Genomic DNA, 55,589 nt, shown 5'->3' with positions numbered 1-55,589 from the left:
CCCGATCGCAATTGCGGTCGGGTCTTCTTTGCAAACAGCCCGGCCATCGCGCCGGGTTTTTCCGTTTCAGGAGGCACTTATGCCCGAATTCACCATCGAGACTACCTATCATCTGCCGGTCTTCCGGCATCGCACCCACGCGGCCGACACACTGGACGCGGCGTGCCGTGCTGCCATCGAGGATGACAGTTGGGATATAGCCGAGAAGGACGTCGATTCCTCCGGTCCAATTCATGTCACCGGCATCTGGAACGGCGCACATGCAGCCTACATGGGTTCGTCAGTCCAGATCCCCCCGCAATTCGACGAACCTGTCCAGCGCCGGGCCCGTCATTTCGAGATCCTGCTCGGTCTGTTGAAGATCCTGTTCGATGATATCAATGCGGCCCGGCGACCGTCGCCTGATTGGCTCGCCCGATCTGCCTGGGCGATCGCTCGAGGAGAAGCCATTCTCGGCGGAGACCCGGATCCCGAAGAGCCGGTCGACCCACCAAAGCCTTCCCACGTCCTGGTCAGGCTGCAGGAGCATCGCGTGCGCGACGCAATCATCGCAGTGCTCGATGTCGACTCGAGCTTTCAGGGTTTAGCACCTGAGGCGGTGACCGACGATGAGGTCCACGCCGCGTGTCTGTCCATCGCAACCACGATGGACCTTTCCGATGCGGTCGGAAGCGCCGAATTGCAGGCGGCGCTCTCGGCGATCCGGTCGGCGCAACGCCGGCTGGCTTCCGATTGATCCGTTTTTTCCCCAGATATTCCTCAACCTCGCCCGGCCATCGCGTCGGGTTTCCGCTTTAAGGAGAAAGCCTATGACCTCTCTCACCTCCAACAGCCCGTCTGCCCGTTCGCCATTTAAGGTCGATATTTCCCGCGGCGAGCGGATCGGCCGCATTTCGTCGGAATGGTTTTCGCGCCCCGACGACGAACGATTCCTGTCGCTGACCGATCTCTACGATACCGTCCGATCCCGAGCCGAGCGCACCCATGCCCGTACGATCGAGAGTGCCGCGATCCGCGTCGACGCAACCCGCGACAACGCCGAACGGCTCGGACTCCTCCTGCCCGGTCAGCGCCAAGCGATTGCACCGACCCACTGGAGCTACGGCCAGCTTTGCAGTCTTGTCGGCGCCCCCGCCACCTATATGCGGCAACTGCCAGCGCCGTTGGCTGCGATCAATCTGCAGCACGGCCTGCTCAATCACCGTGCCGAGCTGGTCAAGACGCTTGAGATGGATGATGGCCGGCTTGAGCTGAGAGCCGTCACTGGACCGGAATACGGCCGCATCTGGGACCACGAACTCGTGTCGGCGGTGATGAGGATCGCCGGTAATGGCACCGGAGACACCATGTGGAAAGTACCGGGCGTTCTCGATTGGACGACGATGACCCACAATCCGTTTGTCGACATCACCAAGGACACGACCACGCTCTATGCCAGCGACCGCGACGTCTTCCTGTTCCTGGTTGACGACACCCATCCGATCGAAGCTGGACGATTGCCGAACGGCGATCCGGACCTTTACTTCCGCGGCTTCTATGCCTGGAACTCGGAGGTCGGATCGAAGACGCTCGGCATTGCCTCGTTCTATCTGCGGGCGGTCTGCGCTAACCGCAACCTGTGGGGCACGGAGAATTTCGAGGAGATCACCATTCGCCATTCGAAGTTTGCCGCACAACGTTTCGCGCATGAAGCAGCACCGGCGCTGAGCAGCTTCGCCAATTCGTCGCCTGCGCCCTTCATCGCCGGCATCAAGGCGGCGCGCGAGCGGATCGTCGCGCGCAACGACGACGACCGGGAGACCTTCCTGCGTCGGCGCGGCCTCTCGAAAGGCGAGACCGGCAGGGTTATCGACCTGGTACTGTCGGAGGAAGGACGGCCGCCGGCATCGATCTTCGATTTCGTACAGGGCATCACCGCGCTGGCGCGCACCAAGACCAATCAGGACACGCGTCTCGAACTCGAAGGCAAGGCGAAGAAGCTGCTCGAGAGCGCCGCCTGACAGGGTCACGCGCGCCTGGCTCAGACCCGGCCGCGCTTGCGAACCCCATCGTCCTCATCCTGCAGCCCGGTCAAGCGCCGGGCATCATTTTGTCTGGAGCACCCAATGGCTATCCCAGATCATGCCCGCACAAACTTCGACACGCTGCTGCCCGCCGCGTCCGACGGCAATCTTGCTCTCATGGAATGCCGCGATGCCGTTACCCGCGAGCCACGTTACGTGCCCTGCGCAGTCGGCCCCAGGGACGGGGAAGACGTCTTCACGCCATTCGGCCATCTTGCCGACGGCAACCCCGACGACGCACGCCGGAGCCAAAAGATCCCGCTGGCTTCATCGTAGGTCCGACGATCTAGGCGCTGACGATCGCCAGCAGACTTCAACGATCACATCCCACGCCTCACGCCGCAAGTTCTCATCCTCCCGAAATTCGGACGAGAGCACTTGGGCAGACCCTATTCCCCCTCTCTTTCGGAGCATCCTTCGATGAATATTATCTCGCATGCTCACACCGTTTCCACCTCTCCGCGTCTCGAGACCAAAACCCGCGCTGGAGCACTTATGGAGGCTGCCGGTCGAATCACATCGCGACTGGAGCAGATCGTCTCCACAGGTGACCTGCGACAGATCATGATCGAGGCCCTCGGCGACAGCGACGCCCGGGGCCTCTGGCTCTGGAAAGACGCCTACGAAGTGACTGAGATCGCCCAGGTCCTGTTTCTGCGCAAATGCCGCGCGGTCGTATCCCGAACCCAGTCTCCCCAGTCGACGCTCGCGATGCTGGCGAAGGTGACCCATAGACGCCGATCCGAGGAGAGCCAGTCCCTGCAGCCGATCCCTCTTGCCGACGTCGCATCTCTTGCAGCCGCAGGGCTTGTTGAGGGATCCTCGATCATGGGGCTTGCGGGCGACATGACGCTCCGCCGCGTGCGCGTCATGAACGAGTTCCGTATAAAACTGACAGGCTTCACCGATGAGATGCGCGACTGGCTGGGGTCGATCGGCCGGTTCTCGGAGATGATCAATTGGAAGCTTCGTTTCTCCGTGCCTGTCACCGATGAGGTTGCGGCTTTCCTGTTCAATCTGATGCTGCTTCGTCGCCTCATCGATGTCGCGCTCCGGTCATGAGAGAGGTCTGCCCATGCTCTCCGCCTCGGATCTGGCGGGCCGTCTCGCGCAGGACGCGGAGGCGGTCTGCCGCCACTACCTTTCTTCAGGCCGTCGGGCTGGCAATTACTGGCTTGTCGGCGATGTCGGCAACAACAAGGGCCGGTCGCTCTACGTGCATCTGGTCGGTCCGCGCGCCGGTCGATGGACCGATTCGGCGACGGGTCAGTTCGGCGATCTGCTCGATCTCGTCCGCGAGACCTGCGGTCTCGTCGATTTCCGTGACGTTGCCGAGGAGGTGCGGCATTTTCTCAGCCTGCCCCAGCCAGAGCGGGTGTTCTCTCACAGGACCGACGCCGGTCATCCCGCGCTGGTCCAACGGCCCACGGCTGAACGGGCGCGGCGTCTGTTTCGGATGACGCAACCTCTGGCCGGCACGCTTGCCGACGCTTATCTGCGCCGGCGCGGTATCCTGCGGGCGTCCACCCATGCGGCGCTGCGGTTCCATCCGTCCTGCTACTATCGCGATCTCGTCATGGGCCGAACGACCAGCTATCCGGCTCTGGTTGCGGTCGTCACCGATGACGCCGGAGTAATTACCGGCGTGCACCGCACCTATTTGTCTCCTGAGCACGACGCTGACGGAGTCGGCAAGGCGAACGTCGACGGTCCGCGCCGCGCGCTCGGCCGGTTGCTCGGTAATGGCGTCCGCTTCCGCTTTCCTGTGAATGCACCTATCCCCGTAATGGCGGCCGGGGAGGGCCTCGAAACCATGCTGTCGCTCTCACACGTGATGCCCGACATGCCGATCGTAGCCGCCCTGACGGCCAATCACCTTGCCGCCTTCCGTTTCCCCTTGGGATGTCATCGCCTCTACATCGGCGCCGACGCGGATGCCGCCGGTCGCCACGGGATCGAGGGATTGAGCCGCAGGGCAAGGGACTGCGGGATTCTGCCGCTGGTGCTGTCGCCGGAGCTCGGCGACTTCAACGAGGATCTGCGCTGGCTGGGTCCCGACCGGCTGACCGCAAGCCTCAGGGCTCAACTCACGCCGGACGATGCGATGGCCTTCCTTCCCTGATGAGGCTTATCGGAAAGGGAGGCGGGATTGCTGCGACGTGGGTGACGGGCGGTCGAGGGCGTCTCCCCCCGTGTTGAGGCGCGCGCCCGCGGGCCTGCCGAGAGGCGACCCTTACCACGCGGGCCTCCGGGCCTTCAGCGGGTCGATCGGGTTTCTTCCCCTGCCTGGCCGTTTTCACGCATCGGCGCTTCCGAAAACCGGTTCCCACTTTTCGGGCCGATGCGATGGCCCGTCATTCCTCGCGGGCCAAGAAACCCTTCTTCCGCCGCCCGGCGCTTCGCTGGGCCGCTGCGCTTTGCTTGCGGTTCCGGCCTCGGACCGCGTGACCAGGTTCGCCGTCAGGCCGCGAGAGGCGCGGCCTACCAGACGGAGACCACCATGGACCTGATCCTTTACTCCGGCGACGACGTCGAGCCCAACCACGCGTCCTCCCCGACCGACCGCTTCATCTACGAAATGCAAGTCCTCGGCTATCGCCCCTTCCAGGACGAGCCCGATCCGCGGCCATTGCCGGAGGAACCGCAGGTCCAGTCATCGATCACCGCCATCTTCGGCGCCCTTGCCGAGATGCTCGGCGACACACGCCTGGAGCCTGATCTCGAAGACCTGTTCTGGTCGGTCCCAAACCTTTTCCATCGCGCCGGTGAGCGCATCCAGCGTGAACTCGACCGCAACGAGGAAGCCCAGCGCACCGGCCAGCGCGAACAGGACGGCTCGGAGGTGAAGAGTGTCGAGCTCGAACGCCTCATCGCCGAGGGCATCACGCTCCTGGAACGCCGCAATGCTTTCGAGTTCATGCGCGACTTCAGTGCCGACCTGTTCGAGGCGCAGACCGGTTCGTCCTGGCGGCCACGCACCGGCTCGAAGGTCAATCACACCAACATGACCGCGGCGATGATCGACAGTCGCGACTTCCTCTCCGCCCGACGTCGCGCCGAGACAGAGGTGCTGATCCCGGCCGGCACAAAGATCGCATTCGCCGGCGGCATGGACTACAACGATCATGAGCGCATCTGGGCCAAGCTCGATCAGGCGCATGCGAAATATCCCGACATGGTATTGCTGCATGGCGGCTCGCCGAAAGGTGCTGAACGGATCGCCGCCTGCTGGGCCGAGGCGCGCCGGGTGACACAGATCACCTTCAAGCCGAACTGGGCCAAACACGCCAAGGCCGCTCCCTTCCGGCGCAATGACGAGATGCTTTCGGTCATGCCTGCCGGACTGATTGCCTTTCCCGGAAATGGCATCACCGGCAATCTTGCCGACAAGGCGCGTCGCCTCGGCATCCCGGTCTGGCAGGCTTCAGGAGACGGCGCGTGAGCGCCGTTTTCCTCGAAAGATGGAAAATATGGAAAACATGGGAAAATAGGTTTTATGGAAACCGTACTGGAAATCATAGCATGAAGCAGTTCACGACAACCGACTTGAACAAACAAATCGGCGATATTACCGATGCGGCAAGCCGCGAGCCGGTCATGCTCACCCGGCACAAGAAGCCGCGTTTCGTGCTGATGAGCTACGAGCATTATGAGCGCATGCGCACCGGGGGCGACCCGCGCCGCGCCTATCATATCTCAGAGATGCCCGCCGAGCATGCAGAACTATTCGACGAGGCGCTCGATCGGCTGGCGCGCGGCGAAGGCTACGACGATGAGCCGTGAATTCCGGCCCGGCGAGGTCATCTCCTATCCGTACCTGTGGGCCTGGCAGCAGCAGCGCGGCGAAACCGAGGGCCGCAAGCAGCGCCCCGTCTGCGTCGTCATTGCCATCCGAAGTGCGACCGACGGAAACACCCATTTGGCCCTACTCGCCATCACGACGCAGCCGCCGCAGGCGGGCCGGATCGCTCCGGAGATCCCCGAAATCGAGCGCAAGCGCGCGGGCCTAAGCGATTTGAAGCGGTGCTGGATCATGGCCGATGAGTACCCTCCTGGTACATCGGGCCCGATCAGGGCATCCTCGGCCGCTTCAGCAAATCCTTCATGGTGAAGATCGCCAGACCGTTTGCCGAGGCGCGCGGCCGAACCGGTCGGGTCAACCGGCTCGAGCGAGACTTGCCATCGCTTCGCGCCGCTTCTTTCCCTTCATGATCCCCGCCGCTCCCTGAACGCGTCTCGCCATGGCGGCTCTCTGCCGCTTTGCTCAATTGGTCGGTTGATCGTGGGCCTTTCGATCGATCTCGATGCCTCGCTTTGCCGCACTCGAAGGCGATATCCCCTCAAATCACGTCTGTCCCGCGGCCCTGCCCCGTAGAACTGCAGCCGCAGCAGAAGGCTGACAATCGGGTGCCACGGCGATCGAAGCCGTCATTGGTGATGAGGCTGGGATCAGAACGGTGCTGATCTATCGCGTCGCATCCGCCTGATTGACGGCGAGCGTTTGTTGACCCGGACACCACCGACGCAGGCCATGAGCGCGGCACTTCGCGCGGCAGCGAACGGCCGCAACAGTGAGGTCTCCTGCGACGTCGCAATCAAAGGACCATTCCCGTTCTTTCTGTCGCCTTTCTAAGGGACCGGCCGCGATCAGCGTCAACCCGCAAGGGGTTTCCCTTCGCTACGCTGCGGTGACGCCTGCGGCGCAGCCCCTTCTTCGGGCGCCATCGGGAATGGTCCCGATGCAAACGAAGGAGACAATCCCATGGCTACCACGATCGCAACGCTCACCGAAAAGACCGACGGCATTCTCGAAGGCGTCTTCGCCACCATCCGGGTGAACGCCCCGATCGCCCTCGTCCCGAACGCCAACAAGGCGAGCGAAGAAGCCCCGGACTACCGCATCATCCACCGCAAGACTGGCTTTGAGATCGGTGCAGGCTGGAACCGCGTCTCCCGCCAGACCGGCGAGGAATACATCTCCACGAAGATCGAAGCGCCCGAGATCGGCGTGATCTTCGGCAACGTCGCCCCGGCCCCCGGCGGCGAACCCGGCAAGAAGGTCATCCTCTGGAACAGCCCGGCCTGAACCGGACCGCCGGCTCCGAAATCGGGGCCGGCGTTCCCCATTCGAAAGGAGGCTGCCATGAGCCGCTACACAATGACCGTCACCAGAACCGCATCCCGCCACTCCGCCCTGGATGCTATCATCGGCTACGACCGTCCGCTTCAGACGTTGTTCCTTCAGCCATTGCCGGACGCCGATGGCGAGGATCTTGAACTCTGGCTTGGCACTGGCTTCCGGGAGTTTGAGACACTGTCGAAACTGCGGGCCGCGGCAGTCGCAAGGGGCTTCGACTTCCTACCCTTGGCATCAGGCGTTCTTCACAATCTGCTGGACGAGCATGCCTTTGAAGCGCGTCACGCGGTGAGCGACACGATCATCGAGGATCTTCTCAACGGGATGTCCTTCCGCTGACGCAGACCCAAAAGGAAACAGCCCGGCACGGCGCCGGGCTGTTTTTTGCTTGGCTGCCAAGATCACTTGTTCAAAGCATCCTTCAGTGCCTTTGCCGGCGTAAAGGCGAGCGTCTTGGCCGCGGCAACCTTGATCGTCGCGCCGGTCGCAGGATTGCGAGCCTCACGTGCCGAAGCCGGGCAGGGAGGTCTCGTTACCGGCCACTGCGGCTTCGGTGATAGAAGCAATTGCCGCCTCGACGATGGCTTTCCCCTGCGCCTTTGTTAGGCTGTGTTCGGTCGCGATCTTGCCGGCAATTTCGTTGGTCGTGGTCATTTTCTTCTCCGCATCGTGTCAGACGCAGAATCCCTAGCATTGAGATTGTCCGTACTTCAGCGCTTGGCCATCGAGCAAGACCTCCAAAGGATCGAGAAGGTTCTGTCCGATATCGACGTCACCAGACGATAGCTTATTGTCGAATACGGTCGCGTCCCCTGGTCGGGGCCGCGGGTTCTCTTCTTTCTGCCGTCCTACTTTACGGCTACTCAGCCCGCCTCAAGGACGAGTGTGGGCCCCCGATTTTGCCTCCGCTCCGTTTCCCTGCGCTCCGACAAAACCGGCACCCCACTCGCCGCCGTTGGCGGTCGCTTCGCGCTCCTTGACCCGGGCTTCGTGTGCACGTCGCCCGTTGACGTCATCAAAAGGAGACGATCAACATGACCACTCTCGATCAAGTCAACGAACTGCGCGCGGAGCTTCGGAGCTGCTTCTTCACCAAAACCGAGCGCGCCATGGCGGAGGCCGAGCTCGCTACCCTTGTCGCTCAGGCGCAAGCTGAGGATGAGCAGTTTGCTCGCGACATCGCACTCTATCCCGCTGACCTCGAATGAGGTGGGCGACAAAACGAGAGGGTTTGCTCCTCTCGTTTTTCCTTCCGTGGGGCAAATCTTCAATTGACTGTCAGGATAACGCCTCGAACCGCGCGAAGCCGTCGACCCGGTGGACCGCCGTGAGATTGAAATCGAACTGGAGCTGGCTTTCGCCGAGTGGCAATGATCTCCGTAGAGCAGGAGGGGGCGATCGACGCCGAGCCGTTCGCCCCTCTGAAGTCCATGCGTGCCGTCACCTGCAATTTCGGTTGCCGTGCTCCGCGCACAGTTTGAACATCGGCTCCTTCCGACGCGGCTGGCGGTCTCATCTTCGCTTTGACGAAAAGGACCTGACAATAGCTGCGTCTGTCAGTTTGCTCCTAGGTCCAGATAGCGTCGAAGGGCGCGCTCGACGATCTCCGAAGGAGATGTCTTTTGCTGAATGGCAAGCATCTTGGTCGCCATGATGACGGAGGCGTCGATGCTGATCCTGAACCGCTCGGGCCTCGGCTCTCCCGATGCGGTTTCATTGTCTGACGCGTTCAGCGATGGCCGGTCCACCGGTTCCGGTGGATTGGGGGAGGGCGCTGTCTCCTTCATCGAGCTCCCGGCTTCGGGATCGGGCTTCGTCTTCCCGGCAGGGGACCCGACGGCGCCGTATGTGTCGCTCTTGCCGATCGATGCGTCGATCAGAGAATCCAGATCGTTCATATTGCGGCGGGAGCGCGGAATGGGTGGCGATTGTGTCATGGATGATCCCGGATCAGGCCGTCCGCTCAATGGTGGAGGTCATGTCGGTGATCAGGCCGATGATATTGTTCTGCGCCTTGGCGACCTGCTCGGCCTTGGATGGATCCCGCGCGATCCCGCTCATTGTGCCGGCGTCCCGCGCAAACTGCTCGTAGACCTTTCGCGCTCGCACGAAGGTGGGCAATGTCGGCAGCTTGTTGTCGCGGATCATGCGCACAGCATCCTGAAACGCCGCCGTGTTGGTGTCGATGCCGTCGACCCGGTTGAGGACCAGGCGAAGCGGCGCGCGTTTCAGATTGGTCTCCGCCCATTCGAACAGCTTGACCGTCTCGACCATCTCCATGACGTTGGCCTTCGTCGGGACGAGAGTGAGATCGCTCGCGACGATTGCAGCTATTAGAAGATCATTCATCGATCCCTGCACGTCGATCAGAATGACGTCGGCGTCGGTGCGCTTCAGGGCGGACTTCAGTTCTTCTGTCTTCGTCACCGCGACGGCTTGCAGCGTCTGTGGCAGGGTACCGGCCTGCTTGCAGCGATTGACCCATTGCAGGCATGATTGCTGTTTCTGGTCGGCATCGACGATCAGGACATTGGTGCCGCTTCTGGCGAGTTCCGATGCGATGAGAAGGCACAGCGTCGATTTGCCGACGCCGCCCTTGGTATGCGCGAATGCGATAATGGTCAACGTATACGATCCATGTTTTCCAAGAGTAAATATATATCAACTTAACAAAATCGGCTGCGTCTGCCAAGGCCCGCAATGGCTTGTAAGCCATGAAGGGCCCGACTGGCTGATTGGGCTGACGCGGTCCTCGTACCCCTTGGGCCGCCGCGATCCCATTGGGCTTCCAAGCCACTCCTGCCACCGCTCGCAGCCGGGCCATCACCGCCCCTGGTGATCCGGATGGTCATACGGCCGCGATGCGCCAAATAGCCCTGAAAGCCACCCGTGGCCCAGCGGCCAGAAGAGCCGGTAGGACCAGTCAGGGACGCCCGACCAGGCAAGGCATTTTGTTCCGTTTGGCCACACCAGCCACCATAGCCAGCAAGGGCCATATAGCCACATAAGCCATTGAAATAATGTATGTATTCTCCATTGTGTGGTTGGCAGGATAGCAGTTTCCGTGATACGAAAACTGAACAGTGCCCGAAGCGGGCGATGAGGCTCTCCCGGCAGTCGCGGGACCGCGACCGGGAGAGAAAAAGGCAAGGCAAGAGGCTATGGCAAAGCGAACCTCCCGACAGAAAGTCGTTCATGTGCGGTTGAGCGAAACGGAGCTTCTGGCGTTCGAGGCGTTCTGCACGGATGCGAAGCTGACTGTCAGCGAGGTGCTGCGTCGTCTCGTGCGGCAGGCCGCAGGGCTCGGTCCGGCATTCGATGACGACCTGAAGGAGATCATGCTCGCCCATGCCGAGGAGTTGCGCCGGGTCTCCGTCAATCTCAACCAGATCGCCCGCATCTTGAACGGCAGCCGGGAGCCGCAATTCGAGGTGCTGCTGGATGGGGTCGGGCGATTGGCCCGGCTGGTCGGGGCGCAGGCAGCGGATATGAAGGATATGTGCGAGGCTGGCCGCACGAAGGCGAAGCTGGAGGTCAAGGCCGATGCTTGACCTTGATGCCTTCATCACGCTGGTGGACGATCTCGAGCGGAAACGCACGGCCCGGCCGGCTGGTCTTGCGAACCCGGGGCTTGGGACGTCCCTTCAGACGCCCGGCCCTGGACGCAAGCGCAGGCGGAAGCAGGCAGACGCCGGCGACAGCGGGTTGCCTGCCGTCGGCGGGCGCCCCTGGACGGGACCGGCCGCGCCGCAAGCGGATCTGCCGGAGGACGAGAGGCGCCGACGCGCCGCCGGCGGTGGAGGGAGGAAGCCATCGGCTGCCGGACCCCGCTTGGAACTAGGGGGCCGCGTTGAGGCTACCCTGGATAGCTCCGGATCGAGTTTGCCCTCCGGTGGTGCGACCGGCGACCGTATTGCGCTTGCCTCCGGCTCCCAGCCTGCTGTCGTGAAGCTCGTGAGCTTTGCAGCCGGACGTGCCCGTGTCGGCAAGCTATTGGCCTATCAGAGCCGCGGCGGTGAACTCACCGTCGAGAACGAGGCCGGCGCTACCTCGCAAGGACGCGACTGGATCGGCCAGCTTTCCGACGAGTGGTCCGAGGGGGACGGGCGTGAGCCCTCGAAAGATGTATTGCGCTTGTCGTTGACGGTCGATGCATCCCGTTTTGCCGATAACGAAGCAGTCGGCAAAGCCCTCAAAACCGCGCTGGCTGGCCACCGCATGGCCTGGCACAGCGCCGCTGCTACCTTGGATGATGGGAGGGAGATCGAGCTGGTGGTGAGCGCGGCGCGCCGCCGGCAGCCCGGGGAGGATAAGGCCGGACGCATCTATGACAACCGGAAATCCTTAGCCGCCCTGGACGACAAGCTGATGGCCGCTTTCGGTCCGGATACGGCGGTTGACGTGCATGGGTTCGCACATGGGGTGGAGGGTGTCGCTCGCTATCTCGGTCAATTGCGGAAGGGCGGTAGCCGACGCGTCACTGTCAGCCGCATGGACAAGGCTGGTCAACCGGCTGGCGAACATATTCTCGACGGGGAAAGTTCTGTTCTCGAGGAGGCGAAGAACTGGAAACGCGATCTGAGATCCCAGGAGCGTCGGGACGTGGCCCATATCGTTCTCAGTGCCCGGCCGGGGACGCCGAAAGACGCCTTTCTCGATGCGGCCCGAGCCATGCTTGCCCGCGAGTTCGCGGGGCATCGCTATCTGTTCACCACCCATGAGGATCGTCGCCATATTCACGTGCATGCGGTGGTGAAGATGCAGTCGGAGACGGGAGAGCGTCTGCATCCGAAGATCGAGGATCTACGACGCTGGCGAAGGACGATCGCCGAAGAGGCGCGCGAGCGCGACATTCCGATGGATGCGGTGAGCCGTTTCGAGCGGGCGAACCCACCGGGCTACAAAATGAAGGACATCCGGCGGGTCGAGCGCGGCGAGGCCACGGAAAGCATGCGGCGCCGGGTCGACGCGGTGCGAAACGGCATCATCCACATCCCCACCCGCGACGTGGGTAAGCGCCATGCGCGGGCCGTCGCAATCGGCTGGAACGGCGAGGCAGAGCGGGTTGCTCCCAGACAGTACCCTCCGGAGCCCCCGCAGCGTCCCGGCATTGTTCGCCTCTATCGGGCGGAGCGGCAGGAAGCGCGTTCCTCGGCGCCGCTGTTTACGCGTGACCGTCATGTCGCCGCACAACGGGTTGTCCGAGACGGCGGGGTGCTTCGTTATATCGATGTCCCCCTCGATGCGGTGCAGACGCTCACGCCGTCCCGACAGGATCCGGAGAATGTCTTCGTCGTGCCCCGGGCGCTTGCCGCGAGAAGCGAGGCGATCGACGTGACAGATCCCGCGCTCGTTCAATATTTCCGCGACCGGGCCACGGTTGCCGTCGCACGGGGGCCCGAAACGGCGGCCGAACAGAACACCATCACCACGAAACCCGCAACGATCAGGGAGCAGGACATGCCGGACCTCAATGTGATGAACAACGCCTTCACGGAGATGGAAACCAGTCTCGACCAGATCGGGCAGAACCTGCCGCCCGAGCGGCTTCTGGAGTTCGACGGGCTGCGCAAGAGTCTGAAGGTCAGCCAGACGAAGATGCTGGAAACACAGACGGGCATCGAGAAGAAGCGCGGCAGCATCGAGGGCGAAACCTATGTGATGCCGGTGCCCCATCAATTTGCGGGCTTCGTCGCGGAGAAGCGTGGAGAGGACGTCCGCTACAACCATCGCAAGACGGATGGCCGGGTGGGCGCCGTTGCCTTCACCGATCGCGGCGACCGCGTCGAGATCGGAAACTGGCGGGACCGTGAAACGGTGCTTGCCGCGATGCAGCTAGGAGCCGAGAAGTGGGGCCCTCTCACCGTCAACGGAACCGACCGCTACAAGTCGCTCGCCGTCGAACTTGCGGCGGAGCATGGATTTAGGCTGACCAATCCTGAGCTGCAGGATGCGCTGGCTGTTGCCCGCGACCGGTTGGCGAGCCAGCGTCCGAAGGAGGCAAGTATCACGGCCGGCACCCGGACGCCCGCTGAGACAGCGGTCGAGGCCCAAAAGGCAAATCCAACTTCAGCCGGGATGCCGACGCCAGAAACTGCCGCGCCATCGAATGCCGAAGAGGCAGCAAAGCCGGCGCCGACCTTTGTCGATACCGGCGACAAGATCAGACTTTCGGATCGCGATCGGGCCGCCATGCTGTCGGCGATGCAGGAGGCTGCGAAGAAATGGAATACGATCGCGGTCACCGGCAGCGACGGGGACAAGGCGCTCGCCGTCGAGCTTGCCGCGGAGCACGGCTTCAGGATCACCAATCCCGAGCTTCAGGACCAGCTGAAGGCAGCGCAGGCGCTGGCCGAGGACCGCCGCGGCCGCGAGGAGGCGCTGGAGCAGCAAAAACTCGGGTTTGTCGACGGTGCGAAGATCGCGCAGGAAACGGAGCCGACGCAGGCTGCATCCGCTTTCGTCGAGGTGCCGAAACTCCCCGTCGACACCGGTGACAAGGTCAAACCCGCTGATCGGGACCGCGGTTCCATGCTAGTTGCCATGCGCGCGGCCTCGGAGAAGTGGGGTGCGATCACCGTCAATGGGACTGATCGCGAGAAGGCCGTTGCCGTGGAATTGGCGGCCGAGCACGGCATTGCCATCAGCAACCCGGAGCTTCAGGATCACGTGAAAGCGGCACAGGCGAAGGTCGAGGACCGCCGGGCTAGGGAAGATGCCCGTGAGCGCAAGCAGCTCGGCTTTGTGGCCGGCACGAGCGAAGCGGTTGCGGGGCCGCGAAGCGATGCAGAGATCGCGCTTGCACTCGAGACCGTCAAGGAAAACACTCGAACCGAGGCGATACGCGAGACCACGCAGGCCGAACGTTCCGAACGCACGAGCGAGCGGCCGTTCGACGGAGGAGGGGACGATCATGCCTATCGGACGAAGGCAGAAGCCGCCGCAGCGCGGCGAGCAGAACGATCAGTCGAGCAGAGTCCGTCTGCGCCGATCCCGGCCGATATCAATCAGTCGCCCGAGATCGAACGCCAGGGGCAGGTGCAGGATGAGCTCTTGTCCGAGAAGGAAGCCAACAAACAGGCCAGGACACCCAAGCAGCGACAAAAGCCCCGTCCGAAACAATAACGGAAGCACATTTTTCCCACATTATCTCGTCGCATCTCAAGCCGGTGCATCCACACACGCACCGGGTTTGCCGGAGGCTCCAACTTCTGGGAAAGTGGAGCGGATATGAGCAAGACGACAGACAAATTTTCACCGGAAGTCCGCGCCCGCGCAGTGCGGATGGTTTTGGATCACCAAGGCGAATATTCCTTGCGATGGGCAGCGGTTTCCTCGATCGCACCAAGATCAGCTGCACGGCGCAGACGCTCAATGAATGGGTGAAGAAGGCCGAAGTGGATGAAGGCTCTGGAGCGGGAGAACCGCGAGCGCGGCAGGCCAATGAGATACCGCGTAAAGTCCGCTTATTTCGCGATGGCGGAGCTCGACCGCCCATTGATACAGTCTGGACGATCTATCTATTTTCGAAGTCGTGGGGGAGCGAAACGAAAAGAGCGCCATAACACCGATTGCGTCGATGTCCTCCGACATGGCGGCTTTTACATGCACTGCTTGTGCTTTGAGAGCCCGCCCTCAAGTCGACTATCCCCTGTAGCTGATCGCATCGACGAAAAGACCGAAAGCCGGCGATCGGTGACGTCGGCTGGGGTAGTAGAAATGATAGCCCGGAAACGGTGGACACCAGTCCTCGAGAACAGGTGTCAGGCTGCCTTCTCGCAGGAATGGCGACATCTGGTCCTCCGGCATGTAGGCCAGTCTCCTCTCAGCTGGATGACGATTCATGTCAACATCGCCGATTGCAAACCTCGAGCATGAACAGGGTTCAAATCTGGACGGGCTAATCTCTCCCCTCTGCCTGCATACAGTCTGAAATGAGTTGGACGGCTCGTTGCATTGAGGGGTTGAGTGCCCGCCCTCTTTGCCAGAGAACGACGTAGTGATATGAGGCGCCTGGCTCGAACAACCGCGTCTGAAGACCAAAGTGACGGTATTCTGTAGCGATCACGCTGTTGGTGATGGAAACACCGATGCCAGCAGAGACGAAACCAGCGTCATGACCATGTGCGTCGTACTCCACGGCGATATCAGGCTCGTTGCCCATGAAGCGCAGCGCGTTGACGTTCATCTGATGGGCCGAAAACTGAGGGTCGATATCAACCAACGCCTCGTCCACCAAATCCTCGACCCTGACGATATCCAATTTTGAGAAGCGGTGGTCTTTGCCGAAAAGACAGACATTAACCGCCTTCGCGACAGGGACATAGTCGAACCGTCTGACGTCAATCGGAAGACGCGATATCGCAATATCCGATCGCCCATCGTGAACCATCTCGGCAATCTCTTGATAATTCGCCGACCTGACCCGAACGCCATGGAACACGCGTTCGCGCCTTAAAGCTTTCACCACCTCAGGCAGCAGCCGCAAACAAAAAGGACCGGGCGCTGCGATAGAGAGCGAGCGGCGATCACTCGATTTAATACCTTCGATTTCTCCGCGGATGCGATCAAGTCCCGTGAACGCCGATTCAACCGACCTGACCAATTCCCAAGCCTGATCGGTCGGCCGCATTTTTCCCTTTTCTCGAACGAAAAGCGCAAAGCCGACGGCCTCTTCCAATTGGCGGATATTTTGGCTGATTGCCGGCTGTGTCACACCCAGCAGTTTGCTCGCAAGCCGCTCGGAACCGGTACGGATGACCTCTCTAAAGACCTGCAGCTGACGGAGTTTGATGCCGGTGCCAGAGAGTTCCATCGATACCTATAAGTTCAGCTTATCGGATATTTCTGAAACTTATAAATTGACCGCGTGATTGTAAAGTATAAAGTTCGATCATAAGCAGAATAACCGGAGGTTAGTTTGATATTGAAACTCGCCTTTGAGTTATTATGCCACAGGAACGCAAGTAGTTCTGTCTGTAATCGCGAGAGATATCGCAAGATGAAAAACAGAATATTGATTAAACAGAGAGTGTGTCAATGTATCACAATTTTATACATGGCTTCATCATCACAGCCTCAGTGTTCAGCGTGTCCGTTGTGTTCGGGACTTTCGCCGGACTGGTGATTGCTGCCGCCAGCATCTCAAATTCGGCTTATGGGCGGATGTTTGCTAAGGCTTTCGTGGCGACCATACGCGGCGTACCCGAGCTCCTCATCATCTTGCTCGCCTACTTCGGCGGCACAGCCGCGATTAGCGCAATTTTCGGCCGATATGTCGAGGTGAATGCTTTTGCGTCCGGCGTTGGTGCGCTGACATTTGTCTTCGCCGGTTACGCCGCAGAAGCATTTCGCGGAGCCCTTAATGCAATACCCAAAGGACAGATCGAAGCCTCTCACTCGCTCGGGCTTTCTCGCTGGCAGTCGTGGCTCTTCGTGATCGTACCGCAGATAATTCCGCTCGCGATCCCTGCCTATACCAACCTGTGCGTCTCGCTCATCAAGGACACGGCGCTCGTTTCCATCGTGGGGCTAAGCGATGTCATGCGCATAGCGTTCGTCGGTGCTGGATCTCAGCATGCACCCTTGCCCTTTTATCTGATGGCCGCAGGAATTTATCTCGCCTGTACGAGCGTTGCTCTCTTTGGCTTCAGACAGCTCGACCGCAAATACCGCCTGGTGCGCCACTCATGATCAACATTGGGGCCATTTCTGAAGCAGGGTCCCTGTTGCCCGGTGGTGTTGTCCTCACGCTACTCCTTACGGTGGCGCCTCTTGCCGCGGGTTTTCTACTCTCTATCCCCTTGGCCCTAATTCGCTCCTCGAAGCCGACAGTATCGTCAACGATCGTTTGGGCCTACACCTACGCGTTCCGCGGCACGCCGCTGCTCGTCCAGCTCTTTCTCGTTTACTACGGGCTGGCACAGTTGCAACTGGTGCGCAATAGCGCCCTCTGGCTACTGTTTCGAGATCCGTTTTGGTGCGCGTTCATCGCCTTCACCTTGAATTCGGCAGCACATACGACCGAAATTCTCGCGGGTGGCTTAAGGGCGATCCCGAAAGGACAGATGGAGGCCGCAACGTCGTTGGGCCTATCAAGGTCGCAAGCATTTTGCCTCATCCAATTCCCATTGGCTTTTCGCATCGTTCTGCCGGCCTACACCAACGAAGTGATCGGCATGCTGAAAGCGAGTTCGCTTGCTAGCACCATCACGCTCCTGGAGGTAACAGGCCTCGCGCGGCAGTTGGTGGCCGCAACCTTTGCCCCCTACGAGGTCTTTATCGTTGCCGGCCTGATCTATCTCGGTTTGACCTTCGTTGTCTCTGGTCTGGCGAGCCGCCTCGAGAGAGCTCTGAACCCGCTCGCGCGCTCGCCTTCGCCTTCCAAGGCATCGAAAACCAACCGTCGTCTCGGGCTGCCGGCCCTGAGAACGGCATCAGACAGGCCGGCCAACAGAACGGGAAACGGAACAAGATGAAAAGTTCGATCCTTGCGATCTCCATGCTTCTATCAATGACCATTGCTGCGGCGGCCGCGCCGCGCCCGATTGCGATCGGTTCTGAGGGCGCGTCGCCGCCCTGGAATCAGATCGGAGACGACGGCAAGCTGGCAGGCTTCGACATCGATGTGGGCAAGGACCTGTGCCGGCGCGCAAATCTCGATTGCCGGTTCGTTGCGCAGGACTGGGATGGTATCATTCCCGCCCTGACCGTCGGGAAGTTCGACGCGATCATGTGTGGCATGGCGATCACCGAGAAACGCAAAAAGTCGATTGCGTTCTCGCGGCCCTATGCAGGAGGTTTCAACCAGATCGTCCTGAGGAAGGAGATCAAGGTCCCGGCTCTGGACACGACCGCCAAGCTCGATCTCACCGAAATCGACGCGTCAAAACAAAAGACTATGGATATCCTCAAACAGGCGTTGAGCGGTCGAACACTCGGCGTTCTCAGGTCGTCGAATTCCGAAGTCGTATTGAAGAGCCTGGTCGGTTCGGACGCGACCATCCGCAGTTACGATTCACAGGATAATCTTCAGCTCGACCTCGCGGCAGGACGCATCGACGGGGGGCTTGCTGACTATTTCACCTGGAAGACGTTCCTGGATGGGCCGAACGGCAAGGAAGCTGCATTCTTTGGTCCGGAGCTGTCCGGAGGCCCATGGGGTCCAGGAGTGGGAATTGGTCTGAGGCAATCCGACGCGGATCTCGTTGCTGTTTTCGACAAGGCAATCGGTGAGGCTCAAGCCGATGGAACTTTGAGCCGCCTCAGCCTGCAATGGTTCGGCCTGGACGTATCTCCACAACCGTAATCTTCGCCACGCCGCCGCCGCAAGCGGCGGCCACCGCCTATTGGGTAGGAATGTTCATGACCATTCAATTCAAATTTATTGCGACCGGCCAATCGCTGATCCATCATGACCTACGCTCGATTGTCGATGATCGTCTCGAGGCGATCAAAGCCATCATCAGAGGGGCGGACGCCTCTTTCACAAACTTCGAAATGACGGTCTTTGGCCGTCATGCAGGGTGGCCGCTGAAGGGCTCCTATTTCAGCTGCGCCAAGCCCGAAGTGCTCGATGCGCTGAAGGACATCGGCTTTTCCATATTGTCGCTGTCCAACAATCACGCCTTCGATCTGGGCCCATCCGGTGTGCTCTCGACCATCGAGGAGGCATCCCGCCGCGGCTTTCTGCATGCCGGCATCGGAAAGGATGAACGCCGCGCATCCAAAGCTGCTTCGGCGTCATTTGCGGAGAAGAACGTATCGTTGGTGTCTATGGATGCAGGTCCGGGGCCCGCATTCATGTATGCCGATAACGCGGGGGCACACCGTCCCGCGCGCCCTGGTCTCAACGGCCTGCGGGTCGAACGAAAGTTCGACGTCGACGAAGATACGTTTGCGTTGCTACAGGATGTCAAGAACCGGTTCGGTGTCGCTCATCTCGAGCTTGCAAATTATGCCCAGCCCAACGATCCCGTGCCAACAACGGCGGCAGAGATGGACTTCTTTGGAACGATCTTTCGCAAGGCGTCATCGAATGTGCGGCGTATCAAGTTTGAGCCCGGCAGCGCGATAACGCAGCTTTCCGCGATCAGGAGATCGAAGGCAAAGGGCGAATTCGTCATCGCTTACCTTCATCACCATCATTGGGAACCCGACTGGTGCCAGGTCCCTGGGTGGGTCGAAGAATTCGCACATCTCTGTGTCGACAACGGGGCCTCAATCTTTGTCTGCCACGGTGCCCCGGTGCTACAGGGTGTCGAAATCTACCGGCGCGCGCCGATCTTCTACGGCCTGGGTAATTTCCTGTTTCACACATCCCACGGAGAAACCGAGTGGAGCCCGCGTGAAGTCTGGAAGAGCGTTATCGCCAGCTGTACGTTCAACGCCAGTAACGAGATCGAGACGATTGATTTCCACCCGATCGTCGTCGGTGGCGCGGAGGCTCTCGAAAGCCATGGGCACGGGCGCCTTCAATTCCCGGTTCTCGCGTCTGGTCACCTAGCCGAGGAAATCTTCGACGATCTCGCCGAGCGCTCCGAGGCGTTCGGAACCTTCATCGATCGCGATCGGCCGATCGCGCGTTATCAACGCGCGACCTGATTGCCTTCGCTTATGGCCAATCGACGACAAAGCGGGCTCAGGCCCGCTCTGTCGTTTGTGCGTCGTCGTCCTCGACGAGCGAGTTCACCAGCGCGGCGAACCTGCTACGGACTCGAGGAGACAGATTGAGAACGCTTTCGATGAGGCGCCGCCCCTCGGCAGTCGAAACATAGGCGATCCGTTCGTCGATCTCGTTCACGAAATGGGCATGCGAACCATCGTCCGCTTCTGGCAGGCCCTCAAAGAAGCGGCTGACCGGCGTGTTCAACGACCTCGCCATCAGGTAGAGGGTCGAGGCGCTGACGCGGTTCTTGCCGTTCTCGTATTTTTGAACCTGCTGGAAGCTGACACCAATGCTTTTAGCCAGATCGCTTTGGGTAACATTGGATTGGATGCGCCGGATCCGGATCTGCTGACCGACATGCTTGTCGACCGGATGCGCATCGGCTGACGGCGTCAGCGCGGCGGATATATTTTTGATTTTTGAATTGGATGAATGCACTGCGGATCGCTGGTTCATCGCGAACTCCCCACGAGAGAGTTTCAGGCGGTACGCCCCCGCTTGAAGAACTCACTTAACCCGTGACCGGGAGTTCATAACCGTACACGACGGCCCTGTGGCCTTTAGTTCCGAGGAACCTGGACATACGCCACAGGCTCCCGGACCGAAGGTCAAGGAGTGTGATGCCGTATCGGCCGGCATCAACCGCGTGTAGGGGTTATGAAGCCCCAAGGCAGCGCGTGACTGCCTCGCCAAAGAATCTACACGTTCCGGCTGCGTTTTTCAAGGAAAATTGGCGAAGATTCAAAGGCTTCTATGTTAGAAGCCAAGCGAACATGCAACACTGCACGAGCCCATCGTGCTCAGTTGAAAGCCCACGGGCTACGCATCGTGCTCGCCGCTCCGGTCGTGAGCGCCGCGGAGAGATCGGACCAGAGCGGGTCCTCGGTAAAGCTGCTCAAAGAACCGCAGGCCTCGTCAAAACTCATCGTTCCATAGTGCGACAGCAGGTTTGAAACGTTGCCCCCCTCTGAACGCAATAGGCTGAAGGGCTCCATCTGGTCCGAGATCACCCGGTGACCCCAGGCGCCTGGTCTCCTGTCATGATGCAGAGACCGCAAAAGGTCGTCATCTCGACCACCATCGCTGAGGGCCGAGCAGAATGCATGTCGCATCAGCGGGTAATAGACGGTGTGGCGGCTGCCGCCGAGTACCCTGACTCCAGGCAGGATCGCAATCACCATGAACACGATAAACAGGTTTGGAATGATGCGTCGCCTACCGAGGGCCTCGATCAATCCGTCGGCGGTAAAGGCAATCGCCTTTCCTTCCCGCTCCCACTGCCCTTGGCTTTCCCTCGGTCCCAAAAAGCCGTCGATCAGCGTCATAGGAAAAATCCGGCCGTCGTCGCAGCCCCAGAAAAAATGCGTGCTGTTTTTGAGCCAGTTCCGCCACGGCGTCGAGGCCAGAAGATCGATGTTTTTAAGGGTTGTTGTCGGGAACGCTTTGTCCCGCAGGAACCGGTCACACAGCCATGATTTGGGATCCGCCAGGTGCGCCACCACAAGATCGGCAACGTCATCGTCGTCAAGCTGGAGAAAGTCGATTCCCTCATCAAAATAATTCGCCCACAGTCGCCGATTTCCCGCTTTGATTGCCTCCGCCGCGCACGGAAATTGACCATCTGGCAGGAGGCGAGAGAGCGTGTCTCGTTCATGCGAAAGACCCGGATTGGCGTCGCTCGGTGCGAGTTGGAAATTATAGGACCGGTTTCGTGCCAGGACGCTGTAGGGGATCATCTCGCGGCGGCTTAGACCGAAGACATTGAACGACTGGTCGCCCAATCGTAACCATCCTGGCCCCTTGCGGCTGCGCTCGGCAAATTTCACGGTCGAACACGCGTAGGAAATATAGGAACGACTCTCGCGCCCGCGCAAGCCCATTAAGCTGAACAGATGCGTGAAGAAGGCGTCGGGTTCTATCAGCAAATGCAGATGCGGGCCTGTTTGTAAGACGGGATGGTCTTCGAGCTCCGTGGCCATTTTTTTAGCTGAATTGCGTCCTAGCCCGCTCTGCAGGGCCTTGCTTTCAATCCACCGGCAGAGAAGCTCCCGCGCGTGTGATCGCGACGAGCTCGCAGGCTCCGCACCAACATCGTAAATCGCCGCCGCATAGTCCCGGACGGGCCGGTGCCTGTATGCGCGCAACCATGGAAAAAGATCGAAGATGACGGCCAGTAGCCGCTCGCGATCGATGGGTTGGATGGATGTCTGCGTCATGTTTCTGACAATCCACCCGACCTCGGTTCACTTTTTGGCAGGATCAAGAGGATTGCGCCGACAGCAATCATCAGCAGACCGAAGCATCCGAAAACCACGGAAGGCTTTACGCTGTTTCCCGCAACTGCCACAAAACTGTAGGTAAGTAAGCCAAATCCAACGCAAAGTGTATGGATCTGAGATTTGCCACGGCCCAATGCATCGATCGACACCAGCTCTTGTACGCGCGCGTCGATAAGAATGCGCGAAATATTGTACGTGATGCCGAGCGCGGTCATTTGCAGGAGTGCGAGATTGAGGTCTTGGACGACCAGAAAGATCGCCAGAACGCAGCCCGATGCGGCCAACTGCGCGGCTAAGCTGTGCGAGCGGCGTGTCAGCGTCATCAGATAGGCACACCCCGCTATGGCGCCAGCGGCCCAGAACGCTTCGAGATAGCCGAAAGCCAGGGCTGTGCCCTTCAGATCTTTCATGACAAGCGCCGATCCGAGAACGCTAACCAGCATGCCCATCGCGTAAATGAGCGCGTAGATCACGGCTGCCCCCCGTAAAGGGCCGGCCGGCAAGGCACTCGGCAGCAGCTCTCGCGCCCAGAGGGTCGGGCGATGCATGGTTGGTGCTTGATGACAGGTCGACCTGATCTGGCTGCTTAGCATGGCCCAGAAGGACAGGGCATAGAATCCGAGCGGCAGGACGAACGCGAGGTGATTTGGAAACAGTGCCAGCAGCAGACCGCCGGCGATCGCGGCCAGCAGATTGCCGCCCTGCATGTTCATGTAGGACAGGGAATTGGTCCGAATCAGCCGCCCCGGCGCTGCCATCGATGGGATCATAGCCTGCAGCGCCGTTGTATGGGTGCGGTCAATCACGGCATAGACGACCCAGGAGACGGCAAGAACTGCGACGGGATCGAGATACATCATCCCCGACATCGTCGTGATCATGAGCAGTATGCGTGCTATATCGCAGATCAGGCAGACGATCCGACGCTCGTAGCGATCGGCAATGATCCCGCTGAGGTTTGCGGTGAGAAATTCGGCAATACTTCCGAGCGCGAGTAGAACCGCAATCCATGCGGGGCCATTATCAAAAGCGGCTTCCAGCCAGGCGACAATGACGAAGTATGCATTGCGACCGGTTGCCGATGCAGCAACAGCGGTCATGTAGCGTCGGCGCAGACGAAGTTCTTGTTGTAAACTCATTTCCCGTTGAGCCCATTGCACGTGCTGATCGCTGGCAGGCTAGCGAAGCGGCGGCATTTTAGCTTTCAGGAATTTGATGTTATTTTCCGGCACGGCCCCAAACGGAGCGGTAGACGCTTGGCGATACCCCAAGAGCCTGGGTGAAGGTTGTCGAAAGGTGGCTTGCACTGGCAAAGCCGCAGATAAGCGCAATCTCAGTGACCGGCGACGAGGTCGTTCTCAAAAGCATGCTGGCATGCTCGAGTCTCCTTTGATTGAAATAGGCGTGCGGTGTCACCCCTGTCGACTGCTTGAAGGCGCGGCTGAAATGCGGAAGGCTCATCCCCAGCTCCTGACACAGGCTGGTCAAAGAGACGCGCTCCTCGCTGATATCGTTCAACCGCTCGACGACGCGTCTCAGGGTGTTGGGCGCCAGGCCACCTTTGACCGAACGCTGTCTTTGATTGGCACGTCGCGCGAGATGTCCAAAGATCGTTGTGAGCTGCCCCTCGACAATCAATTCGCTCGCCTGGTCCAAATGAAAAAGTTCGGCCGCGATTTTTCGGGCGGCGAACTGCGCGGCGAGATCATGAAATCCGAGCTCTGGACGCAATCGCTCGACTTTGTGGGGGTCGTCAAAGAAGTTGCCGGCGAACGCTCGATCGACCGTGAGCAGCAAATAGGCTGCACGACTGTCGCCCTCGTCCCAACCACTCCAGCTTCGCCCTGCCGGCACGTAAGTCAGCGACCCCTCGGGCCGGACAACGAAACTCGATCGTCTGCCATCAATAAAATTCTCCCCTGACCTTGCCGCCCCCTCCAGATTAAGGAAAATCGCGTGCGCATTGCCCGAGACTTCAATCTCTTGTCGGGCCAGCCCGATGCGGCGCACGAGTTCTGTTCTGAATCCATGCCATTGCTTTTCCCGGTAAGTGACGATTTCTCCGCTCGATGTTTTCATTTGCTCCCTTTCGAAGGGCGATGCACGTGTCCGCTCCATCTGAAGTTATTTTACCAGAGGTTGCCAATCAAACACCCGTTAACTCTGAGTGGGAATTCAAATCAAATTTCTGAAAGTGCATCAAAATCATGAAAGCGCCGACGCGGAATTAGCGGCCAAGGTGGCGTGGGGGCACACCGCGTTTTACTGCCAGGGGTAGAAGGCACCGCATCTACAGGAAGCGGATGCCTTGGCAAAGCAGAGAGGCCTAAAATCAGGATGGAAGATTTTACTGATTTCATTGCCGAGTGCGATCGCGCCCCTCGGCTGAACGAACTCGCGCCATTTTTTTCGGCAACGGCCGCCGGCCGGTCAGGAATGCCATGGCGGCGACCGGACGTTGATCGACGCCTTTTGCCTCGCGATCCGCTCGTGAAGCGGTTCATCGCGCTGCACGAGCGCCGGCAGGGTCCCTTCGATCAACATTACCTAAGCAGCATCCCATATAGATTCGAGGAAGAGTGCCGGTTGGGGTGCGCAATCCTTCGATATGCCTCGGACCGAAGTGATCCGATCAGTTTGTATTCATTGGGGACCGCCGAAGGGACGATGGCGCGCACGATCAGCGAACTTGCCGACGGATTGGTCGAAACGCTGTCCTGCAGCCCCAATGTCGAAAACGAACGAAGCTTTTTTGCTCATGGTACACCGCCACATGCTAGCTTTTTCTGCGGTCCGTTCCATCACCTGATGCCATCCGCATTTATCGAGAGCGAGGCGCTTCGACATTTTCAGGCCGGCTTCGACATCATCATGGAAGACACGACATTTCAGATGTATTCGCCGAACCGGAAGAAGCAAATTGCCTTTGTTGCGCAGAACCTGAAGCCGGATGGCATTCTTCTGCTCGTTGAAAAATTCAGGCACGGCGACGACAGCGAGTACAAGCGGCGCGAGGACCAAAAAGATTTTGGCTTCAAGGCTCGCTACTTCAGCAGAGTGCAAATCCTCGCCAAGGAAGAGGAGGTACTGACCCAGATGAACGAAAACGAAGTTACGCTCGAGGAGATCACGGCGGTGCTGCGAGATGTCTTTCTCGATTGCTTCGTGACATGGAACAGCGGCAATTTCTATACGCTGGCTGCGAGCAACAGCCCTAACAATCTCAAACGTCTGGTCTCGAAGATGGGGCGACCGGCGCTACCCGCCGAATATACGTATAGCGAGCTGCCGTTTCGCTTGTATGATCGTGTGCGGCTTGCGAGCCCGAGGAAGCCGTCGGACCGCTGAGCCGCATCTAGCGACCGACCAACGCTTTAGTCAATCGTTTGGCTTGTAGAATGAGAGCTGAACGCCCCGCAATTCGTCGTGTTGATCGTGGCTCGTTGGAGGCTTGACTTTGATGAAAACAACGAGGGCATAACGGCATCAACTGGAAGCGATCCGACCATCTGGATCGGTCAGCGGGAATGCGCCTTCGATCTGGTAATTCGAATAAGCGAACAGAGCCTTTCGGCACGACAGGTTCGAGCCGCCCATATGGGATGAGAATAAAACATTTGAATGCGAGCTTTCTCTACAGGTCGGTTCATCCCAGGCGCCTCTTAACCAGTCCAAACTGTATGGAATGGATGCCACGATGCTAGAAATCTTTGCAACCCTAACTCTTGAGGTACCATATGATGGTCTTTCAAGCATCGCAGGCATGGGCTTTGCGCTTGAGCAATTCTCCCACGCTCAAGGATTCTACAGTTTTGGGGAATGGGCGGCCGCACAGTTTCAGAAGGGACGCTCGATAACGGCCTCAGTGGTGAAGTCCGACGAACTCGACACCTCTAGCAAACCCGATCCCTATCGGACGAACTCTGGATTCGGCTATGAGGTAACGGTATGGGTCACCGAGGCCGAATGACTGGTGTTTGGAACTGGCTACATAGCGCGTTAGGCCCGGCGCAACCGCGGCTTGGCCGTAATTATGCGACTACTTCGATACGTCGTCTGCGACCGCAACGCTTTCCGGCGCCTCGAGTATTGGCCGTCCGGTCGCCTTGATATGGACTTTGTCCAGTTCAGCCACTGCATCCGCCCGGATCTGGAGCATCTTCGCCGCGCGTCCCTTCTTCACATTCGGCGTATGGATGCGCAGTAGTACATTGCGGTCTTCAAGGACCTGCGCAAGCAACATGATCTGGGACGGGTGATTGCCGGTGAGCCTGGCGATTGTCGAGACGCTTGGCATATGACCAGCGTCTGCTTCGACGGCAATCGCCGTCACCATGGCGCATTGTCGCATACGGGCCGCACCATTGTCATCCGGGAAGCGCGAGCGGAGGATCGCTCGGCAGAGATCACCCACGGACGTGCCGGCAGAAGATCTTGAAGCGACCTGGGCCATTGCGGCCTGACGCGCTGCCTCGATCTCCGGAGCCTCCTCGACGCCGCGCTCGTACATGGTCAGCGCCGAAATCACCAGTTTCCCGACCAGGATCGGCAGCTTTTCGCCGAGAAGCCCGGCCAGGACTTTGATCCGGTCATGGCCTTCCTTGGGAACGGTAGCGCGGCACTCGACGAGGTCCTCGTCGAGGGTCACGGACCACCACTTCTTCCGTATATCCAGTTTACGAGAACCTGCGATCATCCCCATTCCATCGGCGCGAGCGTTGCTGGTGTCCGTTGTAGTGGAGTTCGATAGGGCACGCCACGCCATTTTCCGAGGCGCCTCCGGAGGGGCCTGGAATTTAGCTTCGATCGGGAAGGGCGCAGCTGGAAATTCAGGGCATCGGCTTTGCGGGCAGGAGCGCGCTATTGGGGTGGGGCAGGTCGGCGAAGGCCCAGAGGCCTTTGCGGGCCTGCTGCGCAATGCCTTCCTCGATGAGATAAGGGAGGTAGACGGGATGGCTCGCATTATCGATGGCAGCAAAAGCAAAACCCTGGGTAATCATCGTGGCGCCGAGATCGAGCATCTTTCCATGGACCTCGCCCGTGCAGATCACCAGCAGGGTGCCCGGCTGCGAGCCCCCGACGGCGATCTGTGCGACGGGCGAGCAGGTCGGTTTCAGGTCGCGGACGAAAGAGGCGAGCATGGCGGTGGATACCGTGCCGCAATCCTGATGCCCGCCCGCTTTATCCGTATAAAACGTGCCTCGCAGGCAGGACTGCACGCCATAGAGCCGGAACCGCTGCCCTACCTGCTGCCAGCTATCGCCCGTCAGGAACGTGACGCCGGTCTGCGGGATCGCAAAGGTTCGATCGGCATTCTCAGCGAGTACGGCTGAAGCGAACACGATGCTCGCGCACAGAACGCCCAGAAAACGACACGGATGGCACATGGCTTATTCGCTCTTCGGCCCGGCCTCGACGGGCAGGCAATCGACACCGTCATTGGCGTTGGTGATGCAACTGACATTGTACCCGGCGCCGGAGATCAGATAGGAGCAGACGCTCGTCCCCGCGCCATCCCTCGTTCCCGGAGCGCTGCAGTCGAGCCCGGATTGAACAAGATTGTAGAGTTTTCCGCCCTTGCCGCAGCCGAACTGACAGGCTTTCAGGATCGAGGACTGCGAGATGACAGCGCAAGTGCCGTTATAACAGATCTGCTGGCCAACTGCGCTGGTGAGGCCGAGCCGGTTGGCCTGGACCCATTCGTTGTTCTCATATTTGTCCCAGGCGGCGACCTGGGCGGAGGGACTGGCGAGGAAATCAGCGGTCGAGCCTGACCAGTAAGATTGCAATGTGCCGCTATCGCAAAATTGGAAGGCGCCGTAGCAGCGCGTGCCGTTGACGGCCGGCGAGGTGCTTGTGAAGCTTCCTTCGCTCTGCGTCACATTCGCGGCATATTCGGCGCAGTCGGCGGGCATGCCGGCCGCCATGAGGCTAACCGCCGATTCGCCTGCAAATGCAAGGGACGCGATGAAACCGAGGATCAAGCCGGCGTTGGCGCTGACGTCGCGGCGTCCGGGCCGCAGCCAGCCAAGGATGGAAAGAGAAGGCGACATGTTCATGGGATGGGCTCCACGTCATACGAGCCGTCGATAGGGTGGCCCCTCTCGTCGACTTCCTTGGTGGCGAGTTTCTTGTAGTTGAGCGACAGCACCGCCGTGCCGCCGAGCGGGAGTTGCGGGTCGGCCATTGTAACGGCCCCAGCACCCGCCTTCTTCAGGACCAAAAGGGCGGTGCACATGCCCTGGATGTTGCAATCGCCGTTGGTCTGGGAGAGCAGCCATTCCCCAGCCGGCGTTGTGAGCCGGGCGGTATAAATCGCCGGCACTTGGCCCATCTGCCGGATGGAGGCGAGATCGTCATCGCTCCAAATGCCGTCAGGATCGTGACGGGCGTCCAGCACCGTCCGCTCCAGCCTCAATGCGTAGCCTTGCTGGGCATAGGCTTGCCTGGCGGGGACGATAATCCCGGAGACAATCCCGGCAAGAATAGCGCCGGCAAACAGAAAACGGTTCGGTTTCATCCCGTTCATTTCCTCAATCTGGAGAGGGAAGTACGGATCGCGCGCAGGAGACCGCTGACGAGATCATCAAGGGCGAGGATCACCTTGTGACCGAAGCTGAAGAGCCGCCGGAGAATTCGATAGGCGCTCCAGACGAGCATGCCGTGGGCAAGAGCGAAGATCACAAGGACGACGAGCGTGTAGAACGGCGCTTCGAGCGGGTGATGGATCACGGCTTCAGCCTCCCGCCGCATCCAGTTCAATCCCCACGATGCCAGTAGCAGGACATTGACCGCGAACCAGAGGAGAACCCAGTATTTTACGCTCCACGGATCGGCTCTCCGGACCGGTTCGTAGATGACGATCCTCTCGTCGCGCATATCGGTCACCTCCTGCGTATAAACTTCACATATATAAAGTTATCTTGCTCAATGGTTCAAGTCGAACCAGAAACGTTGCGCACTCCCGGACGACTGCCTGATATCGAAATAATACGGCTGGCCTCTCACTGGGCGCGGCTGTGAGATCGTCTCGCCACAGCCGCCATCATTGTGCCCGCCGGATCCGCAGATATTGCTCTTAACGCAAAGATCGGGCTCGCTAGTGGAGTGATTGCCGCTATCCGCAGAGCTGTAGCCGACCGAATAACCGGCCGGGCAATCACCATATCGCTCATATCCAGGCGCCTTGGTACCCGCGCTCGAGCAAGTCGGCCACGAGAAGTGCGGCTCCGCCATTTCCGTGATCAACTTGACCATCGGCGGCACGCAATAGGGAATGCCATGCCATGAGGGGTTCACCGCAGCCGCACATAGAAGCACCTGGCAGCCCCATTCTGCATCTGCAGCCTCCACCGGCCCCGAGGGTCTCGCTGTAATCGAAAGAACACCGAGAACGGCGGCCTGCCACTTCCTCATCATAAGTTGCTCCATAGCAATTTCTTGATTGATATTTTGTTTTAACTTTGTATATATGAAATTAACAACACGGGCAACACCATGAATCGTTATCTCCTTCCGATCACATTCATAGCTCTGACAATCGCTACGGCACCGCTGGCCGCCACCGAGATTCGTGCCGTCCCGAACACTCCCACCTGCACCGACGCGGCCGTTAGGCCCGAGGCGATCATGCAGATGATTCGTCAGGAAAGTGCACGTCAGGGCGTCGATACCCGCCTGGCGCTGGCGATCTCCGATCAGGAATCCGGCTTCGGTCGGCACGTCAATTCTCTGAGCGGCGCGCGCGGTCCAATGCAGCTGCTGCCCGCGACCGCAACCCGCTATAGCGTGGCCGACATATGTGACGCCGCTCAAAACATTCGGGGCGGCATTGCCTATCTTAAGGATCTCGGCAGCCTCTTCGGCGGCAACATCTTTCTGACAGTTGCTGCCTACAATGCGGGCGAAGACCGCATCATCCGGTCCGGCGGGGTTCCGCCGATCGCAGAGACGGTCAACTACACCGCGCGTGTCGCCAATGCCTATTATGGCTTCAACAATTCGCTGAAAGGGGGCCGCCGTCACACATCTGCGGCGGCCAGCGCCGATCAACCGGCAGAAGCGACTGCCGGCGTCGATCTTCTCAATGCCGGCTCAGGCTCAGACCAGCCGATACCCGTCAACCAAAACAAAGCAGAGCCCTCTGTCCCCTTCTGGATCGGTGGCTCGGTTCTCTATGTCCAGTAGCACGGAGTGATCCATGAATACCGCCCAACGCACCATGAAGATGCTCGTTTCGCCTCGCAGCCGCTCGGCTGCCATCCACGGCATGGCATTTGCCGGAATCCTGTTCAGTCAGACAGGTCTTGCTTTTGCAGCAGGCGATGTCTTCCAACCGATCCAATCGGTATTTACGACGCTCCTTAACTTCATGACCGGCACCTTCGCGACAACGGCTGCGACAATCGCCTGTGCCGCCGTCGGCTATCTCGCATTGACCAGCCGTATCCCGTGGTCCTGGTGCTTCTCGATCATCGTCGGCATCGCCTTCATCTTCGGAGGTTCCCAGCTCGTCACCACGATGTCCTCGGGGCTTGGGAACTGATGGGCGATCTCGAAAAACCTCAGATCGCACCGCTGGTGATCGCGCTGACGCGTCCCCGGATGATGTGGGGCGTACCCATCGGGCTCTTTGTCGGCGAGTTGATGGTGGTGGTGATGACATTTCTCAACACAAAGAACCTGGCGACCTTCCTGCTTTTCCTGCCGCTGCACGCAGCCGCCTATGTGATGACCGTTCGCGATCCGCACCTGGCCAATGTGGTCAGAATGCGCTTTGCCAAATGCCCCTGGGTACGGAACCGTCACTTCTGGGGCGGCAATTCCTACCAGCCTTGAGGAGAGACGTCATGCAGAACGCCGTCCGCGATGGTCTCCGTTTCGCCGTAGAAATAGCCCGGGAAAAGTCAGTATCGAAACATGTTCCATATCTGCGCCACGTCGATGAGGAAACGTTGCGCACCAAGGAAGGCATGCTGGTCTCGATCATTCGCTTTGACGGCTTCTGCCATCAGACCGCGGACCAGGCCTTCATCGACAACGAAGCCGCCAATCGCAACACGCTGCTGCGCGCTTTATCGGACAGTCGATTCGCGGTCTGTTCTCACATCATCCGCCGGCGCATCCCGCCTGATATCGACGGAACGTTTTCCATCGACTTCTGCAAATCTCTCGATGAGCGCTACATGCAGGCGCTGTCGAATATGCGCATGTATTCGAACGAACTCTATCTTAGCGTCATCCGGCGTGGTTTTCAGGGCAAGGTCGGCCTTGCAGACAACGCGCTGTCCCGGTTCCGGAAGGTAAGCGGCGTCTCCGACCGAGCGCTCGACCTTGAGGCGCGACAGGAATTGCGTGATCATGTTGCCAATATCGTCAAGGGAATGGAAGGTTATGGTGCGCGCCTTCTGAAGGCGACGATGCGCAATGGTAGCGCCTTTTCCGAGCCGCTGGAGTTTCTTGGCCAACTTTTGAGTGGCGGCGTTCCGGTCAAAATGCTTCTGCCCCGAATGCCGCTAGACGAGTATCTGCCGACACGGCGCATCACCTTCGGGCGGCGAATGCTGGAGATGCGGGGTAGCGACGATGCTGACCCACGGTTCGGCGCCATGCTCTCGGTGCGCGAATACCCACCCTATACCGCGGCGGGGATGTTGGACGGGCTCCTGAAGGTTCCGGGTGAGTTCATCGTCAGTCAGAGCTTTGCCCTGCAGGACCGGGCACCGGTCCTGTCCGAAATGGACCGGATTGAGCGTCAGATCAGCGTCTCCGACGAGCGTGGCACCAGCCTAGAAAGTGCAATCTCGATCGCCAAGGACGAGCTGGTCAATGGACGCGCTGTGATGGGCTACCATCATCTCTCCGTCATGGCGCTTGGCAATTCCATCAAGGAGACTGAAGCTTGCTCACAGGCGGTCACGAAGGAACTGCAGAACGCCGGCATGGTGGTGGTTCGCGAAGACCTCAATGCCGAGCCGGCTTTCTGGGCGCAGCTTCCGGGGAATTTCGCCTACATCGCCAGGCGCGCGATCATTTCCTCGCGAAATTTCTGGGGCATGGCCTCCTATCACAATTTTGCACTCGGCAAGCCGCGGGGAAACCATTGGGGGCCGGCGATCTCGCTCCTCCAGACGACGTCGATGACGCCGTATTATTTCAATTTCCACAAGGGCGAGGTCGGCAACTTCATCGTCACCGGACCGACCGGCTCCGGCAAGACCGTGGGCCTGCTCTTCCTGCTCTCGCAGGCGATGCGCACCAGCCCGCAACCGCGCTGCGCCCTGTTCGACAAGGATCGTGGCGGGGAGATTTTCATCCGCGCCTGTGGCGGTCAATACGAGGTGCTGAAGCCCGGCGTCGCGACTGGCTTCAATCCCCTGCAAATCGAGGACACGCCGGAAGCGCGGACCTTCCTCCATGACCTGCTCGCCTATCTCGTGCGGCCGCGCAGCGAAGTCGACAAGCTTTCCGCTGAACAAGAGAAGATCCTGACCGCCGCAGTCGAGCATATCTTCGCAGCGCCCATCCGCGAGCGGCATTTCCGTGATGTCATCCATCTGCTGCGCGGTGCGGAAATGGCCGGCCGGGACGATCTCGCCTCACGGTTCGAGGTCTGGTGCGACACGCATGGCTGGCTCTTCGACAATCCCGTCGATCGTTGGGATGCGGATCGTGGAATCCTTGGGTTCGATCTCACTGCCATTCTCGATGATCCCGAGATCCGCACCGCCGCACTCGGCTACATCTTCTTCCGCATCGGCGGAATGCTCGATGGCGTCCGGCCGATGATGCTCTTCATCGACGAAGGATGGAAGGTGCTCGGCGACGAGAAGGCAGCAAACTTCCTCAACGACCAGCTCAAGACGATCCGCAAAAAGAACGGCATCATCGGGCTTGGAACGCAATCGCCCCGCGACATTACAACGGCGAAGATTGCCCATACGCTGCTCGAGCAGAGCCCAACCAATATCTTCTTCCCGAATCCGAAAGCCGATCGCGACAGCTATATGGGCGCCTTCGGCCTGTCGGAGACCGAATTCGACTGGGTGAAGTCGACCTCGTCCACCAGTCGGCAATTCCTCGTGAAACATGACCACGACAGCGTGATCGCAAGGCTCGATCTCTCCGCACTCCCTGAGTTCATCAAGGTCCTGTCGGGGCGCACCGAAACGGTCGCAGAGTGCGAACGCCTTCGGGAAAAGTTCGGTGACACGCCCGAAGACTGGCTTCCCTATTTCTGCAGCTGGAGGCAAGAATGACCATGCGGCTTCCGCTCACCGCACTTGTCGGCGCGAGCCTGCTTCTCGCACCGGCGCCATCCTTCGCCCAGGTGCCGGTCACCGACGCCCAACGGGAAAAGTCGGAGACCAATACGGCCTTTTGCATGCAGCGCGCGCGGACCTTCAAGCAGGGATCGGTTGCGCCGACGAAGAATATCCATGGCAGCGTCACCATCCAGAGCGACACTGGTGGCATCCGGTCAGTGACCGGCCAGACCGTGACCGGTCAACCGCTGAGCGGCACCACGATCGGCGGCAGTGACTTCGCGCTGTTGCTTGGCGCTGCAAATACGATCCAGGCGATCAAGACGAAGAATGTCGGGCAGGCTGTTGCCTCGCTCGCGGCTGTTGCCGCTGCGATCTCCGCCAATTCGACATCATTTTCGACACAGTCCGGCACGATAGGTCAGGCGACAACGATCAAGGGCGCATTCGAGCAGAACGCCGTCACCCGGCTCACGAATGCGCAGGTCTGGAATCAGGCGATCCAAGCGGTCGGGGCAGCCAATCAGCTTCGCAACCAGCGGCTCCTTGATCTGACTGCGGCCGCCAGCGCGACCGCCAAGGTCATGACCTACGATCCGTCCAAGGTGACGTTGACCAGTCCGCAAAACCAGGAAGGGAACAAATGATGGAGGTCTTGCCCGTTCGCCGGAGCGCCAGCGCGGTACTTTTCGCCCTCTTGATCTTTGCCGGCTCCGGACCAGCGTTTGCCCAGGTCCCTGTCATCGACGAGGCAACGCTGTCACAGGCGAAGGAAACGGCCTCGAACACGGCCGAGATCATGAGCAGCAACAGCGATATCCTCCAGACCGTCAATAAGACGCTTGCCGCCGTCACCGGCAATCGCTCGACCGCGGAGATCGCGGGCACGGCACTCGGCTCAGGCTTCACAATGGGGAATGCACCGGACTTCTCCTCGCTTCTTTCCGGCCAGATGGCCTGGGGCAAGCTCGGCTCCTACGGCACGACGGCCTCAACAATTCTTAACGGTCTCAACCTCGTGAAGACGCTGTCCGGGCAGACGGACAGTGCGAGCTACACGCGCGGCGACAAATCCTATCAGGCGTTGGTCAATACAGCGACCGCGCTGACCGCGGCGATCTCCGGGACCCATGCCGGCACCGAACAGCGGGTCCAAAGCTTCCAGAATGTCGAAAGCCAGATCGGCACAACCACCGACATCAAGGGCTCAATTGACCAGAATTCGCAGGTCCAGACCCAGACGGCGCAAACCGTGAACGAACTGGTTGGCGCGGTCAACGCCGGCAATGCGGCACTCAACGCCCAGCAGATGCAACAGATTGCGGCTGAAGCCGCCATCGCCGAGTTCATGACCTACGACAGCAGCAAAGTGACCCTCACTGGGCAATAGGACACCTCATGCATCGACACCTGTTCGCTCTCGCACTTGGTGCGCTTCTCGCGACCGTTTCAGGCTGTGCCGGCCACAAGGAGCTGAAGGCGCCCTGTTCGGCGCAAATGAGCCCGAGCTTTTTCTCTTCCGCCGCCTATGCCACTGAAGCCGATTGCGGCCCGCTGATCCGTCAGGACGGCGTCACCAAGTTCTGAAAGCCCAGCTCCCATGGCCAATGACATATTCGATACGCTGTTCGGCAAGGTCGACAGCATGGGAACCTCTGCTGTGCAGAGCATGTACGAGCCGCTCGCCACCTATCTCGGCCCGCTCTTCCTTGCCGCGCTCACCGTCTATGTCGTCTGGTGGGGCTACGAGATGCTGTTCGGTCGGGCGCCGATGACAGCGGGCGCTTTTGTCTGGAAGTTCGGTCGCGCCTTCATCGCCTACAGCCTGATCGTTACCTGGGCGACCTACCAGCCGCTGATCGTCACACCGCTCGTCGAAGCCCCGAATGCTGTCGCAACCGTCGTGTGCGAGGCTGCGGGCGGCGAGGGCTGCGGGACGGGCGGGGCTTCGATGGGCCAGAGCCTTTCCGACATCTGGCATGCCGGCATGGCAGGCGCGTCTGCGGTGGCTGCGCAGGGAGGCGTAACTGCCCTCTGGCTTTATTTCGTTGCCGGCGCAATCATCATATTCGTGCTGATCCTGTGCGCGACTGCGGCGGTGATCCTGATCATGGGCAAGATGACCATGTTCATCCTGCTCGGGATCGGTCCGATCGTGATCTGCTGCGCCCTCTTCAACATCACGTCGGGGGTCGTCGACGGCTGGATCCGATCGCTTGCGACCTATTCGCTGCTGCCGATCCTCGTCTACACCGTGCTTGGCCTGATGACGACCCTGCTCGGAAATACCGTGACCGCGCTTCAATCGGGAGAGCCCACACTCGGAACAGTCACCCCCTTCATCTTCATGTGCTTGGCGACAACCCTGATGTTGAAGGAAGTCGTCGGGCTTGCCGCGGCGATCGCAGGCGGCGGCCCACGTATCGACGGTTCCGCGAGCTCCGGATTGCGCAAGATCGCCGCAGGCACCCATCTGGGCGCGACAGACGCATGGCGTGCCAGCCGGGCGTTGTGGGGCGGGTTTCCCGGAGGGACCCCAACCATTTCGGACGGCAGCGCAGCGGCCGCCCAGGTCATGGCGGCGGCGATCAACGCCCGCAAATGATGTCCAGGAGATTTTGAATGGAAGCAGAAGAGAATACGGGTGCGACGACGTCAACGGCGCTTCCGCCCATCGACTCCCGCTACTATCAGGAGGGCGAGCGCTGGGAAATATCCGTCTATCGCTCGGTCGCCGCCTCGCGCGCCGTCTGGCGGGTCGTGGCAATCACGCTCGGCGTTGCTCTCCTCGCCATGATCGGACTGTTATGGGCGACCCTGCCGCTAAAGAGTTTCGACGTCGTCGTGCTCGAAGTCGACAAGACCACCGGCTATGTCGAGGCAAGCCGTCCGCTTTCCGAAGCAGGAGACCTCACCCAGAACGAGGCCGTGACGCGGGCCAATATCGTTCGCTTCATCCGTGCGAGGGAAACCTACGATCCAAAGGGCTTGCGGGATAATTTCGACCTGGCCTCGCTCTATTCGACCGGCAAGGCGGCGCAAGATCTCGCCAATACCTATTCCGGCTCCAATCCCAACAACCCCGTCAAGCTCTATGGCGCGAACACCACGATCTCTGTTGCGATCAAAAGCATCATTTTCCTCAACGAACAGACCGCCGCGGTGCGGTTCTCGACAACCCGAAACGGCCAGACGGGGGCATCTGAAACCGACCATTGGGTCGCCAACGTCCGGTTCAAATACACATCCGAGCCGATGCGCAACGACTGGCGCTTCGACAATCCCTTGGGATTTCAGGTCACCGAATACCGGCGTGATCAGGAAACAGTCAGCTCGACCGAGGATCGCCAGTGATCGAGCATAAGAAATTGATCGCCCAAAAGATAAAGTTGTTTCTCATCGCCACGCTGTTGCTCACTATCGTTGTCTCTCTTGCCAGGGCAGAAAGCCTGCCACAGGCGGTCAAAGCCGATGCGCGGATCCGCACTGTTCCCTTCCAGCAGGACAACATCATCCAGCTCGCCGGGATGATGGGCGTTTCGACCATGATCGTCTTCAACGACGACGAGAAGATCGCAACGGTCGCCATGGGCGACAGCGTCGCGTGGCAGGCCGTGCCCGACCAGTCGCGACAGTACCTGTTCATCAAGCCGCTCGAGCCGAACGCGGTTACGAACATGAATGTCGTGACGTCAAAGCGGGTCTATAACTTCATGCTGACGGGTGCGACGCCCGGCAATACCCGCAATGCCGTCATCAAGCTGCGCTTCGCCTATCCGGACGACGTAGCGAACGCGAGACTCCTGGCCACAGCCAAGGAAATCGCCGCCATGCCGAATATCAAAGCAGCACTCGCCAACTCCGCCGGGCTCAACTACGACTATGGCTACAAAGGTGCTGTCGATAACAGGCCGACCGCCATGTTCGATGACGGCGTCAAGACCTTTTTCCAGTTTTCCGGTGAACTGCCGGCTTTCTTCGCCGTCAAGTCGGACGGCCATGAAAGCCTCGTGAACTTCCGGCGCGAGGGCGACTACATCGTCATCGACAAGGTGGCGGACCAGTGGACCCTGCGCAACGGCGACGTCGCCACTTGTGTCTTCAATCTCAAAAAAACCGGACATCGACAACCCGTCGTCATGGCTGCCGACGACCACTACGGAGGCGGCAATGGCCATTGATTTCGAGGAAGAGGCAAAGATCACCGAAACAGTGGCGCGTCCCACCCGTAGCAAGGGCGGGAAGCTCCTACCCATCCTCCTCGGCTCCGCTGCCCTCGCCATTCTTGGCTACGCCGCCTATGTTTCGTTCGGCGAGCGCGGAACGGGGGCCCGCGATGCGACGCGAGAAGAGTTTAAAACAGCCAGCCGTTCTGGTCATCTGGACCTTGATCCGAGGTCCACGGATCCCAGGCCCACCCCGGAACCGGACGACAACAGACTGGTGATCACTCCACCGCCCGCCGAGGCGGAGCAGAAGGTCCAGCCGGTGGTTATCGCTGCGCCGCCCGTTGACGACGGCGCGGCTCGCCGCGCGGCGGAAGAGCTGGAGCGCGCCAGAAAGGCCGAAGAGCTTCGTCAGGCCCGCCTACGCTCGAACATGCTGGTGGTCGACCAGGCTCAACAGAGAGACGCGGCGGGCTCCCTTATGGGCACGAACGCATCGAACACGACGGCGGATGTCGGGGCGCCAGACGACGATCCGAACCGGAAGTTCGTCGCTGCCATCGGGGCGCAGGATGTAGAGACAGTGAGAGCGACCCGCAACGATCGCATCGATGCGCTGATCCCCCAGGGCACGCTCATCCGCGCCGTCCTCGAAACCGCGATCCAGTCGGATCTTCCCGGCATGGTTCGGGCGGTCATCTCTAGCGACGTGTATTCCTTCGATGGCCGCCGCATCCTGCTGCCGAAGGGCACGATGCTGACCGGCGAATACAAGAGTGGGATCGCCCGCGGCCAGACCCGAGTTTTGATCGTCTGGACACGGGCCCTGCGAGCTGACGGTACTTCGGTTTCGCTCGGCTCCTACGGCGCCGACGATCTTGGCAGGTCTGGCCTGCCGGGTATCGTCGACAAGCACTACCTCGAGCGTTTTGGTGCTGCCGCCGTGCTAAGTCTCGTCGGCGGCGTTTCATCCTTCATTGCCGGCCTCAATACTGATGGCAGCAGTTCGACGTCATCGTCGTCCTCGTCCACTGCGTCCGACGCGCAGACCCAGGCGCAGCAGACCATCTCACAAACCATGGCCGAGATGGCAAACACTGCCTTGAAAGATTCGATCAATATTCCACCGACCATCTATGTCGATCAGGGAACCCAGATCGTCGTCTTCGTGCGCCGCGATCTCGATTTCTCCACGCTCTATCCCGATCCCGTGAAGGAGGCCGTCAATGAGCTTCGCCGCGCCCAGTTTTCCGGAAAGAGGCGCTGAAGGCGCGTCGCTTTGGCAATCCCTTCCGATCTTCTTCCGGCAGGTCGCGCAACCCATTCGCTCCCTGCTGGAGGATCCTGCCGTCATTGAGATCATGTGCAATTGTCCCGGAGAAGTCTGGGTCGAGCGCGCCGACCAGGCAAGAATGGTCCGGCATACGGTAGCTAGCCTCGACGAACGGGCGATCCGCGGCCTCGCCCAGATGATCGCCGGCTCCACCCAGCAAAGTGTCAACGAAGAGACGCCGCTGCTATCGGCAGCCATGCCCCACGGCGAGCGGTTTCAGGCGGTGCTGGCCCCGGTTGCAGCCGCCGGCGGCGCTTTTGCGATCCGCAAGCAGGTCATCCGCGACATAAGCCTCGACGACTATATCGCGCTTGGCGGTTTCGACAGCGTTCGTGTGTCCGGCCCGGCCGGAGCCATCGCCGATCTTTCCGACCTCGACCGCGAGCTGGTCGGGCGTCTGGTCGATCCTTCGCCGACGGCACGGCGCGACTGGTTCCGATTCGCCGTCGAAAACCGCGTCACTCTGCTGATTTCCGGCGGCACCTCCTCGGGCAAGGCCACGTTCTTTAACGGTCTGCTGAAGGATGTCCCGCTCTGGGAACGGCTCATCTCCATCGAGGACACGCGCGAACTCAGGCCGCCCCATCAGAACACGCTGGCGCTGATCGCCTCCAAGGGCGGGCAGGGCAGAGCGAAGACCACCATCCAGGACTGCCTCGAGGCCGCCTTGCGCCTGCGGCCCGATCGCATCTTCATGGGCGAGATTCGCGGTGCGGAAGCGTTCTCGTTCCTGCAGGCAGTCAATACCGGCCATCCCGGTTCGATGTCGACGCTGCATGCCGACAATCCCCTCGGCGCCTATGAGCGTCTGGCGATGGCAACCATGCAGGCTGGCCTTGGCCTTTCCAAGGCCGAGCTTCTCGAATTCGTCCGGTTTGTCGCGCCGGTCGTGGTGCAGATCAGCCGCGATCCGGTCACCATGAAGCGTGGTGTCACGGAGATCTACTTCAACAAATGGTCGGCATCATGAAGCGCTTTGAAAAGATCGTTCTGATCGTCGCCGGTCCATTCCTTGCCGCTGCTGCCCTATTCTTCGCATGGTCCACCAACTATGCGGCGGCCAGCTTCTTCCTCCTAAGAAGCACGACGATGTGGAGGAGTTTTACGACTGACGACCTGTTGATGCCGGTCAAGCAGGCCTGGGTCTACCTGGGAAACCCGAAAGTACGCAGTCTGATCGGCGTGGCCGCGATCGCGACGCTGATCGAGGCAGGCGTCACCACCGGCGGCATTCTGCTTTTGATCTTCCGTCCCTGGGAGGTCCGCCCACCGGGCGAGGGTTCGCGCTTCGCAACGCTGAAGGATCTGGAAAAGAGCGGCCTGACCCAGGGCGACCCCGGAAAATCCATCCTGCTCGGCACCTTCGGCAAGGGTAAGAAGGCTATCGACATCCGCTACAGCGGCGACAGCCATTTCTTCGTCAACGGTCCGTCGCGTTCCGGCAAGGGCAGGGGGTTCGTGATGACAAACCTGCTCGAATATCGGGGCTCGGTGGTCGTTCTCGATGTGAAGCTGGAGAACTTTGCGCTGACCGGCGCGGCCCGCCTCGCGATGGGCCAGAAATGTTTCGTCTTCGCGCCGGGATCAAAGAATTCGCACCGTTGGAACCCATTGGATTTTGTGCGGGACTGGCCGGAGCGCTCGACCGACCTCATCAATCTCGCAACCACCCTACTGCCGATCGGCGAGAAGGAGGAGGGCTACTGGAAGCAGACGGCCCGCGGCCTGATGGCTTCGTTGATCGGCTACGTTCTCGAGTCCAGGACGATGGAGGGGCGGCGGCACCTGCGCTCGGTCCTGCGATTGTTCTCAATGGGCAAGCCATTCTCCGACGTGCTTGAAACAATCATCGCGGGCGAACCCGAGCTGAACGATTTTATCCTCGCCGGTTTCCGGCAGCATCTTGGACGTGACGAGGATCAGCGACCGTCTTTCGAGGGACACATCGTGACAGTGCTCGGGCCTTTCAACAATCTGCTGATGGCCGAGGCCTGTGCGGCGAGCGACTTCGATATCCGCGATCTCAGGCGCAGGCCGTTTTCGTTGTTTATCGCCAGTCCCGTGTCGGATTTCGGGACGGTGGAACCGCTGATCCGTCTCCTGATCCAGCAGATCCACGATGTCATGCTGCGTCGGCTGCCAAGCCCAGAAGAGCCGCACAAGATCCTGATGATGCTCGACGAGTTCTACCAGTTCGAGCGTCTTCCAGAGATCGTCAAACGGGCGCCGTTGGTGGCGGGATACGGTTTGACCATCGCGCTCGTTGCCCAGAACATCCCGCAGATCGACGAGCGTTATGGCCAGAGGACCCGCGATGCCTTGATCGGCAACATGGACATAAAGCTCTTCATTGCCGTTGGCGACGAGACCACCGCGCGTTTCGTCTCCACCCATCTGGGCCGGAAATATGAGGAGCGGGAAGGGTGGGGGCGAAATCGAGGCGTGCTGAGCTCGAAGACGGCATCGCAGGGGCGTTTCGAGCTCGTTCCACTGATGGATCCCGATGCGGTCCAGCGCCTTGATGATGAGAAAACGATCCTGCAGATCCGTAGCGGTTATGGCGCCATTCTCAATAAGATGAACTTCTACACCCAGGACAGGTTCATCGCCCGGCGCCGGCAGGTCGAGGCCTATGCCAGGGATCTGTCCATTCCCGAGATACCGTTGCAGGTGGAATGGCCATTGTTTGAGGCAAGGCCGAGGGCATCAGATCCGGACATGACGCAAAAAGTCGCGCGGTTTGTAACTGTCGGCCCCGATCATGATGATATTGTCCTAATGCGGGCACGTGGGGTCTTTTCCGAGCCCGCGAGCCTCATGCACGCCTATAGACAGGCGATTATCTCGGCTGACGATCAGGCAGTCGCCGACCTCTTATTCCGGCTGAGAACCGCGCCAGACACCATCGGTGCGCTGCATGGCAACCGGAGCAGACTAGACACAACAGCACGCCAAGCCCGCACCGCTGCGCTGGACGCAGTATGGCCCTTGCGAGACGCGATCACCGCCGCGCGGTGGGCCGCGATTGCCGCGCGTCTCGAACGGACTACGAATGGGGCGGAGCTCTACTTTTCTTCAGGAATGCCGCTGCCCGGCGTTCCGATCGCCGAGGAAACCGAAGACGACGAAGACAATCGGCTGCAAGTGTTTTTCCAGGATGGAAGCACCGTCCTCGCCGAGATCGAAGAATTTTTAGGGGATGAGATCGATGCCGGCCGAGCTGGAGACGCGAGCGCGTTGTCGCGTGCACTCACGAATCTCCGGACCCGCTATGAACAATCGATGAGCGAACCGGAAGAGGTGAAGGAATTACGGTTGGCGGATGTCGCGACCGCCAAACAAAGCCCTTGAGCGAAGTCGGAAGGAGAAACCCATGCGCCGGTATCGGATCGACGGGATCGAACTTGCGGAGGACGCGCCGGAACTGGCGGCGGCGCTCGCGGACGCTTTTGCTCGCAAGCTCCGGCCGCTCTGCCTTTGCAGGCCTGATGGCGTTGCAATGTATATCGCCCGCTTCGACGGACAGCATCTTATCAAGCGTATGCCCTCTTCGGGAGGGAGCCATGATCCCTCCTGCGGCGCCTATCAGCCTCCGCACGAGCTGTCCGGGCTGGGCTCCCTGATCGGGGATGCCATTCGGATCGATGAAGAGAAGGGTGTCGCAGCGCTAAGGCTGGATTTTCCGCTGGCAAAGACCGGCTCTCGGCCAGCGCGCGCGGCGGAACCGTCCCTCTCCGATACCGTGAAAAACGCCAGCAAGCGGCTCTCCCTGCGCGCTCTGCTCCATTATCTGTGGCACGAGGGCGAACTGACCGAATGGACGGCCGCCTGGGCGGGCAAGCGAGGCTGGGGTCGCGTGCGCGCCAGCCTGATCGAGGCAGCCCGAAGGATGACCGTCAGCAGCGGGTCGTTCTCCGAGGTTCTGTTCGTGCCGGAGGTGTTTCATCCGGAGGAAAAATCGGCGATCGCGGCCCGGAGGGCAATGACTCTGGGTGTCCTCGCAAACAGCGGAACCGGAAAACGCAAGCTCATGGTTCTTGTCGGGGAGGTCAAGGAGTTTGCCGAGGCGCGAAGCGGCCGCCGCCTGGTCGTCAAGCATATGCCGGATTATCAACTGGTGATCGAGGAAGAAACATGGAAGCGGCTGAAGAAGATCTTTGCCAACGAGTTCGCCTTCTGGAATGCCGATCCGGCCCTTCACATCGTCACCATTTTGACCTTCGGTCTCAACGCGGCTGGGCTCGCTGTGGTCGAGGAGATGGCGCTCATGATCACCACCGAAAACTGGATTCCCTTCGAGACGGCGCACGAACGGCAATTGCTCGAACGCCTGGCTCGCCTGCGCCGTAAAAGCGTGAAAGGTCTGCGCTTCAATTTGTCACCCGACAAGCCGGTGGTCAGCGTCACCCTACCGGAGCCGCGGCCGGATCCCGTTGCAATGTTCATCGTGCCGGCGGATGCCGACGAGGCTTACGAGGTCGCACTCCTTGGTATGATCGATGCGCGGCCGGAAATGCGAACATGGATTTGGCATGTGGGTGAGGGGGACATGCCAATGATGCCGTAAAGGAGTGTCACGCTGACGAGATGCTCCAGTACAATTTCGAGCGAGGTGACTCGGTATATTTGCGATATGAAGACGATAAGATATCGAAACCAGGAGGCCATAATGGTGGCGATGCCTCGGTCGAATATGGAAAGCCGCCCTCGGCCGAGGAGGCAAGACCGGCACGCAGCGAATGGCCCGAGAATTTTGCCGCGTGCTCACCTTGCTAAGATCGCCTCTGGTCCGCAAGCTGACACAACCCAATCGCCATCGCCGTTGGACACTACGCTTTGCACCCTAATGCCCGGACCGGGCGACCATTTTGGTTTCGTACGCATACTCGTCATAGCTGCGTGGCTATCAACGATTTCTAACCACACAAAGTGAGGAAGACCCCGTTAAATGCAAAACGATAGCGACAAACCCGGAAGCCACTTCACGATGATGACTGCTCCGGCGTTGCCTCTACCGAGCCGCCGGCTGCGGGCCGATCCTGCAAGCGCTGTCCGGGCATAGTCTGGCATCCGAAGGATGCGCCGCTGGTGGCGCACCCTCAACGCCAAAAAGCGCAACTTCCCCGATTACTCTGGAATCCAGGTTTCGTTGGTCACACCCTTCGATCCTCCGTAGCTCCAGACCCCTTCCCAATTGCCGTTTGACTGTTCGTAATAGACGGCGATCCCGTACGAGTCCTTGCTGACATATCCAACGGAGATGCCGGTATCATCGGCAGTAGCGTGGCCGGACTCGATGTCATGCCCATCGAAGCGGGAACCCAAGCCGGTGCCAACGGATTCGGTCCCGCCAATATTCCAAACGACTTTATAGGTCGCGCCGGTGCGGTTAATTTTCACAGTACCTGTATAAGTGCTGCCATCATCGGCATTCTTGCCTACGACCTTGAAAGTTCCTGTCGGATCTGCCAGCGCGATACCCGGCAGAATCAAAAGGGTGCATGCAGAAATAATTGTGCGAATATACATATTTCCCTTTCTTTGGATGTGTCGACCCTCATCGACCTGGGAAATATATCAGAAGCACCTTTCTGCACGATGAATCGGCCTTTCCTCTTGCGCCCGCTGGACCATGGAGAACCGCGTGATTTTTTTCTATCTTCATTGAGGAGACTGCCACTTGAGTGTGGCCTTCCGCTGACGGATGTGTCTCGATAGGATCTGTCGTTTTGGCATGTAATCGTAAGAATGCGCCCGTTCCGGCGGGTCACGGAAATCATTCAGTCCGACTGTCGGACCGAACTCTAACCCGCGGCGCTAGGTCGGCTGCTAGAACGCGCCTCGGTTTGTCAATCCGCCGACGTCCTTTCCATCGCGTCTCGTATCTGGTCAATTTTTCCGTTGGTGGCGCCGACACCGAGGATGTTTTTGGCTTCCGAGAGAGCGGCGGGGCTGATGGTGCCTGATTTCGTCGACGACGCCAGGGCTCTCGCCAGCGCCTGATCGCCGAGCGCCGGATCGAGCGCGGAAGGCTCGGTCCCATTGTCGATTTCATAGCGGGCGTAGGCGACGGCATAGGCGGAGATTGCCGTCATCTTGGGATCGGATGAGTTCATATACGCCCGATAGTTCCGATTTAGAGAGTTCAGACCCGCAAGCTGCGCGTGAAGGCTTTTATCCTTCGTCGGCTTTTCCGTCTTTACAGTCTTGGAAGAAGAGTCGTCGTCCGCGTCGTCATTATCCTGGGCGCTTTTTCGAGACTGAAGACTGCCCCGTCCGGAGTTGTCGTTCTGGCTGTGCTGGCTACTATTTCCGTTGCTGCCACCGTTGCCGTTGCTACCACCGTTCCCGTGACCATTTCCGCCACCGTTCCCCCCTCCATTTCCACCATCCTTGGCCAGAGCGACGGTGTCAAACCCGACGATAACGGTCGAGCTGGCGGCGAAAGCGAGGGTGAGGACGGCCACAGATGCCAAGGTAAACCGACGCATAGATTTTCTCCCGTTCGAAGAAGCAAAAGCATGGAAGCGTGTCGTGAACACGCGATCGAATCTGATGTTAAGCTAGGCGACCGATTACCAATTGCACATTGGGCTCCAGTCGGACGCGAGACGGACTAAGGTCCTATGAGTGCATGATGGTTACCCTAGGAAGACACGCGGCCGGCTCACCCCGTTTCCTTCGATGCGGCGGCAAAACCAACTTCGGTGAGCGTATAGAATCCAACGCGATCAGGGTATTTCTTCATCGGGCAGGTTTTGATGAATCCACGAGCAAGAAGCCGTTCCTCGGTATCCGGTCCACAGTTTCGAAGTTCGCCGGTCGGCACTTTCGAATTGCGGCCCTTCCCATACAATTGTCGTAAAACGCCTTTCTCCCGCGCATCCAGAGGTAGACACCGAACTACTTTCGTACGGGCCGGAGCACTTTTTTTAGTCAACTGTCCCGAGGAGTGATGAACTTTCGGATTCGCTTTCGACGCTTCGATAAGCGCTTCAAGGTCCTCGGGAAGAAAGAACATTGCTTTTCCGATGGTGTGATACGCACCCACTCCGCGGGCGCGCTCTCGGAGTGTTCGTTCGGAGATGATTATCCCCTTGGATTGAAATACCGCGACCACCTGGGCAGGCGTCATCACTTCCGAAAGCTTTTCAAACGGGCTGGTCATTCAAATTTTCGCGCATGTTTCGATTGAATCGTTAACTGACTCGCGCATAGCATCTTCGACATGCCCTTAGGATTCAAGGAACGGCCTCGAATTCTTCCGAGGTGCCATGTCCATCTGGATTCGGATACAGCGAAAAGTTTAAATCCCTTGTCGCAATGGTGTGTCGACCAGACGTCCCAGCGGCGAGGGATTTCGATTAAGTCTCAGTAGTTTCCTCGAACGAGTCGGCGGTGAGCTAACCCGCGGTAGTTGCCAAACCAATGGATCAAAGCAGCCGGGATTCGCGCAAACGTCGACCCGGGCCACCAACAATGGATTTTAATATCCAGTTCCGCCATCGCGCACCCTGAGAAAGGGGAGACAAAAAGAACCCCGCACAAGGGCGGGGTAAGAGCAAGCATTCCAGCAGGTGGGCCGGTGGGTAGTCGGCCCGCGCGAAGAATGCCCGCTTTTGGCGAAATTTCAAGTGGCATACTCGCCAACTTGAATTACGGGCGGCGAGCGTTCAGCTGATCGCGGCAGTCCGCGCCAAAATGAGTAACTGCATCTCGTCTCGCAAACCTTGTTTATAGAAATGAATGATTGAGGCCGCGATAACCTCTTCCTTTTCGCTTCCCCGCTCGATGCTCAACTCTTCGCGGACAATATCGAATACCTTCTGGCAACGATCGAGATCCTCCGAAAAGAGCGGAAGATCAGATGGATGAATATATCGCCTCAACATGCCCGCCCCCCGTTACGACAGGTGAGAGTGAGGGGATCGCTGCCACAACGCAATACTTCCCCCGAGGCAGCGACCCTTGGTCCCCTGGCGATAGGAAGAGAAATAGTGCGGGCGGGAGTTCGGAAAATCATCCAGACGAGCTATCGGACCGAAGTCTGGCCATGGGGTGAGGGCCGTGGCTGAGAGCGAGCGAAATGTATTCCTTCCGTTCGCTTATCGTTCTCGATGTCGCGTCTAGGACTAATTTACGGCATTATGGAGCAAGTGCCACAAAGCTCGCCATCTGCGAAACCCAGGATCAAAGAGCAACTGAAAGCCATGGCCATCGAGTCTGGTATTCCTGACATTTCTTGAGAAATAGGTTTGTCAGAGGGTTGTTTGGGTTGATGCGCAGAATGCCATTCCGCATGTCGTCGAACCCAGCTGGAGCATAGACCTCGTTACTCCCGATGCTGATCCCGAATTGCGTGCAGGCGATTAGGTAGCGGTCAATTCCGTCTTCAACTCGCGTCAGCGGCGGACAAGGGGAGCCGAATTTCTGTTGATACCAAAGGTGAACACGGGCCTGGTTCCTGATTTCAACTTTCTCGGCGAGATCGCTAAGCATTTCTCGCGCTCTTTGAATGACGGCGTCTTCTGCTTCCCACGACAGGTCGTTGGCATCGAAGTAGAACACGTCGTAGTCCTTGATAGCCCAGTCTGGCTCGTTCCCGCTTTTGAGATTCCATACGGTTTGAAACAAACAGCCTGCGGTCAGGGTACCCTGAGGCAATCGTAGTTCGGGAAGAACTTCGAGAAGCCAGCGGTTTGTGTGGTTTTTCTTTACCTGTTTGATAAACTGGTGCTCAGTAAATGACATGATTCCAGCGCCTCTATGTTCGCCCAATGTTCCAATCGTTTTGATGATGTGTCAACGTGCTCAGAGCACCGACTCGACTCTGCGGAACAGTCCTAGTAGGGGTCCTCTACCGGGAGTCGAGTCGCTTTGGACGCTCCATGAGGAAGTGGGTTGAAGTGCGTCCCACTTCAACGAAACCATTTCGTCGGTAGAGGCTACCAACTGGGTTCCACAGAAGATATTCAAGCCGAACGGGGAGGTCTTCGTCGTCGGCAAGTTCGAGGCAGTGGGCAAGAATTTTCGAGCCAATGCCGAGGCCCCGAAATGAGTCAATCAGATAGAATTCCCCGAAGCGGACGAACTCTGGTAGCAATTGAAGCGAGAGAGTTCCAATTGGCCGTCCATTCAGCTCGATCTGACAGAATGGCTTCTCGCGCAATCGCTGATCGTGGACTTCGCGCTGGAACTTTTCATCCCATCCCCACTGCTGAATGATGTGAGGACCGAGCGCCTGTTTCTTCGCCTGGAATGAGAACTCGAATTCCTCATCCGTTGGCGTGAGCGTCTGAAATGTCAAATCAGGGGGAAGGTCTGGAACTTTCATAGGATCAGACTACCTTCGAGCGAGCAGCCCGTCACCTCTGTTTTCCACTTATCAACTTCGAGACAAGTGACACCGCCTTGTGGCACTTGCTCCATAATGCCGCTAATTTAGGCATTCTGGGAGGTTTGTAGCGGACAGCGAGAGCTGCCGCAGTCGGAGCCCGCAGAGGGGTACAAAGCGGGCTCCGACGAGGCCGGTAAGTTGTTCTCCAGCGAGAACTAACAACGGCCTGTACAGCCATAGCTCACAGACGCGGGTTATTGCCAATCAATTCCGCGGCGGCTGCCAGCTGGTGGCGCCACCTATGACCAAAAAGAGACCCAAGGAAGCGACGGGCCAACGTCAGTTGTCGGTAATATCATGGGCGACATTGTCGAATTCCCCCGCCGGCTCTTCAATTGCATGCTTCAACAGAATCCGCACGGTGCTGAGCCTCATATCAGCCTCCGCGTCTTCGGAATCTTCTTCCCCAAGTATCGCGAGGGCAGCCTCAAGGCGTTGGTACACTTCAGATTTCGTCAGTTTCATCGTTTCACCTCTCTGTGAAGCAGAATATCGCTATCAAACGGCGAATGTCACAATCAGAGCGGCTGGGTTGATCGGCATCTTTAGCCATATGCATTCCCCGACAACATTCGGCACGCGAGTTTTCCGCTAGACGAGCCAGGCACTCGCGGTGATGCTGGCGGAAACAAGGGCGCCTGGCTCTGCTTGCAAAGGAATACAAGCTATTCCCAACCTGCCGGCGCTCAGATTGTTCCCGAGCATCCGCGCGGGAAGCAAGGGGCGGTGAGCCAGGCTCTCCTCGGGATGGAACAGCGATGATCGAGCCTGGCTCTGCTCACATTGGGATGTAAGCGATAATCAAAGCTCTGCTGGGCGGGAAAGTTCCGTCACCACGTATAGGGGTGGGGCTACCTGAGCCGAAAGCACTTTTCGGCCAGGCGGATCAGTAACAGACTGGTCACAATCCACGCCACGAGATCGATGGGCAACGCTATCAGGTAGTATTTGTTTACGAAGACCGCCGCCACGAAGGTCGCTTTCGCCAAAAGCAGAGCCGGCACGCCGGTCAACGCGAAGATGAGCACACCCCAGAACATCGGCTTGAGATAATCCTCGTACATAGCGGCTCGCCTTGGGCAAGATCTGGTAACTTCTGAATAGTCAGTTCTTAATCTAATACGCGTAGTTTTATCGCTCATAATACAATTTTTCGATGAATAAATACGGTCGACTGCAAGCCACTTCTGGTCGGCCGTGGCCGGAGACGGAGCTGACAGAATGCCATGTTCTCTGCATAAGGTCCGTGTTGCCCTGTGGATGTTGACCATATTGGCGTATTCCGCAACATATTCGTTGATAAATTTGTCTGGCTTTCCCGTTGATTATAGCTCCTTCGCACCTCTGGTGGCGGGAATGGGGCTGGGCGCTGTATTCATCAGCGCCTACTGCTCTGCGAGAGACATGCCGCGGCTTCGAAGCATTGGAGAATGTGCGTTCCTTGGCGTTCTCTTGACGGTGCCAGTCGTTATTTCCACATATCTAGCAGCGTGGATCGCGATGCCTCTGGCAGATGCTAGGCTGTCGCGCATGGACTCTGCACTCGGTTTTTCTTGGTTCGGCTTCATTCATTTTGTGGATTCGGTACCGTGGCTAGCGTTTACGCTCGGAATTGCCTACCAATCATTTGCTTTCCAACTTCTGGGTCTGCCAATATTGCTTGCAGCTATCGGGCGTGCCGAGCGCGCTTATGCCATGGTGGTTTCCTATGCGCTAATTTGTTTTGTCTCTAGCATTATTTCGACTTGGTTCCCTGCGCTGGGGACATACGTCACGTATGGCGTTCATCAGAGAGACCTCCACAATATTGACGCTCACTTCGCATTTTTCTTTCTCGATCAATTCAATGCCGTACGAAATGCCCCACGCTTCCTTTTTACATTTAGCCAGGCTGCGGGCATTGTCACGTTCCCGTCCGTGCACGCTGGTGTAGCCGCTGTTTGCGGCTGGGCAGTTTGGAAAGTGCCGGTGATTAGGTACCCGATTGTGCTGTTGAACGTATTTATGGCCGCTGCGGCAATCTCGAACGCAAACCACTATCTTGTTGATGTCATCGCTGGTGGGTTGATTGCCGCTCTGTGCATCTCATCGGTGAAGGTCCTGGTCAGAGAGGCAGCGCCAACTGTCAAAGGATACGAGTTGTCCCACGCTGAGTAAGCACATTGTTGGCTTTTTTTGAGCGGTCGCCATGAAGAGTCGGCTCACCCACACGCCCAAGTACGGGCATAAGCACCTCGGTTTCTAAAAAGCCGTTAATTTGGTGTCGCCACCCCATCGCATATTCCGTATCCATCCGAGGTAGGCCGCAGGGATCTTTGCGGTCGCGCGTGGTAAGCTTGCGGAATGGAGATCGACGAGGACAAAATCGACGACGCGGTGCTGGCGTTGCTATGGCTGACGCTTCACAACGAGCATTGCGCCTGGAAGGGGTTTGACTGGGCGACGACTGATCGCTTGTATCAGAAGGGCGGGTGATCCGGTGAACAAGTCGAAGTCACTGGTGCTGACGGACGAGGGTCTGCGCCGGTCGGAAGAGCTGTTTCGGAAACTGTTTACGCGGCAGCCGGGATTTCCATCGCCTTGATCGCCTTCCACTCCCAAGGCAAGAGCTCATGCAGGCGGGAGACGGGAAGCGCGGCGATGCGGGCCAGCACGTCGGCAAGCCAGGCCCTTGGATCGATGTCGTTGAGGCGAGCCGTCGTAATCAGGGTCAGCATGATGGCGGCCCGGTCGGCGCCCCGATCGGATCCGGCGAAGCTCCAGTTTTTTCTGCCGCAAGCCACGCCGCGCAGGGCTCTTTCCGCCGCGTTATTCGTCATGCAAATCCTGCCGTCATCGGCGTATCGGGCAAAGTCGGCCCAGCGCGACAGCATGTAGTTGATCGGTTCGATGACCGGTGAGGAGCGTGAGAGGCCCTCCTGTTCCTGGCGCAACCAGGCCTCCAGCTCGATGAGCAGCGGCTTGCTCTTTTCCTGGCGCACGGCAAGCCGCTCCTCGACGCGTCTGCCGTTGATATCGCGCTCGATGGCAAACAACGCGTCGATGCGTTTAACCGCCTCCAACGCCGTCGCCGAGACAGGCCGTGCGCCTTTACCCCGGCGCGCACTGCGAGAGACGTCGGCCAGCTCGAAGAACTTCCGGCGCGCATGGGCAAAGCAGAAAGCCGGCGTCACCGGTATTTGTTTCTTTGTCCGATCGAACAGCGGATTGAAGCCATTGTAGCAGTCAGCCTGCAGGATACCGGTGAACTCGGCCAGATGTCGTTGCGGATGTTCGCCACGCCGGTCGCTGGAGGCGTAGAAGACGGCGGCCGGTGGCGACTGTCCCCCAAAGGGCCTATCGTCGCAAACGTAAGTCCATATGCGGCCGGTGATGCACTGCCCTTTGGCGAGAATCGGGATAGTGGTGTCGTCGCCATGCAATCGCTCGGCTGCAAACACGTGGGTCTCGATGAGATCGAAGAGCGGCTTGACGGCGGCGCTGACGTAGCCAACCTGGTCGGCAAGCGTCTGGGTGGACAGATCAATTCCCTCGCTGCGGAAACGCCGGCTCTGGCGGTTGAGCGGCTGATGCTCGGAGAATTTGTCGAAGACGATAGTGGCGAGAAGGTTGGGGCCGAGAAAGCCGCGCGGCGTGGCATGGAACGGCGCCGGCGCCTGGCTGATGCAGCCGCACTCCCGGCAAGTAAACTTATCCCGGACGGTCTCGACCACCTTGAAGCGGCGTGGGATCTCCTCCAGCGTCTCGGTAGTATCCTCGCCCAGTTTCGACAGCCGTTCGCTACCGCAATGGGTGCAGGCAACAGGTGCTTCAATGATGACGCGCTCGCGTTCGATATTCTCTGGCCAGGGCTTGCGCACCGGTCGCTTGCGAGTGAAGGCACGTACGGCTTGGGTTTTGGCGGCAGACGCCTCTGAAGCGAGCTCGTCCTCGGTAGCGTCTGCGACCAGCTCTTCGAGCTGCAATTCCATCTGGTCGATCAGCCGCTGGGTGCGCTCCCGGCTCGGACCGTGTTTGTCGCGTTCCAACTTGGCGATCAGCAATTGCAGATTGGCGTTGAGCGCCTCGATGCTGGAAAGCTCTGCCTTGGCTTTGGTCGCTTCGGCCTCGGCCTGCAACCGCGCCTCGCGTTCCGCCAGCAGCGCGGCGTGGGCGCTGGCAAGATCGTCAGGAAGGGAAAGCGGCGGTAACGACATGCAAATTTTAGAGCATATTTCCTGAATAAATTCAATGAAGAAGGTACTCAAACCCGTGTCGGACGCCAAGTTTCCTGAGGAGCTCGCCAATCGATTCCGGACAGCAAATAGGAAAGCTGCGCCGGTGTGATCGCCACCGCGCCGCCCTCTGCATTCGGCCAGATAAACCGGCCGCGTTCCAATTTTTTCGTGAACAGGCATGCGCCCTGGCCATCATGCCAGATCAATTTTACCAGATCACCTCGACGGCCCCGGAAGCAGAACAGATGACCGCCCAGAGGGTCATGCTTCAACACTTCCTGCACCCGAAGGGCCAGCGAAGGAAAGCCGCACCGCATATCCGTATGACCCGTCGCCAGCCACACCTTGATCCCCGTTCCCATCGGAAACGGGTTCATCGCAACGTCTCCAGACTACAAATGAGCAGCAGCAGGACGTCCACGTCGACATCCCGACCGACGATCACACGCCGGCCGTTCGCACTCACCACCTCCATGCGACCGGGTGCGGTGACAGAAGGCGGCACAGCGACAGTCGCCGCAGGTGGCGTATTCGTAACATCAGGCTCGGCAACAACGATCGCTGGAACAAATCCGTTCGCCGAGCTGGGGACAAGCCGTCCTTCCCGCGCGGCCCTGCGCCAGGCATTCAACTGCCAGCGCGTGATCCCATGACGCTGCGCCGTGGCCGTCACCTGCCGCGGGCCGTTATAACTCTCAGCCACGATCGCCAGCTTCGCTTCATCCGTGAAACGCCGGCGACGCCCGCTATCGACAATCGCCATCCGGCTAAAACGCCCGGTCAGATCATTTATCCCGTCCATATGTGAAGAACCGTCTATATTGCCGTCTATATAGACAGAGCATCCACACTCTCACTCACTGCACAATGCGGCCCAACTCGGATGCGTACCATATTCCCCAGAGGTGGCGACTTACTCTCAGTCTCTCCAGACAAGCTAGTACATAGGCCGGTGCGCGGTCGGGGAAATTCCCCAGTCGGGTGATGCCCTGAAGCGACAGTAGCAATCGTTCTGAAGTTCTTGGGGCAACCCCGCCCGTGAAAACGAGCCAGGCACTCGGGGTGATGCTGGTGGAAACAAGGGCGCCTGGCTCTGCTTACATGGGGACACGTAAGCATTAATTTAATTTCCAGCGTGAAGGAAAGTTCCCAATCGACTCGACTCTTCGACCGATCTCTGTTGCACTTCGAGACATGACAAAGGTTCCGCGTAAGTCATCCCAACCGCTCCTTCGCAACACCGACGCTCCGCTGCGCAGTCGGCCGCGCAGACCGCTCGATCTGGATCAACCGCAACTTCAATTCGATCCAATGCCCGACAGGATCGAGCCATGCTTAGCGGTGTTGAAGCCAAAAGTGCCGATCGGGCCGGATTGGCTCTACGAGATCAAGTGGGACGGCTATCGGCTAGCGGTGCACGTTGAGCCGAGTAGCGTCCGGATCATCACCCGCGGCGGGCACGACTGGACCGATCGCTTCCCCTCGATTGCCGAAGAGGCGGCCTCGATCGGAACGACGGCTATCCTGGACGGCGAGGCGGTCGTGCTCGATGAGCAGGGCCGATCAGATTTCGGCGCCCTGCAGCAGGCCCTCGGCGGACGGAGCGGAGAGCGTCACGCATCGAAAGCCGTGTTTTTTGCCTTCGATCTGCTTTACTTCGATGGTCATGACGTCTCGTGGATGGACCTGAGCGACCGCCGGCACATGCTTGAAGGTTTGTTGAAGGATCGTGCCGGCGGTATTCGGCTTTCGGAAGAATTCGAAGGCGATGGGCAGGCGCTCTTTGATGCCGCCTGCGAGCACGGCCTGGAAGGTGTCATCGCAAAGCGGCGTGATGCGCCCTACCGATCTGGCCGTCTCGGCGATTGGGTCAAGGTCAAGTGCATCCAGAGCGACAGCTTCTTCATCGTCGGCTATGAGCCGTCGACCGCGGCACTCGGTGGCATCGGCCGGCTGTTGCTGGCCGCTTATCGAGGTGACGAGCTCGTTTATGTCGGCGGGGTAGGGACCGGCTTCAAAGAGCGAGCGACGATCAAGCTCCGCGCCGATCTCGACAGTTTGAAGACGGTGACACCACCGATCAATTTGAAGAGGAAGGGCGTCGTGTGGGTTCAACCGACGCTCATCGCCGAGATCGAGTACCGAGCCTGGACGGATGATGGCAAGCTTCGCCATGCCTCCTACAAGGGGTTGAGGGAAAAACAGGATAACGCGGCGGTTTTTCAGATCGCTAGCGGATGATCCCGTTATGAGCCATCAGCCGATCGTAATAGTCTTCCGTCTTAACGCCGCTACTCGTGGGTCTGTCTCGTAGCCTTGATGTGGCAATAGCCGTTGGCACACACGCGGGCCGTGCCCGCTCCATTGCCAGAAACCTTGTTTCAGACCATTCGCCTCGTAGCGGATGCGCCCGACGGGGATCTGCCGATCCCATCCTTGGAAATCTGTCTTCCAGCTGTCGCGGTCGGCTTCATCCGGCCAAGTCTTGCGCCAACGATAGCGCGGCTCAGGCACTTCACTCATCTCATCTAAGACGCCAAGAGCTCGGCGACCGTACCAGCCCCGCGCTGGGCGTCGGGGTCTTTGTGGGGATAATGAGCCCAGCACTGCGCGCTTCGCAAAAGGTGGACATTGATTCCGCTAAATCCCGGACAGCAGTTTCACTAAAGTCCGGACAGTTTGACGAGGTTGGCCCTCGGCAGCCTGGTTGCCATCAGGGCTGATTGATTTCTCCGTTTTCAGCAGCCGTCAAGAGGGGTGCGTTCTTTTGCTTTCGCATGCTCTCGCCCCGCAGCGTAATGCGATGGGCATTGTGCACGATGCGGTCGAGTATGGCGTCGGCGACGGTGCTATCGGCAATAAGGTCGTGCCAGCTTGCCACGGGGACTTGGGCTGTAATCAGGGTGGATTTTCGCTGATAGCGCTCCTCGACGATTTCGAAGAGGTGGAAGCGCTGCTGATCGGAGAGCGCATGTGTTCCAAAGTCGTCAAGGATGAGGAGCTGGACGCGAGTGAGCTTGTCGATGAGGCGGGGAAAGGAGCCATCGAGGCGGGCAAGCGCGAGAT

The 55,589-nt window shown here is 59.3% G+C and carries 56 protein-coding genes and 7 pseudogenes; 37 read left to right on the top strand and 26 right to left on the bottom strand.

What is annotated here, in order from left to right; translation table 11 throughout:
• The first annotated feature begins 79 nt into the window (after positions 1–79).
• From EV561_RS30835 to EV561_RS30790, 10 genes and pseudogenes are all read left to right on the top strand, one after another.
• Entirely contained in the window at positions 80–736 is a 657-nt protein-coding gene (locus EV561_RS30835; protein WP_132527680.1) for a hypothetical protein, read from the top strand.
• A 73-nt stretch (positions 737–809) separates the two neighbouring features.
• Positions 810–2,000, top strand: coding sequence for a DUF932 domain-containing protein (locus EV561_RS30830; RefSeq protein WP_132527678.1), 1,191 nt, complete (start codon positions 810–812; stop codon positions 1,998–2,000).
• 105 nt (positions 2,001–2,105) lie between these two features.
• Positions 2,106–2,353: pseudogene (locus EV561_RS30825) on the top strand (DUF6117 family protein).
• 130 nt (positions 2,354–2,483) lie between these two features.
• Entirely contained in the window at positions 2,484–3,125 is a 642-nt protein-coding gene (locus tag EV561_RS38105; RefSeq protein ID WP_245513108.1) for a hypothetical protein, read from the top strand.
• A 13-nt stretch (positions 3,126–3,138) separates the two neighbouring features.
• Positions 3,139–4,185, top strand: a complete 1,047-nt coding sequence (locus tag EV561_RS30815) for a toprim domain-containing protein (protein ID WP_132527676.1) — start codon at positions 3,139–3,141, stop codon at positions 4,183–4,185.
• Between the two features lie 378 nt (positions 4,186–4,563).
• A complete protein-coding gene (locus EV561_RS30810; protein WP_132527674.1) occupies positions 4,564–5,505 on the top strand; it encodes a DUF2493 domain-containing protein in 942 nt (313 codons plus the stop codon).
• Between the two features lie 80 nt (positions 5,506–5,585).
• Positions 5,586–5,846, top strand: a complete 261-nt coding sequence (locus EV561_RS30805) for a type II toxin-antitoxin system prevent-host-death family antitoxin (protein WP_132527672.1) — start codon at positions 5,586–5,588, stop codon at positions 5,844–5,846.
• Positions 5,836–6,275: pseudogene (locus EV561_RS30800) on the top strand (hypothetical protein). Before EV561_RS30805 ends, EV561_RS30800 begins: the two are co-directional and overlap by 11 nt.
• 550 nt (positions 6,276–6,825) lie before the next feature.
• Entirely contained in the window at positions 6,826–7,149 is a 324-nt protein-coding gene (locus EV561_RS30795; RefSeq protein ID WP_132527670.1) for a DUF736 family protein, read from the top strand.
• A gap of 57 nt (positions 7,150–7,206) precedes the next feature.
• Positions 7,207–7,539: a hypothetical protein gene (locus EV561_RS30790; protein WP_132527668.1), complete on the top strand. Its 333-nt coding sequence runs from the start codon at positions 7,207–7,209 to the stop codon at positions 7,537–7,539.
• A gap of 62 nt (positions 7,540–7,601) precedes the next feature.
• On the opposite strand, the pseudogene EV561_RS30785 reads toward EV561_RS30790, so the two are convergent.
• Positions 7,602–7,854 (bottom strand): annotated as a pseudogene (locus EV561_RS30785) (HU family DNA-binding protein).
• A 380-nt stretch (positions 7,855–8,234) separates the two neighbouring features.
• On the opposite strand from EV561_RS30785, the gene EV561_RS37375 reads away from it, so the two are divergent.
• Complete coding sequence (locus EV561_RS37375; RefSeq protein WP_165927976.1) at positions 8,235–8,408, top strand: hypothetical protein; 174 nt, start codon at positions 8,235–8,237, stop codon at positions 8,406–8,408.
• A gap of 348 nt (positions 8,409–8,756) precedes the next feature.
• Here the strand turns inward: EV561_RS37375 and EV561_RS30780 are convergent, their stop codons facing one another.
• Positions 8,757–9,137, bottom strand: coding sequence for a CopG family transcriptional regulator (locus EV561_RS30780; protein WP_132527666.1), 381 nt, complete (start codon positions 9,135–9,137; stop codon positions 8,757–8,759).
• 13 nt (positions 9,138–9,150) lie between these two features.
• Positions 9,151–9,825: a ParA family protein gene (locus EV561_RS30775; protein ID WP_132527664.1), complete on the bottom strand. Its 675-nt coding sequence runs from the start codon at positions 9,823–9,825 to the stop codon at positions 9,151–9,153.
• Between the two features lie 536 nt (positions 9,826–10,361).
• On the opposite strand from EV561_RS30775, the gene mobC reads away from it, so the two are divergent.
• The 3 genes and pseudogenes from mobC to EV561_RS38100 form a co-directional block, all read left to right on the top strand.
• Entirely contained in the window at positions 10,362–10,751 is a 390-nt protein-coding gene (gene mobC, locus EV561_RS30770; RefSeq protein ID WP_132527662.1) for a plasmid mobilization relaxosome protein MobC, read from the top strand.
• Positions 10,744–14,325 (top strand): LPD7 domain-containing protein, encoded by a 3,582-nt coding sequence (locus EV561_RS30765; RefSeq protein ID WP_132527660.1) that lies wholly within the window; start codon positions 10,744–10,746, stop codon positions 14,323–14,325. Before mobC ends, EV561_RS30765 begins: the two co-directional genes overlap by 8 nt.
• 105 nt (positions 14,326–14,430) lie before the next feature.
• Positions 14,431–14,702: pseudogene (locus EV561_RS38100) on the top strand (transposase); the annotation flags it as partial.
• A gap of 142 nt (positions 14,703–14,844) precedes the next feature.
• On the opposite strand, the pseudogene EV561_RS30760 reads toward EV561_RS38100, so the two are convergent.
• Positions 14,845–15,018, bottom strand: a pseudogene (locus tag EV561_RS30760) (LysR substrate-binding domain-containing protein); the annotation flags it as partial.
• Positions 15,019–15,100: 82 nt separating this feature from the next.
• Entirely contained in the window at positions 15,101–16,015 is a 915-nt protein-coding gene (locus tag EV561_RS30755; RefSeq protein ID WP_132527657.1) for a LysR family transcriptional regulator, read from the bottom strand.
• A gap of 224 nt (positions 16,016–16,239) precedes the next feature.
• On the opposite strand from EV561_RS30755, the gene EV561_RS30750 reads away from it, so the two are divergent.
• Genes EV561_RS30750 through EV561_RS30735 form a run of 4 tightly spaced genes read left to right on the top strand, consistent with a single transcriptional unit; the run spans position 16,240 to position 19,803 of the window.
• Positions 16,240–16,893: an ABC transporter permease subunit gene (locus EV561_RS30750; protein WP_132527655.1), complete on the top strand. Its 654-nt coding sequence runs from the start codon at positions 16,240–16,242 to the stop codon at positions 16,891–16,893.
• Positions 16,890–17,678 (top strand): ABC transporter permease, encoded by a 789-nt coding sequence (locus EV561_RS30745; RefSeq protein ID WP_132527653.1) that lies wholly within the window; start codon positions 16,890–16,892, stop codon positions 17,676–17,678. Before EV561_RS30750 ends, EV561_RS30745 begins: the two co-directional genes overlap by 4 nt.
• The gene (locus EV561_RS30740) at positions 17,675–18,508 is read left to right on the top strand and encodes a transporter substrate-binding domain-containing protein (protein WP_132527651.1); all 834 of its coding nucleotides are present in this window, start codon (positions 17,675–17,677) and stop codon (positions 18,506–18,508) included. Before EV561_RS30745 ends, EV561_RS30740 begins: the two co-directional genes overlap by 4 nt.
• Positions 18,509–18,564: 56 nt before the next feature.
• Positions 18,565–19,803, top strand: coding sequence for a CapA family protein (locus tag EV561_RS30735; RefSeq protein WP_132527649.1), 1,239 nt, complete (start codon positions 18,565–18,567; stop codon positions 19,801–19,803).
• A 37-nt stretch (positions 19,804–19,840) separates the two neighbouring features.
• On the opposite strand, the gene EV561_RS30730 is transcribed toward EV561_RS30735, so the two are convergent.
• From EV561_RS30730 to EV561_RS30715, 4 genes are all read right to left on the bottom strand, one after another.
• On the bottom strand, positions 19,841–20,323 hold the full coding sequence (locus tag EV561_RS30730; RefSeq protein WP_132527647.1) for a helix-turn-helix transcriptional regulator: 483 nt from the start codon (positions 20,321–20,323) through the stop codon (positions 19,841–19,843).
• 344 nt (positions 20,324–20,667) lie between these two features.
• Positions 20,668–22,083 carry a hypothetical protein gene (locus tag EV561_RS30725; RefSeq protein WP_132527645.1) on the bottom strand — a complete coding sequence of 472 codons (1,416 nt, stop codon included), beginning with the start codon at positions 22,081–22,083 and terminating at the stop codon, positions 20,668–20,670.
• Complete coding sequence (locus EV561_RS30720) at positions 22,080–23,306, bottom strand: MFS transporter (RefSeq protein ID WP_132527643.1); 1,227 nt, start codon at positions 23,304–23,306, stop codon at positions 22,080–22,082. Before EV561_RS30720 ends, EV561_RS30725 begins: the two co-directional genes overlap by 4 nt.
• Positions 23,307–23,364: 58 nt before the next feature.
• Positions 23,365–24,225 carry an AraC family transcriptional regulator gene (locus EV561_RS30715; RefSeq protein WP_245513107.1) on the bottom strand — a complete coding sequence of 287 codons (861 nt, stop codon included), beginning with the start codon at positions 24,223–24,225 and terminating at the stop codon, positions 23,365–23,367.
• Positions 24,226–24,483: 258 nt separating this feature from the next.
• Here EV561_RS30715 and EV561_RS30710 point away from each other — a divergent pair, with 258 nt between their 5' ends.
• Together EV561_RS30710 and EV561_RS30705 are read left to right on the top strand one after the other, a co-directional pair.
• Positions 24,484–25,494, top strand: coding sequence for a class I SAM-dependent methyltransferase (locus tag EV561_RS30710; RefSeq protein WP_132527708.1), 1,011 nt, complete (start codon positions 24,484–24,486; stop codon positions 25,492–25,494).
• A gap of 349 nt (positions 25,495–25,843) precedes the next feature.
• Positions 25,844–26,116, top strand: a complete 273-nt coding sequence (locus tag EV561_RS30705) for a hypothetical protein (RefSeq protein ID WP_132527639.1) — start codon at positions 25,844–25,846, stop codon at positions 26,114–26,116.
• A 69-nt stretch (positions 26,117–26,185) separates the two neighbouring features.
• Here EV561_RS30705 and EV561_RS30700 read toward each other — a convergent pair whose 3' ends face one another.
• The 6 genes from EV561_RS30700 to EV561_RS30675 all read right to left on the bottom strand — a co-directional run bounded on the left by EV561_RS30700 (position 26,186) and on the right by EV561_RS30675 (position 29,565).
• Positions 26,186–26,842 carry a hypothetical protein gene (locus tag EV561_RS30700; protein WP_132527637.1) on the bottom strand — a complete coding sequence of 219 codons (657 nt, stop codon included), beginning with the start codon at positions 26,840–26,842 and terminating at the stop codon, positions 26,186–26,188.
• Positions 26,843–26,975: 133 nt separating this feature from the next.
• Positions 26,976–27,488, bottom strand: a complete 513-nt coding sequence (locus EV561_RS30695) for a thermonuclease family protein (protein ID WP_245513106.1) — start codon at positions 27,486–27,488, stop codon at positions 26,976–26,978.
• 48 nt (positions 27,489–27,536) lie between these two features.
• Positions 27,537–28,205 carry an acyltransferase gene (locus tag EV561_RS30690; protein ID WP_132527633.1) on the bottom strand — a complete coding sequence of 223 codons (669 nt, stop codon included), beginning with the start codon at positions 28,203–28,205 and terminating at the stop codon, positions 27,537–27,539.
• Entirely contained in the window at positions 28,202–28,666 is a 465-nt protein-coding gene (locus EV561_RS30685; protein WP_132527631.1) for a hypothetical protein, read from the bottom strand. The genes EV561_RS30690 and EV561_RS30685 overlap by 4 nt, the downstream gene beginning before the upstream one ends.
• A gap of 5 nt (positions 28,667–28,671) precedes the next feature.
• Positions 28,672–29,025, bottom strand: coding sequence for a hypothetical protein (locus EV561_RS30680; RefSeq protein ID WP_132527629.1), 354 nt, complete (start codon positions 29,023–29,025; stop codon positions 28,672–28,674).
• Between the two features lie 48 nt (positions 29,026–29,073).
• Entirely contained in the window at positions 29,074–29,565 is a 492-nt protein-coding gene (locus EV561_RS30675; RefSeq protein ID WP_132527627.1) for a hypothetical protein, read from the bottom strand.
• A gap of 78 nt (positions 29,566–29,643) precedes the next feature.
• Between EV561_RS30675 and EV561_RS30670 the strand changes: the two genes are divergently transcribed.
• Genes EV561_RS30670 through EV561_RS30605 form a run of 14 tightly spaced genes read left to right on the top strand, consistent with a single transcriptional unit; the run spans position 29,644 to position 43,476 of the window.
• Positions 29,644–30,333 (top strand): lytic transglycosylase domain-containing protein, encoded by a 690-nt coding sequence (locus EV561_RS30670; RefSeq protein ID WP_132527625.1) that lies wholly within the window; start codon positions 29,644–29,646, stop codon positions 30,331–30,333.
• 13 nt (positions 30,334–30,346) lie between these two features.
• Positions 30,347–30,691 (top strand): TrbC/VirB2 family protein, encoded by a 345-nt coding sequence (locus EV561_RS30665; RefSeq protein WP_132527623.1) that lies wholly within the window; start codon positions 30,347–30,349, stop codon positions 30,689–30,691.
• A complete protein-coding gene (locus EV561_RS30660) occupies positions 30,691–30,984 on the top strand; it encodes a VirB3 family type IV secretion system protein (protein ID WP_132527621.1) in 294 nt (97 codons plus the stop codon). The genes EV561_RS30665 and EV561_RS30660 overlap by 1 nt, the downstream gene beginning before the upstream one ends.
• A gap of 11 nt (positions 30,985–30,995) precedes the next feature.
• The gene (locus tag EV561_RS30655) at positions 30,996–33,404 is read left to right on the top strand and encodes a VirB4 family type IV secretion/conjugal transfer ATPase (RefSeq protein ID WP_132527619.1); all 2,409 of its coding nucleotides are present in this window, start codon (positions 30,996–30,998) and stop codon (positions 33,402–33,404) included.
• Positions 33,401–34,057: a hypothetical protein gene (locus tag EV561_RS30650; RefSeq protein ID WP_132527617.1), complete on the top strand. Its 657-nt coding sequence runs from the start codon at positions 33,401–33,403 to the stop codon at positions 34,055–34,057. Before EV561_RS30655 ends, EV561_RS30650 begins: the two co-directional genes overlap by 4 nt.
• Entirely contained in the window at positions 34,054–34,800 is a 747-nt protein-coding gene (locus EV561_RS30645; protein WP_245513105.1) for a type IV secretion system protein, read from the top strand. Before EV561_RS30650 ends, EV561_RS30645 begins: the two co-directional genes overlap by 4 nt.
• A gap of 8 nt (positions 34,801–34,808) precedes the next feature.
• Positions 34,809–34,997: a hypothetical protein gene (locus EV561_RS30640; protein WP_132527615.1), complete on the top strand. Its 189-nt coding sequence runs from the start codon at positions 34,809–34,811 to the stop codon at positions 34,995–34,997.
• Between the two features lie 13 nt (positions 34,998–35,010).
• The gene (locus tag EV561_RS30635; RefSeq protein WP_132527613.1) at positions 35,011–36,015 is read left to right on the top strand and encodes a type IV secretion system protein; all 1,005 of its coding nucleotides are present in this window, start codon (positions 35,011–35,013) and stop codon (positions 36,013–36,015) included.
• A gap of 17 nt (positions 36,016–36,032) precedes the next feature.
• Positions 36,033–36,764, top strand: coding sequence for a type IV secretion system protein (locus EV561_RS30630; RefSeq protein WP_132527611.1), 732 nt, complete (start codon positions 36,033–36,035; stop codon positions 36,762–36,764).
• Positions 36,761–37,591, top strand: coding sequence for a TrbG/VirB9 family P-type conjugative transfer protein (locus EV561_RS30625; protein WP_245513103.1), 831 nt, complete (start codon positions 36,761–36,763; stop codon positions 37,589–37,591). Before EV561_RS30630 ends, EV561_RS30625 begins: the two co-directional genes overlap by 4 nt.
• On the top strand, positions 37,581–38,843 hold the full coding sequence (virB10, locus tag EV561_RS30620) for a type IV secretion system protein VirB10 (RefSeq protein WP_132527609.1): 1,263 nt from the start codon (positions 37,581–37,583) through the stop codon (positions 38,841–38,843). The genes EV561_RS30625 and virB10 overlap by 11 nt, the downstream gene beginning before the upstream one ends.
• The gene (gene virB11 / locus EV561_RS30615) at positions 38,803–39,879 is read left to right on the top strand and encodes a P-type DNA transfer ATPase VirB11 (RefSeq protein ID WP_245513101.1); all 1,077 of its coding nucleotides are present in this window, start codon (positions 38,803–38,805) and stop codon (positions 39,877–39,879) included. Before virB10 ends, virB11 begins: the two co-directional genes overlap by 41 nt.
• Positions 39,876–42,260 (top strand): type IV secretory system conjugative DNA transfer family protein, encoded by a 2,385-nt coding sequence (locus EV561_RS30610; protein ID WP_132527607.1) that lies wholly within the window; start codon positions 39,876–39,878, stop codon positions 42,258–42,260. The genes virB11 and EV561_RS30610 overlap by 4 nt, the downstream gene beginning before the upstream one ends.
• A gap of 22 nt (positions 42,261–42,282) precedes the next feature.
• Complete coding sequence (locus tag EV561_RS30605; RefSeq protein ID WP_132527605.1) at positions 42,283–43,476, top strand: DUF1173 domain-containing protein; 1,194 nt, start codon at positions 42,283–42,285, stop codon at positions 43,474–43,476.
• Positions 43,477–44,036: 560 nt separating this feature from the next.
• On the opposite strand, the gene EV561_RS30600 is transcribed toward EV561_RS30605, so the two are convergent.
• The 7 genes from EV561_RS30600 to EV561_RS30565 form a co-directional block, all read right to left on the bottom strand.
• A complete protein-coding gene (locus EV561_RS30600; RefSeq protein ID WP_132527603.1) occupies positions 44,037–44,438 on the bottom strand; it encodes a hypothetical protein in 402 nt (133 codons plus the stop codon).
• A gap of 320 nt (positions 44,439–44,758) precedes the next feature.
• On the bottom strand, positions 44,759–45,400 hold the full coding sequence (locus tag EV561_RS30595) for a hypothetical protein (RefSeq protein ID WP_132527700.1): 642 nt from the start codon (positions 45,398–45,400) through the stop codon (positions 44,759–44,761).
• 176 nt (positions 45,401–45,576) lie between these two features.
• Positions 45,577–46,077 carry a hypothetical protein gene (locus EV561_RS30590; protein ID WP_132527601.1) on the bottom strand — a complete coding sequence of 167 codons (501 nt, stop codon included), beginning with the start codon at positions 46,075–46,077 and terminating at the stop codon, positions 45,577–45,579.
• Between the two features lie 1,022 nt (positions 46,078–47,099).
• Positions 47,100–47,660, bottom strand: coding sequence for a nucleotidyltransferase family protein (locus EV561_RS30580; protein ID WP_132527597.1), 561 nt, complete (start codon positions 47,658–47,660; stop codon positions 47,100–47,102).
• 106 nt (positions 47,661–47,766) lie between these two features.
• Positions 47,767–48,243, bottom strand: a complete 477-nt coding sequence (locus EV561_RS30575) for a GNAT family N-acetyltransferase (protein ID WP_132527595.1) — start codon at positions 48,241–48,243, stop codon at positions 47,767–47,769.
• A 342-nt stretch (positions 48,244–48,585) separates the two neighbouring features.
• On the bottom strand, positions 48,586–48,771 hold the full coding sequence (locus EV561_RS30570) for a hypothetical protein (protein WP_132527593.1): 186 nt from the start codon (positions 48,769–48,771) through the stop codon (positions 48,586–48,588).
• 386 nt (positions 48,772–49,157) lie between these two features.
• Entirely contained in the window at positions 49,158–49,370 is a 213-nt protein-coding gene (locus EV561_RS30565; protein ID WP_132527591.1) for a hypothetical protein, read from the bottom strand.
• A gap of 466 nt (positions 49,371–49,836) precedes the next feature.
• Between EV561_RS30565 and EV561_RS30560 the strand changes: the two genes are divergently transcribed.
• Entirely contained in the window at positions 49,837–50,463 is a 627-nt protein-coding gene (locus tag EV561_RS30560) for a phosphatase PAP2 family protein (RefSeq protein ID WP_165927975.1), read from the top strand.
• A 186-nt stretch (positions 50,464–50,649) separates the two neighbouring features.
• Positions 50,650–50,890: pseudogene (locus EV561_RS30555) on the top strand (DUF6429 family protein).
• On the opposite strand, the gene EV561_RS30550 reads toward EV561_RS30555, so the two are convergent.
• Genes EV561_RS30550 through EV561_RS30540 form a run of 3 tightly spaced genes read right to left on the bottom strand, consistent with a single transcriptional unit; the run spans position 50,859 to position 53,325 of the window.
• Positions 50,859–52,502, bottom strand: coding sequence for an IS66 family transposase (locus EV561_RS30550; RefSeq protein ID WP_132527587.1), 1,644 nt, complete (start codon positions 52,500–52,502; stop codon positions 50,859–50,861). The pseudogene EV561_RS30555 and the gene EV561_RS30550 overlap by 32 nt on opposite strands.
• Before the next feature lie 47 nt (positions 52,503–52,549).
• Positions 52,550–52,900 (bottom strand): IS66 family insertion sequence element accessory protein TnpB, encoded by a 351-nt coding sequence (gene tnpB, locus EV561_RS30545; protein ID WP_017965232.1) that lies wholly within the window; start codon positions 52,898–52,900, stop codon positions 52,550–52,552.
• The gene (locus EV561_RS30540) at positions 52,897–53,325 is read right to left on the bottom strand and encodes a transposase (protein WP_132527585.1); all 429 of its coding nucleotides are present in this window, start codon (positions 53,323–53,325) and stop codon (positions 52,897–52,899) included. The genes tnpB and EV561_RS30540 overlap by 4 nt, the downstream gene beginning before the upstream one ends.
• Before the next feature lie 392 nt (positions 53,326–53,717).
• Here EV561_RS30540 and ligD point away from each other — a divergent pair, with 392 nt between their 5' ends.
• On the top strand, positions 53,718–54,764 hold the full coding sequence (ligD, locus tag EV561_RS30535; protein WP_132527583.1) for a non-homologous end-joining DNA ligase: 1,047 nt from the start codon (positions 53,718–53,720) through the stop codon (positions 54,762–54,764).
• Positions 54,765–55,236: 472 nt separating this feature from the next.
• On the opposite strand, the pseudogene istB reads toward ligD, so the two are convergent.
• Positions 55,237–55,589: pseudogene (istB, locus tag EV561_RS30525) on the bottom strand (IS21-like element ISRsp2 family helper ATPase IstB); the annotation flags it as partial.

The sequence above is a fragment of the Rhizobium sp. BK376 genome (assembly GCF_004341625.1).
Taxonomy (GTDB): domain Bacteria; phylum Pseudomonadota; class Alphaproteobacteria; order Rhizobiales; family Rhizobiaceae; genus Rhizobium.
The sequence above is the reverse complement of the archived record's forward strand: the minus strand, read 5'-3'. Positions and strand labels throughout refer to the sequence as shown.

What these genes read in the sequence shown, in the direction of transcription:
- EV561_RS30765 (WP_132527660.1), top strand. Translation starts at nt 10,744, where the DNA reads ATGCTTGACCTTGATGCCTTCATCACGCTGGTGGACGATCTCGAGCGG.
- EV561_RS30715 (WP_245513107.1), bottom strand. Translation starts at nt 24,225, where the DNA reads ATGAAAACATCGAGCGGAGAAATCGTCACTTACCGGGAAAAGCAATGG.
- EV561_RS30685 (WP_132527631.1), bottom strand. Translation starts at nt 28,666, where the DNA reads ATGAAACCGAACCGTTTTCTGTTTGCCGGCGCTATTCTTGCCGGGATT.
- EV561_RS30810 (WP_132527674.1), top strand. Translation starts at nt 4,564, where the DNA reads ATGGACCTGATCCTTTACTCCGGCGACGACGTCGAGCCCAACCACGCG.
- EV561_RS30710 (WP_132527708.1), top strand. Translation starts at nt 24,484, where the DNA reads ATGGAAGATTTTACTGATTTCATTGCCGAGTGCGATCGCGCCCCTCGG.
- EV561_RS30550 (WP_132527587.1), bottom strand. Translation starts at nt 52,502, where the DNA reads ATGTCGTTACCGCCGCTTTCCCTTCCTGACGATCTTGCCAGCGCCCAC.
- EV561_RS30575 (WP_132527595.1), bottom strand. Translation starts at nt 48,243, where the DNA reads ATGAAAGTTCCAGACCTTCCCCCTGATTTGACATTTCAGACGCTCACG.
- EV561_RS37375 (WP_165927976.1), top strand. Translation starts at nt 8,235, where the DNA reads ATGACCACTCTCGATCAAGTCAACGAACTGCGCGCGGAGCTTCGGAGC.
- EV561_RS30700 (WP_132527637.1), bottom strand. Translation starts at nt 26,842, where the DNA reads ATGATCGCAGGTTCTCGTAAACTGGATATACGGAAGAAGTGGTGGTCC.
- EV561_RS30635 (WP_132527613.1), top strand. Translation starts at nt 35,011, where the DNA reads ATGGCCAATGACATATTCGATACGCTGTTCGGCAAGGTCGACAGCATG.
- EV561_RS30665 (WP_132527623.1), top strand. Translation starts at nt 30,347, where the DNA reads ATGAATACCGCCCAACGCACCATGAAGATGCTCGTTTCGCCTCGCAGC.
- EV561_RS30565 (WP_132527591.1), bottom strand. Translation starts at nt 49,370, where the DNA reads ATGTACGAGGATTATCTCAAGCCGATGTTCTGGGGTGTGCTCATCTTC.
- mobC (WP_132527662.1), top strand. Translation starts at nt 10,362, where the DNA reads ATGGCAAAGCGAACCTCCCGACAGAAAGTCGTTCATGTGCGGTTGAGC.
- virB11 (WP_245513101.1), top strand. Translation starts at nt 38,803, where the DNA reads ATGAGCTTCGCCGCGCCCAGTTTTCCGGAAAGAGGCGCTGAAGGCGCG.
- EV561_RS30830 (WP_132527678.1), top strand. Translation starts at nt 810, where the DNA reads ATGACCTCTCTCACCTCCAACAGCCCGTCTGCCCGTTCGCCATTTAAG.
- EV561_RS30805 (WP_132527672.1), top strand. Translation starts at nt 5,586, where the DNA reads ATGAAGCAGTTCACGACAACCGACTTGAACAAACAAATCGGCGATATT.
- EV561_RS30595 (WP_132527700.1), bottom strand. Translation starts at nt 45,400, where the DNA reads ATGCGTCGGTTTACCTTGGCATCTGTGGCCGTCCTCACCCTCGCTTTC.
- EV561_RS30610 (WP_132527607.1), top strand. Translation starts at nt 39,876, where the DNA reads ATGAAGCGCTTTGAAAAGATCGTTCTGATCGTCGCCGGTCCATTCCTT.
- EV561_RS30730 (WP_132527647.1), bottom strand. Translation starts at nt 20,323, where the DNA reads ATGAACCAGCGATCCGCAGTGCATTCATCCAATTCAAAAATCAAAAAT.
- EV561_RS30690 (WP_132527633.1), bottom strand. Translation starts at nt 28,205, where the DNA reads ATGAACATGTCGCCTTCTCTTTCCATCCTTGGCTGGCTGCGGCCCGGA.
- EV561_RS30570 (WP_132527593.1), bottom strand. Translation starts at nt 48,771, where the DNA reads ATGAAACTGACGAAATCTGAAGTGTACCAACGCCTTGAGGCTGCCCTC.
- EV561_RS30645 (WP_245513105.1), top strand. Translation starts at nt 34,054, where the DNA reads ATGATGGAGGTCTTGCCCGTTCGCCGGAGCGCCAGCGCGGTACTTTTC.
- EV561_RS30650 (WP_132527617.1), top strand. Translation starts at nt 33,401, where the DNA reads ATGACCATGCGGCTTCCGCTCACCGCACTTGTCGGCGCGAGCCTGCTT.
- EV561_RS30580 (WP_132527597.1), bottom strand. Translation starts at nt 47,660, where the DNA reads ATGTCATTTACTGAGCACCAGTTTATCAAACAGGTAAAGAAAAACCAC.
- EV561_RS30725 (WP_132527645.1), bottom strand. Translation starts at nt 22,083, where the DNA reads ATGACGCAGACATCCATCCAACCCATCGATCGCGAGCGGCTACTGGCC.
- EV561_RS30655 (WP_132527619.1), top strand. Translation starts at nt 30,996, where the DNA reads ATGCAGAACGCCGTCCGCGATGGTCTCCGTTTCGCCGTAGAAATAGCC.
- EV561_RS30670 (WP_132527625.1), top strand. Translation starts at nt 29,644, where the DNA reads ATGAATCGTTATCTCCTTCCGATCACATTCATAGCTCTGACAATCGCT.
- EV561_RS30790 (WP_132527668.1), top strand. Translation starts at nt 7,207, where the DNA reads ATGAGCCGCTACACAATGACCGTCACCAGAACCGCATCCCGCCACTCC.
- EV561_RS30755 (WP_132527657.1), bottom strand. Translation starts at nt 16,015, where the DNA reads ATGGAACTCTCTGGCACCGGCATCAAACTCCGTCAGCTGCAGGTCTTT.
- EV561_RS30740 (WP_132527651.1), top strand. Translation starts at nt 17,675, where the DNA reads ATGAAAAGTTCGATCCTTGCGATCTCCATGCTTCTATCAATGACCATT.
- EV561_RS30815 (WP_132527676.1), top strand. Translation starts at nt 3,139, where the DNA reads ATGCTCTCCGCCTCGGATCTGGCGGGCCGTCTCGCGCAGGACGCGGAG.
- EV561_RS30680 (WP_132527629.1), bottom strand. Translation starts at nt 29,025, where the DNA reads ATGCGCGACGAGAGGATCGTCATCTACGAACCGGTCCGGAGAGCCGAT.
- EV561_RS30835 (WP_132527680.1), top strand. Translation starts at nt 80, where the DNA reads ATGCCCGAATTCACCATCGAGACTACCTATCATCTGCCGGTCTTCCGG.
- EV561_RS38105 (WP_245513108.1), top strand. Translation starts at nt 2,484, where the DNA reads ATGAATATTATCTCGCATGCTCACACCGTTTCCACCTCTCCGCGTCTC.
- EV561_RS30605 (WP_132527605.1), top strand. Translation starts at nt 42,283, where the DNA reads ATGCGCCGGTATCGGATCGACGGGATCGAACTTGCGGAGGACGCGCCG.
- virB10 (WP_132527609.1), top strand. Translation starts at nt 37,581, where the DNA reads ATGGCCATTGATTTCGAGGAAGAGGCAAAGATCACCGAAACAGTGGCG.
- EV561_RS30795 (WP_132527670.1), top strand. Translation starts at nt 6,826, where the DNA reads ATGGCTACCACGATCGCAACGCTCACCGAAAAGACCGACGGCATTCTC.
- EV561_RS30735 (WP_132527649.1), top strand. Translation starts at nt 18,565, where the DNA reads ATGACCATTCAATTCAAATTTATTGCGACCGGCCAATCGCTGATCCAT.
- EV561_RS30705 (WP_132527639.1), top strand. Translation starts at nt 25,844, where the DNA reads ATGCTAGAAATCTTTGCAACCCTAACTCTTGAGGTACCATATGATGGT.
- EV561_RS30600 (WP_132527603.1), bottom strand. Translation starts at nt 44,438, where the DNA reads ATGTATATTCGCACAATTATTTCTGCATGCACCCTTTTGATTCTGCCG.
- EV561_RS30560 (WP_165927975.1), top strand. Translation starts at nt 49,837, where the DNA reads ATGGACTCTGCACTCGGTTTTTCTTGGTTCGGCTTCATTCATTTTGTG.
- EV561_RS30745 (WP_132527653.1), top strand. Translation starts at nt 16,890, where the DNA reads ATGATCAACATTGGGGCCATTTCTGAAGCAGGGTCCCTGTTGCCCGGT.
- EV561_RS30590 (WP_132527601.1), bottom strand. Translation starts at nt 46,077, where the DNA reads ATGACCAGCCCGTTTGAAAAGCTTTCGGAAGTGATGACGCCTGCCCAG.
- EV561_RS30630 (WP_132527611.1), top strand. Translation starts at nt 36,033, where the DNA reads ATGGAAGCAGAAGAGAATACGGGTGCGACGACGTCAACGGCGCTTCCG.
- EV561_RS30675 (WP_132527627.1), bottom strand. Translation starts at nt 29,565, where the DNA reads ATGATGAGGAAGTGGCAGGCCGCCGTTCTCGGTGTTCTTTCGATTACA.
- EV561_RS30540 (WP_132527585.1), bottom strand. Translation starts at nt 53,325, where the DNA reads ATGGACGGGATAAATGATCTGACCGGGCGTTTTAGCCGGATGGCGATT.
- EV561_RS30660 (WP_132527621.1), top strand. Translation starts at nt 30,691, where the DNA reads ATGGGCGATCTCGAAAAACCTCAGATCGCACCGCTGGTGATCGCGCTG.
- EV561_RS30640 (WP_132527615.1), top strand. Translation starts at nt 34,809, where the DNA reads ATGCATCGACACCTGTTCGCTCTCGCACTTGGTGCGCTTCTCGCGACC.
- EV561_RS30780 (WP_132527666.1), bottom strand. Translation starts at nt 9,137, where the DNA reads ATGACACAATCGCCACCCATTCCGCGCTCCCGCCGCAATATGAACGAT.
- tnpB (WP_017965232.1), bottom strand. Translation starts at nt 52,900, where the DNA reads ATGAACCCGTTTCCGATGGGAACGGGGATCAAGGTGTGGCTGGCGACG.
- ligD (WP_132527583.1), top strand. Translation starts at nt 53,718, where the DNA reads ATGACAAAGGTTCCGCGTAAGTCATCCCAACCGCTCCTTCGCAACACC.
- EV561_RS30750 (WP_132527655.1), top strand. Translation starts at nt 16,240, where the DNA reads ATGTATCACAATTTTATACATGGCTTCATCATCACAGCCTCAGTGTTC.